At 61.3% G+C, this 56,690-nt stretch carries 55 protein-coding genes (1 of these 55 only partly in view); 26 read left to right on the forward strand and 29 right to left on the reverse strand.

The window, feature by feature from the left end; all coding sequences use genetic code 11:
* Window positions 1-156: 156 nt before the first annotated feature.
* The 9 genes from ASD64_RS14995 to ASD64_RS15035 all read left to right on the forward strand — a co-directional run bounded on the left by ASD64_RS14995 (window position 157) and on the right by ASD64_RS15035 (window position 10,398).
* Window positions 157-1,506: a putative bifunctional diguanylate cyclase/phosphodiesterase gene (locus ASD64_RS14995; RefSeq protein ID WP_056106401.1), complete on the forward strand. Its 1,350-nt coding sequence runs from the start codon at window positions 157-159 to the stop codon at window positions 1,504-1,506.
* A gap of 426 nt (window positions 1,507-1,932) precedes the next feature.
* Window positions 1,933-3,003 carry a D-alanine:D-lactate ligase-like protein gene (locus ASD64_RS15000; RefSeq protein WP_056106403.1) on the forward strand — a complete coding sequence of 357 codons (1,071 nt, stop codon included), beginning with the start codon at window positions 1,933-1,935 and terminating at the stop codon, window positions 3,001-3,003.
* A gap of 155 nt (window positions 3,004-3,158) precedes the next feature.
* Window positions 3,159-4,802 (forward strand): ABC transporter substrate-binding protein, encoded by a 1,644-nt coding sequence (locus ASD64_RS15005; protein WP_056106630.1) that lies wholly within the window; start codon window positions 3,159-3,161, stop codon window positions 4,800-4,802.
* A gap of 81 nt (window positions 4,803-4,883) precedes the next feature.
* Window positions 4,884-5,888: an ABC transporter permease gene (locus ASD64_RS15010; RefSeq protein ID WP_413813612.1), complete on the forward strand. Its 1,005-nt coding sequence runs from the start codon at window positions 4,884-4,886 to the stop codon at window positions 5,886-5,888.
* Window positions 5,885-6,817 carry a nickel transporter permease gene (nikC, locus tag ASD64_RS15015; RefSeq protein ID WP_056106407.1) on the forward strand — a complete coding sequence of 311 codons (933 nt, stop codon included), beginning with the start codon at window positions 5,885-5,887 and terminating at the stop codon, window positions 6,815-6,817. The genes ASD64_RS15010 and nikC overlap by 4 nt, the downstream gene beginning before the upstream one ends.
* The gene (locus ASD64_RS15020) at window positions 6,814-7,650 is read left to right on the forward strand and encodes an ABC transporter ATP-binding protein (protein WP_056106409.1); all 837 of its coding nucleotides are present in this window, start codon (window positions 6,814-6,816) and stop codon (window positions 7,648-7,650) included. Before nikC ends, ASD64_RS15020 begins: the two co-directional genes overlap by 4 nt.
* Window positions 7,647-8,393, forward strand: coding sequence for an ABC transporter ATP-binding protein (locus tag ASD64_RS15025; RefSeq protein WP_056106633.1), 747 nt, complete (start codon window positions 7,647-7,649; stop codon window positions 8,391-8,393). The genes ASD64_RS15020 and ASD64_RS15025 overlap by 4 nt, the downstream gene beginning before the upstream one ends.
* A gap of 245 nt (window positions 8,394-8,638) precedes the next feature.
* A complete protein-coding gene (locus tag ASD64_RS15030; protein ID WP_056106411.1) occupies window positions 8,639-9,286 on the forward strand; it encodes a N5-glutamine methyltransferase family protein in 648 nt (215 codons plus the stop codon).
* Entirely contained in the window at window positions 9,283-10,398 is a 1,116-nt protein-coding gene (locus ASD64_RS15035; protein ID WP_056106412.1) for a hypothetical protein, read from the forward strand. The genes ASD64_RS15030 and ASD64_RS15035 overlap by 4 nt, the downstream gene beginning before the upstream one ends.
* Window positions 10,399-10,424: 26 nt before the next feature.
* On the opposite strand, the gene nadE is transcribed toward ASD64_RS15035, so the two are convergent.
* The 5 genes from nadE to ASD64_RS15060 form a co-directional block, all read right to left on the reverse strand.
* Window positions 10,425-11,420, reverse strand: coding sequence for an NAD(+) synthase (nadE, locus tag ASD64_RS15040; RefSeq protein WP_056106415.1), 996 nt, complete (start codon window positions 11,418-11,420; stop codon window positions 10,425-10,427).
* Window positions 11,417-12,958, reverse strand: a complete 1,542-nt coding sequence (locus tag ASD64_RS15045) for a class I adenylate-forming enzyme family protein (protein WP_056106417.1) — start codon at window positions 12,956-12,958, stop codon at window positions 11,417-11,419. The genes nadE and ASD64_RS15045 overlap by 4 nt, the downstream gene beginning before the upstream one ends.
* A gap of 24 nt (window positions 12,959-12,982) precedes the next feature.
* Window positions 12,983-13,246, reverse strand: a complete 264-nt coding sequence (locus ASD64_RS15050) for an acyl carrier protein (RefSeq protein WP_056106419.1) — start codon at window positions 13,244-13,246, stop codon at window positions 12,983-12,985.
* A gap of 21 nt (window positions 13,247-13,267) precedes the next feature.
* Entirely contained in the window at window positions 13,268-15,205 is a 1,938-nt protein-coding gene (gene asnB, locus ASD64_RS15055) for an asparagine synthase (glutamine-hydrolyzing) (protein WP_056106421.1), read from the reverse strand.
* 283 nt (window positions 15,206-15,488) lie between these two features.
* On the reverse strand, window positions 15,489-16,763 hold the full coding sequence (locus ASD64_RS15060; protein ID WP_056106423.1) for a 4-aminobutyrate--2-oxoglutarate transaminase: 1,275 nt from the start codon (window positions 16,761-16,763) through the stop codon (window positions 15,489-15,491).
* Window positions 16,764-16,975: 212 nt separating this feature from the next.
* Here ASD64_RS15060 and ASD64_RS15065 point away from each other — a divergent pair, with 212 nt between their 5' ends.
* The 9 genes from ASD64_RS15065 (at window position 16,976) to ASD64_RS15105 (ending at window position 26,713) form a co-directional block, all read left to right on the forward strand.
* Window positions 16,976-17,650 (forward strand): Crp/Fnr family transcriptional regulator, encoded by a 675-nt coding sequence (locus tag ASD64_RS15065; RefSeq protein ID WP_056106425.1) that lies wholly within the window; start codon window positions 16,976-16,978, stop codon window positions 17,648-17,650.
* 183 nt (window positions 17,651-17,833) lie between these two features.
* Window positions 17,834-19,807 (forward strand): AMP-binding protein, encoded by a 1,974-nt coding sequence (locus ASD64_RS15070; RefSeq protein ID WP_056106427.1) that lies wholly within the window; start codon window positions 17,834-17,836, stop codon window positions 19,805-19,807.
* Complete coding sequence (locus ASD64_RS15075; protein ID WP_056106429.1) at window positions 19,804-20,583, forward strand: ABC transporter ATP-binding protein; 780 nt, start codon at window positions 19,804-19,806, stop codon at window positions 20,581-20,583. Before ASD64_RS15070 ends, ASD64_RS15075 begins: the two co-directional genes overlap by 4 nt.
* A 3-nt stretch (window positions 20,584-20,586) precedes the next feature.
* Window positions 20,587-21,561 carry a branched-chain amino acid ABC transporter permease gene (locus ASD64_RS15080; RefSeq protein ID WP_056106431.1) on the forward strand — a complete coding sequence of 325 codons (975 nt, stop codon included), beginning with the start codon at window positions 20,587-20,589 and terminating at the stop codon, window positions 21,559-21,561.
* A gap of 4 nt (window positions 21,562-21,565) precedes the next feature.
* A complete protein-coding gene (locus tag ASD64_RS15085) occupies window positions 21,566-22,642 on the forward strand; it encodes a branched-chain amino acid ABC transporter permease (protein ID WP_056106432.1) in 1,077 nt (358 codons plus the stop codon).
* 41 nt (window positions 22,643-22,683) lie between these two features.
* Complete coding sequence (locus ASD64_RS15090) at window positions 22,684-24,012, forward strand: ABC transporter substrate-binding protein (protein ID WP_056106434.1); 1,329 nt, start codon at window positions 22,684-22,686, stop codon at window positions 24,010-24,012.
* Window positions 24,013-24,084: 72 nt separating this feature from the next.
* A complete protein-coding gene (locus tag ASD64_RS15095; protein WP_056106436.1) occupies window positions 24,085-24,921 on the forward strand; it encodes an ABC transporter ATP-binding protein in 837 nt (278 codons plus the stop codon).
* A gap of 50 nt (window positions 24,922-24,971) precedes the next feature.
* Window positions 24,972-26,204: a phenylacetate--CoA ligase family protein gene (locus tag ASD64_RS15100; protein WP_056106438.1), complete on the forward strand. Its 1,233-nt coding sequence runs from the start codon at window positions 24,972-24,974 to the stop codon at window positions 26,202-26,204.
* Between the two features lie 302 nt (window positions 26,205-26,506).
* On the forward strand, window positions 26,507-26,713 hold the full coding sequence (locus ASD64_RS15105) for a hypothetical protein (protein WP_056106635.1): 207 nt from the start codon (window positions 26,507-26,509) through the stop codon (window positions 26,711-26,713).
* 261 nt (window positions 26,714-26,974) lie between these two features.
* On the opposite strand, the gene pcaF is transcribed toward ASD64_RS15105, so the two are convergent.
* The 14 genes from pcaF to pcaD form a co-directional block, all read right to left on the reverse strand.
* Window positions 26,975-28,180: a 3-oxoadipyl-CoA thiolase gene (gene pcaF, locus ASD64_RS15110; RefSeq protein WP_056106440.1), complete on the reverse strand. Its 1,206-nt coding sequence runs from the start codon at window positions 28,178-28,180 to the stop codon at window positions 26,975-26,977.
* Complete coding sequence (locus ASD64_RS15115) at window positions 28,173-28,976, reverse strand: CoA-transferase subunit beta (RefSeq protein ID WP_056106442.1); 804 nt, start codon at window positions 28,974-28,976, stop codon at window positions 28,173-28,175. The genes pcaF and ASD64_RS15115 overlap by 8 nt, the downstream gene beginning before the upstream one ends.
* On the reverse strand, window positions 28,973-29,830 hold the full coding sequence (locus ASD64_RS15120; RefSeq protein ID WP_056106444.1) for a CoA transferase subunit A: 858 nt from the start codon (window positions 29,828-29,830) through the stop codon (window positions 28,973-28,975). The genes ASD64_RS15115 and ASD64_RS15120 overlap by 4 nt, the downstream gene beginning before the upstream one ends.
* Window positions 29,831-29,862: 32 nt before the next feature.
* Window positions 29,863-30,579, reverse strand: a complete 717-nt coding sequence (locus tag ASD64_RS15125; protein WP_056106447.1) for an ABC transporter ATP-binding protein — start codon at window positions 30,577-30,579, stop codon at window positions 29,863-29,865.
* Window positions 30,560-31,324, reverse strand: a complete 765-nt coding sequence (locus ASD64_RS15130; RefSeq protein WP_056106449.1) for an ABC transporter ATP-binding protein — start codon at window positions 31,322-31,324, stop codon at window positions 30,560-30,562. The genes ASD64_RS15125 and ASD64_RS15130 overlap by 20 nt, the downstream gene beginning before the upstream one ends.
* Window positions 31,321-32,325, reverse strand: a complete 1,005-nt coding sequence (locus ASD64_RS15135; RefSeq protein ID WP_056106451.1) for a branched-chain amino acid ABC transporter permease — start codon at window positions 32,323-32,325, stop codon at window positions 31,321-31,323. The genes ASD64_RS15130 and ASD64_RS15135 overlap by 4 nt, the downstream gene beginning before the upstream one ends.
* Window positions 32,325-33,188, reverse strand: coding sequence for a branched-chain amino acid ABC transporter permease (locus tag ASD64_RS15140; protein ID WP_056106453.1), 864 nt, complete (start codon window positions 33,186-33,188; stop codon window positions 32,325-32,327). Before ASD64_RS15140 ends, ASD64_RS15135 begins: the two co-directional genes overlap by 1 nt.
* Window positions 33,189-33,250: 62 nt before the next feature.
* Window positions 33,251-34,423 carry an ABC transporter substrate-binding protein gene (locus tag ASD64_RS15145; protein WP_056106455.1) on the reverse strand — a complete coding sequence of 391 codons (1,173 nt, stop codon included), beginning with the start codon at window positions 34,421-34,423 and terminating at the stop codon, window positions 33,251-33,253.
* A 146-nt stretch (window positions 34,424-34,569) separates the two neighbouring features.
* Window positions 34,570-35,739, reverse strand: a complete 1,170-nt coding sequence (pobA, locus tag ASD64_RS15150) for a 4-hydroxybenzoate 3-monooxygenase (RefSeq protein ID WP_056106457.1) — start codon at window positions 35,737-35,739, stop codon at window positions 34,570-34,572.
* A gap of 99 nt (window positions 35,740-35,838) precedes the next feature.
* Window positions 35,839-36,891: a 3-carboxy-cis,cis-muconate cycloisomerase gene (locus ASD64_RS15155; RefSeq protein ID WP_056106459.1), complete on the reverse strand. Its 1,053-nt coding sequence runs from the start codon at window positions 36,889-36,891 to the stop codon at window positions 35,839-35,841.
* 20 nt (window positions 36,892-36,911) lie between these two features.
* Window positions 36,912-37,529, reverse strand: a complete 618-nt coding sequence (gene pcaG, locus ASD64_RS15160; RefSeq protein ID WP_056106461.1) for a protocatechuate 3,4-dioxygenase subunit alpha — start codon at window positions 37,527-37,529, stop codon at window positions 36,912-36,914.
* Window positions 37,529-38,284: a protocatechuate 3,4-dioxygenase subunit beta gene (gene pcaH, locus ASD64_RS15165; protein ID WP_056106464.1), complete on the reverse strand. Its 756-nt coding sequence runs from the start codon at window positions 38,282-38,284 to the stop codon at window positions 37,529-37,531. The genes pcaG and pcaH overlap by 1 nt, the downstream gene beginning before the upstream one ends.
* The gene (pcaC, locus tag ASD64_RS15170; RefSeq protein WP_056106466.1) at window positions 38,274-38,690 is read right to left on the reverse strand and encodes a 4-carboxymuconolactone decarboxylase; all 417 of its coding nucleotides are present in this window, start codon (window positions 38,688-38,690) and stop codon (window positions 38,274-38,276) included. Before pcaC ends, pcaH begins: the two co-directional genes overlap by 11 nt.
* Window positions 38,683-39,492 carry a 3-oxoadipate enol-lactonase gene (gene pcaD, locus ASD64_RS15175; RefSeq protein ID WP_056106468.1) on the reverse strand — a complete coding sequence of 270 codons (810 nt, stop codon included), beginning with the start codon at window positions 39,490-39,492 and terminating at the stop codon, window positions 38,683-38,685. Before pcaD ends, pcaC begins: the two co-directional genes overlap by 8 nt.
* Before the next feature lie 96 nt (window positions 39,493-39,588).
* On the opposite strand from pcaD, the gene pcaQ reads away from it, so the two are divergent.
* Window positions 39,589-40,509 (forward strand): pca operon transcription factor PcaQ, encoded by a 921-nt coding sequence (pcaQ, locus tag ASD64_RS15180; protein WP_056106471.1) that lies wholly within the window; start codon window positions 39,589-39,591, stop codon window positions 40,507-40,509.
* 68 nt (window positions 40,510-40,577) lie between these two features.
* Here the strand turns inward: pcaQ and ASD64_RS15185 are convergent, their stop codons facing one another.
* Window positions 40,578-41,462, reverse strand: coding sequence for a D-alanyl-D-alanine carboxypeptidase family protein (locus tag ASD64_RS15185; protein WP_056106472.1), 885 nt, complete (start codon window positions 41,460-41,462; stop codon window positions 40,578-40,580).
* A 163-nt stretch (window positions 41,463-41,625) separates the two neighbouring features.
* Here ASD64_RS15185 and ASD64_RS15190 point away from each other — a divergent pair, with 163 nt between their 5' ends.
* The 3 genes from ASD64_RS15190 (at window position 41,626) to ASD64_RS15200 (ending at window position 43,866) form a co-directional block, all read left to right on the forward strand.
* Window positions 41,626-42,705 carry a hypothetical protein gene (locus ASD64_RS15190; RefSeq protein WP_056106474.1) on the forward strand — a complete coding sequence of 360 codons (1,080 nt, stop codon included), beginning with the start codon at window positions 41,626-41,628 and terminating at the stop codon, window positions 42,703-42,705.
* A gap of 76 nt (window positions 42,706-42,781) precedes the next feature.
* Entirely contained in the window at window positions 42,782-43,402 is a 621-nt protein-coding gene (locus ASD64_RS15195; RefSeq protein ID WP_056106476.1) for a nucleoside triphosphate hydrolase, read from the forward strand.
* Window positions 43,403-43,485: 83 nt separating this feature from the next.
* Complete coding sequence (locus ASD64_RS15200) at window positions 43,486-43,866, forward strand: hypothetical protein (protein WP_056106478.1); 381 nt, start codon at window positions 43,486-43,488, stop codon at window positions 43,864-43,866.
* Window positions 43,867-43,886: 20 nt separating this feature from the next.
* Here ASD64_RS15200 and ASD64_RS15205 read toward each other — a convergent pair whose 3' ends face one another.
* The 5 genes from ASD64_RS15205 to ASD64_RS15225 all read right to left on the reverse strand — a co-directional run bounded on the left by ASD64_RS15205 (window position 43,887) and on the right by ASD64_RS15225 (window position 50,164).
* Window positions 43,887-44,591: a glutathione S-transferase N-terminal domain-containing protein gene (locus ASD64_RS15205; RefSeq protein ID WP_056106479.1), complete on the reverse strand. Its 705-nt coding sequence runs from the start codon at window positions 44,589-44,591 to the stop codon at window positions 43,887-43,889.
* Between the two features lie 57 nt (window positions 44,592-44,648).
* Window positions 44,649-45,857 carry a beta-ketoacyl-[acyl-carrier-protein] synthase family protein gene (locus ASD64_RS15210; protein WP_056106481.1) on the reverse strand — a complete coding sequence of 403 codons (1,209 nt, stop codon included), beginning with the start codon at window positions 45,855-45,857 and terminating at the stop codon, window positions 44,649-44,651.
* Between the two features lie 11 nt (window positions 45,858-45,868).
* Entirely contained in the window at window positions 45,869-46,123 is a 255-nt protein-coding gene (locus tag ASD64_RS15215) for an acyl carrier protein (RefSeq protein ID WP_056106483.1), read from the reverse strand.
* Window positions 46,124-46,339: 216 nt separating this feature from the next.
* Window positions 46,340-48,088: a hydantoinase B/oxoprolinase family protein gene (locus tag ASD64_RS15220; RefSeq protein ID WP_056106485.1), complete on the reverse strand. Its 1,749-nt coding sequence runs from the start codon at window positions 48,086-48,088 to the stop codon at window positions 46,340-46,342.
* A 3-nt stretch (window positions 48,089-48,091) separates the two neighbouring features.
* On the reverse strand, window positions 48,092-50,164 hold the full coding sequence (locus tag ASD64_RS15225) for a hydantoinase/oxoprolinase family protein (RefSeq protein WP_056106487.1): 2,073 nt from the start codon (window positions 50,162-50,164) through the stop codon (window positions 48,092-48,094).
* Between the two features lie 207 nt (window positions 50,165-50,371).
* Here ASD64_RS15225 and ASD64_RS15230 point away from each other — a divergent pair, with 207 nt between their 5' ends.
* From ASD64_RS15230 to ASD64_RS15245, 4 genes are all read left to right on the forward strand, one after another.
* Window positions 50,372-51,199: a ferredoxin--NADP reductase gene (locus tag ASD64_RS15230; RefSeq protein WP_056106637.1), complete on the forward strand. Its 828-nt coding sequence runs from the start codon at window positions 50,372-50,374 to the stop codon at window positions 51,197-51,199.
* Window positions 51,200-51,426: 227 nt separating this feature from the next.
* Complete coding sequence (locus tag ASD64_RS15235) at window positions 51,427-52,272, forward strand: fumarylacetoacetate hydrolase family protein (RefSeq protein ID WP_056106489.1); 846 nt, start codon at window positions 51,427-51,429, stop codon at window positions 52,270-52,272.
* Window positions 52,273-52,373: 101 nt separating this feature from the next.
* Window positions 52,374-52,622, forward strand: a complete 249-nt coding sequence (locus tag ASD64_RS15240; RefSeq protein WP_056106492.1) for a hypothetical protein — start codon at window positions 52,374-52,376, stop codon at window positions 52,620-52,622.
* A 156-nt stretch (window positions 52,623-52,778) separates the two neighbouring features.
* Entirely contained in the window at window positions 52,779-53,351 is a 573-nt protein-coding gene (locus ASD64_RS15245) for a hypothetical protein (protein WP_244480805.1), read from the forward strand.
* Between the two features lie 11 nt (window positions 53,352-53,362).
* Here the strand turns inward: ASD64_RS15245 and ASD64_RS15250 are convergent, their stop codons facing one another.
* The 4 genes in view from ASD64_RS15250 to ASD64_RS15265 are tightly spaced (at most 11 nt apart) and all read right to left on the reverse strand, a layout consistent with a single transcriptional unit that may run on beyond the window.
* The gene (locus tag ASD64_RS15250) at window positions 53,363-54,361 is read right to left on the reverse strand and encodes an ABC transporter ATP-binding protein (RefSeq protein ID WP_056106494.1); all 999 of its coding nucleotides are present in this window, start codon (window positions 54,359-54,361) and stop codon (window positions 53,363-53,365) included.
* A gap of 11 nt (window positions 54,362-54,372) precedes the next feature.
* A complete protein-coding gene (locus tag ASD64_RS15255; protein WP_056106496.1) occupies window positions 54,373-55,434 on the reverse strand; it encodes a Gfo/Idh/MocA family protein in 1,062 nt (353 codons plus the stop codon).
* Entirely contained in the window at window positions 55,431-56,270 is an 840-nt protein-coding gene (locus ASD64_RS15260; protein WP_056106498.1) for a carbohydrate ABC transporter permease, read from the reverse strand. The genes ASD64_RS15255 and ASD64_RS15260 overlap by 4 nt, the downstream gene beginning before the upstream one ends.
* A gap of 11 nt (window positions 56,271-56,281) precedes the next feature.
* Window positions 56,282-56,690, reverse strand: partial view of a carbohydrate ABC transporter permease gene (locus ASD64_RS15265; protein WP_056106641.1) — the end only. It continues 521 nt past the right edge of the window; the window shows 409 of its 930 coding nt (coding positions 522-930); its start codon lies beyond the right edge, outside the window; the stop codon is at window positions 56,282-56,284.

Genomic DNA, 56,690 nt, shown 5'->3' on the forward strand with positions numbered 1-56,690 from the left:
ATGCAATTGCCTAAGCCAAACGCGGCGGAACCGGATCAACGGAAACGCCCGTAGGCTCTCAAACGCTGCGCTCGCAAAAAGATCCTCCGACGATACGTTTCCTAAAGGGTTTGATGCCACTGTCGCACCATACTTTGCGTGAGAACAGGAAAACCGATGCAAACGCCGTTTAGCACCGGGCAAATAAGCAGGGACGGCAGCGACCTGGCTTTTACCGATGCGTTGACCGGGCTCGGCAACCATCGCCGCTTTTTCGACAAGGTGGACCGGTTGATCAGCGACCGGGCCGACGATCCGGCGCCGTTTGCCATCGGCATACTCGACCTCGACGGCTTCAAACCGATCAACGATCTGTTCGGCCACAGGGCCGGCGACGACATCCTTGCCCAGGTCGCCATGCGCCTGCGCGCCTCGATGGACAGCTATTCGACCGTGTGCCGCATCGGTGCCGACGAGTTCGCCTTTCTCTACCCGATGGTCTTCAGCGAAGAGGCCGCCGCCGAACGCGCGCGCATGTTGATTGAAATTCTGTCCGCCCCTTATGATGTCGGTGAACGCACCGCGCGGCTTTCGGCTTCGACCGGCTGTTCGCTGTTCTATTCCGGGGATGAAACCACGGAGATCCTCATCAACAAGGCGGAGACGGCACTTTACCACGCCAAGCGTTCGGGGCGCGGGCAGGTCGTCGTCTATACGCGCGAGATGGAAGAAGCGGCCAAGCGCGTAACCCGTATCGAGCAGGCCTTGCGGCGTGCGGTTTCAGCAGGCGAAGTGGAGCCGCATTTCCAACCCATCGTCGATCTCAATACGCGCCGCACGATCGGCTTTGAAACGCTGGCGCGCTGGACCGACCGCGATCTCGGGCCGGTTTCCCCGGTCGTCTTCATCCCCATCGCCGAGGAGCGCGGCATCATCGGGCCATTGTCGCAACTGGTGCTGCGCAAGGCTACCGAGGCGGCCAGAAACTGGCCGAAGGACCTGTTTTTGTCGTTCAACCTGTCACCGTCGCAACTGGTGGACCAGAATACCGGCCTGCACATCTTGTCTATCCTGGATCGGACCGGTTTCGACCCGCGCAGGCTGGAAATCGAGATTACCGAAACCGGCCTGATGAACGATCCGGCATCAGCCGAGAAGATCGTCGAGGACCTGCGTCGCGTCGGCATCCGCGTCGCGCTCGACGATTTCGGAACTGGCCAGTCGTCACTGGGGCGGCTGCGCGAATTTCACTTCGACAAGCTGAAGATCGATCGTGCCTTTGTCTCCTCGATCCTACAGGACCGCCCATCCGAACACATCATCCGAGCCATTCTGGCGATGTGCCAGGGGCTCGGCATGGATGTTGTGGCAGAAGGTATCGAGGAAGAAGCCCAGGCGGACCGTCTCGTGGAATTCGGATGCGGCGGCGGGCAAGGTTTCCTGTTCGGGAAGCCGGTCGACGCCGATGCGACGCTGGGCTATCTGCGAGACCAGTTCCGCGGTGCGCTGCGCGCTGCGGGAATCTAGGACCAATCGACATTCAGGTTTCGGGCGTGGCGCGAGCCGGATTTTGGTCCTGACAAGGAGAAAACGCAAGGCGGTGTTGACCACCGGCGAGCATTTTCGACGCATGCAGGGTTGAAACCCGCCGCGTCCCGCAGGGATATGGCCAAAATCGCCCAATTCTGCGTCGCGAAGCCTTGACGGAGGTCGACTCCGCCTTCGGCTTCGCTCCTTGAACTGGACGATTTTTGCTTATACCACGCCTCAAACCCTGAATGTCGATCGGTCCTAGGTCAGTCCTGTTCTCCGACAATCGGATTCCACTTTTCGGTTCGCTGCTCCAGCATTGTCGATCCGGCGTCGAGGCGATGTCGGTTTCCGCGCAAACATGCGTCATTGCGGATGCCAAACTGCGCGGCAAAATCGAAGCGCCTTACAGGATGCCTTGCCATGCCAGTCTCCACCCTCTTGCTGGTCCATGAACCGGAGGCTATTTGCCTGAAGCGCTTGCTGGCCGAGGGGTTTGACAGAGAGCACGCAGCGGAAATCTCGTCCTATCTGGCGCAATCGACCGATCTGGCCGCCGAGTTTGACGCTCTGTCGCAAGCCTGCGAAGCGCATGGACTTGCCTTTCACCAGGTCGAACTGGATCAAGCTCCAGCCGCCTTGGCCGGTCAGGAACGGCAACGGACTTTGGTCTGGACGCTGACAGACGGCATCGCTTATTTCCGCGGCGGCGCCGCGCCGGCTTTGGCGCGGCTCAACGGCTTGTCGGTCATGGGGGCCGACGATTCCCTGTTCGCGCTGTGCCAGGACAAGTTCCGGTCCGGCGCCGTGCTAGGCGCGCTGGGGCTGCCTGTGCCTGCGGCAGGGCTTGCCCGCAACGGCGAATGGCTCGTAGGTCCGCCGGCCTCGAGCCGGGGCTGGTTCGTCAAGCCGAACCGATTGGGCGCGAAGATCGGCATTTGGCCGGATTCGCATTGTCACGACCTCGGCGCTGCGCTCGAGCTTAGCCGGCGCATTTTCAGCGCCTATCGTGATGACGCGCTCGTTCAGCCTTACGTGCCCGGCCGTAACGTCAGGGCAAGTTTCCTTGGTGTGAACCGTCAGGACGGATCGGAGGCACTAGGCATCTCATTTGTCGACTCCGGATCGGATTTCCAGACGATGAGCGACAGTCTTGCCCTTTACGGCGAGACGGGTGAAGCCGCCAAGATGCGAGGCACCTATGCCGAACCCGAACTCGCCGCCGTTTTGGACACGTGGCCGGAAGCCGACCGGAAGATACGGGAACTGGCGGCCAGCATGATCCGCGGCCTCGGCCTGCGGGACGTGTTCTCGCTCGACCTGCGCGTAGTAGACGACAACACCGTGCATCTGATCGAGTTCGAGGTTTGTCCTGGCCTGCCTTGCTTCGATTTCCGCGCCTATTGCAAGTCGCAATGGGGTCTGGGCCTGCCCGAGGCGATGGCCAAGGCAGCGGCGAATCGCTTGACCGATGTCGGATCGAAAGCGATCTGAACCCAGTCGAATGCCATTCGCAAAAACCCCGTTGCCGGGTGGAAAACTGACGGATATGGTTGAGCTAAATGGGGGCGCACATCAGGGCGATGCGGCACCCCGACGCCATCTGCCGGAACCGGCACTTCAGGCCAACAACAACAGGGAACATGAACATGATGATGGAAAAGATCGCTCTTCGCTCTCGTCTGTGGATGGCGGGTGCTGCCATGTCGGCGGTTCTGGTCGCAGCATTGCCGGCCTACGCGGTCACGCCCGCCGATACGCTGGTCGAAGGGTTTGCCATCGACGACATCATCTCGATGGACCCGGCCGAGGCCTTCGAGATTTCGACGGCCGAGGTGACCGGCAATACCTATGACCTTCTGGTCCGGCTCGACCTGGCCGACACCTCCAAGGTGAAAGGCGATCTTGCCGAAAGCTGGACCGTCTCCGACGACGGCCTGACCTACACGTTCAAGCTGAAGCCGGGCCTGAAATTCGCCTCCGGCAATCCGCTGACCGCCGCCGACGTCGCCTGGTCGTTCGAGCGCGTCGTCAAGCTCGACAAGGGACCGGCATTCATCCTGACCCAGTTCGGTCTGACCGCCGACAATATCACGGAAAAAGCCAAGGCTGCCGATGACAGCACTTTCGTCTTCACCGTCGACAAGGCCTATGCGCCGAGCTTCGTTTTGAACTGCCTGTCGGCGACGGTCGGCTCTGTGGTCGACAAGAAGCTGGTATCGGAGCACCTCAAGGCGATGACGCCAAGCGATGATTACAAATTCGACAACGACTTCGGCAATGAATGGCTGAAGACCAATTCGGCCGGTTCCGGTATCTACGCGCTGCGCGAATGGCGCGCCAACGAGGCGGTCGTGCTCGACCGCAACGAAAATTACCACGGCGAAAAGGGCAAGCTGGCCCGTGTCATCTACCGCCACATGAAGGAAAGCTCCGGCCAGCGCCTGGCGCTGGAGGCAGGCGACATCGATGTCGCCCGCAACCTCGAGCCGAACGATCTGGAAGCCATCGCCAAAAACGCCGACATCGTCACCACGAGCGCACCGAAGGGGACGGTCTATTACATCAGCCTCAACCAGAAGAACGAAAAGCTCGCCAAGCCCGAGGTCCGGCAGGCGTTCAAATATCTGGTCGACTACGAGGCCATTGGCTCGACGCTGATCAAGGGCATCGGCGAGATCCACCAGACCTTCCTGCCCAAGGGCGTGCTTGGCGAACTGGACGAGAACCCGTTCAAGCTCGACGTCGCCAAGGCCAAGGAACTGCTGGAAAAGGCGGGGCTGAAGGACGGTTTTTCCGTCACCATGGACGTGCGCAGCAGCCAACCGGTGACCGGCATTGCCGAATCCTTCCAGCAAACGGCTGGTCAGGCCGGTATCAAGATCGAGATCATTCCCGGCGACGGCAAGCAGACGCTGACCAAATACCGCGCCCGCAACCACGACATCTATATCGGTCAGTGGGGACAGGATTATTTCGATCCGAACTCCAATGCCCAGACCTTCGCCTCGAATCCAGACAACGCCGACACCGGCAAGGTGGCGACACTGGCGTGGCGCAATGCCTGGGACATTCCGGAAATGACCAAGGAGACGGAAGCCGCCTTGCTTGAAAAGGACGCGGCAAAGCGCGCCGACATGTACAAGAAGCTGGAGAAGGAAGGGCTCGAAACCAGCCCGTTCGTCATCATCTTCCAGCAGATCGAGAACGCCGCGATCCGCAGCAACCTCAAGGGCTTCAAGCTCGGCCCGAGCTTCGACACCAACTTCGTCGGCACTATCTCGAAGGAATAGTTTTCAGGGACGCGGCGCGTGAGCGCGGTTGATTCCCATACTGCGGCGCCGGGCGGCAGCGCCCGCGCCGCTGGTATTGCGATGGCGATCGGCCGTTTCCTGCTGATCGCCATCACCACCTATCTCGGCCTCCTGGCGGTGACATTCTTCATCGGGCGCGTCATCCCCATCGACCCGGTGCTGGCGGTGCTGGGCGACCGCGCGCGCGCCGACGTCGTCGAGCGCACACGGCGTGAAATGGGGCTGGACCTGCCGCTGATCGAGCAATTCTACATCTACGTGAAGAATGCCCTGAGCGGCAATTTCGGCACCTCCGTGCTGACCACCAACCCGGTGATGGTCGACATAAGACGGGTCTTCCCGGCGACCATAGAACTGGCCACGGTTGGAACGCTTATAGGCACGCTGATCGGCGTGCCGCTCGGTGTGTTGGCCGCCGTCAAGCGCGGTAGCTTCATCGACCAGATCGTTCGCGTCATCGGCCTGGTCGGCTATTCCGTACCGATCTTCTGGCTCGGCCTTCTGGGGTTGGTGCTGTTTTACGCAAAGCTGCAATGGGTGGCCTTTCCCGGCCGCCTCGACATTGTCTATCAGTACACGTTCACGCCGATCACCGGCTTCTACCTTCTGGACGCCGCATGGCAGGGCCAGTGGGACGTATTTCGCGACGCCTTACGTCACATCATCCTGCCTGCGGCGCTGCTCGGCTATTTCTCGTTGGCCTATATCAGCCGCATGACGCGCTCCTTCATGCTGAACGAACTGGCGCAGGAATATATCGTGGCGGCGCGCGCCAAGGGCCTGTCGGAAACGCGCATCATCTGGGCGCATGCGCTGCGTAATGCTGCCGTGCCGCTGATCACCGTCATCGCGCTGTCCTATGCCGGCCTGCTCGAAGGCTCGGTGCTGACGGAAACGGTGTTCGCCTGGCCGGGCATCGGCCTCTACATCACCAATTCGCTGCAGAACGCCGACATGAACGCGGTGCTTGGCGGCACCATCATCATCGGATCTGTGTTCATCGCCATCAACCTGCTGTCCGACCTGCTCTATCAGGTTCTCGACCCGAGGACGAAAAGCGCATGAGTGTGGCGACCCGGATCATGCCCGAGCAGACCCGACGCGAATGGCTGTTGAGCGAACAGCCGGCATCGCGCTTGCAGGCGCGGCTCGGGCGTGCCTATGTCGCGTGGCTGCGCTTTTCAGCCAATCGGCTGGCGCTTGTCGGTCTTGCCATCATCATCGGGCTGATCGTAGTGGCGACACTTGCCGGCGTGCTGGCGCCCTATCCCGCGACCATCGGCGATCTCGCCGGCTCGCGGCTGCTGCCGCCGGGCGCAAAACACTGGTTCGGCACTGACGATCTCGGCCGCGATATCTATTCCCGCATCCTTTATGGCTCGCGCTGGACGCTCTATGTCGTGGTGCTGGTCGCGATCATCGCCGCGCCCATCGGCCTGCTGGTCGGCACGGTCGCCGGCTATGCCGGCGGTTGGCTCGATACAGTGCTGATGCGCATCACCGACATCTTCCTCGCCTTTCCTAAACTGATCCTGGCACTGGCTTTCGTCGCGGCGTTAGGACCCGGCATCGAAAACGCGGTCATCGCCATTGCCATCACCTCATGGCCTCCCTATGCGCGCATCGCGCGCGCCGAAACGCTCACGGTGCGCAATTCGGACTACATCAAGGCGGTGCAACTGATGGGAGCGTCGCCGTTCCGCATCGTGCTGCGCCACATCATGCCGCTGTGCATCTCCTCGCTGATCGTGCGGGTCACGCTCGACATGGCTGGCATCATCCTGACCGCCGCCGGCCTCGGCTTCCTTGGTCTCGGCGCGCAGCCGCCGCTGCCGGAATGGGGCGCGATGATCGCGTCGGGCCGCCGGTTCGTGCTCGACCAATGGTGGGTCGCCGGCGCGCCGGGCTTCGCCATCCTGATCGTCAGCCTCGGTTTCAATCTCCTCGGTGACGGTTTGCGCGACGCGCTCGATCCCCGCAGCGGTGACCAATGAGCGGCAACCTTCTCCAGGTCGAAGACCTGCGCGTCACCTTTCCGACCCGCACCGGCGCTATCGAGGCGGTACGTGGCGTTTCGTTCTCGCTCGGCCGTGAGAGGCTCGGCATCGTCGGCGAATCCGGTTCCGGCAAATCGCAAACCGGCCGCGCCATCATGCAATTGACGCCGCCGCAGGCCAAGGTCAGCGCCAAGAAACTGTCCTTCGACGGCATCGACCTGCTGACTGCCTCGGCTGCCGAGCGCCGAGCGCTGCGTGGAAAACGCATCGCCATGATCCTGCAAGACCCAAAGTATTCGCTCGATCCGGTGATGACCATCGGCCGCCAGATCGTCGAGACGCTGCGCACCCATGAGAAGGTCGGCAGGGCCGAGGCACGCGAACGGACGCTGGCCATGCTGGAGGCGGTGCAGATCCGCGATCCGAAGCGCGTCTTCGATCTGCATCCGCACGAAGTGTCGGGTGGCATGGGCCAGCGCGCCATGATCGCCATGATGCTCATTGCGGGCCCGGAACTGATGATCGCCGACGAGCCAACCTCGGCGCTCGACGTCACAGTGCAACTCGACGTGCTTGCCATCCTCGACAAACTGGTCAGCGAGCGCGGCATGGGCCTGATCTTCATCTCGCACGATCTGCGGCTGGTCTCGTCCTTCTGTGACCGCGTTATCGTCATGTATGCGGGCAAAGTGGTGGAGCAGTTAAAGGCGTCGGAACTCTCCAACGCCCAGCACCCCTACACGCGCGGCCTGCTCAACTGCATGCCCAGGATCGGCGACGACCGCCATCCGCTGCCGGTGCTGGAGCGCAAGCCGGAGTGGGCTGCATGACGCCTGCGCTGACGATTGACCGATTGAATGTGGTGTTCGACCGGTTCCGGGCGTTGAAAGATGTCAGCCTAGAGGTGCAGCGCGGCGAATCCTTCGGGTTGGTTGGAGAGTCCGGGTCCGGAAAATCGACGTTGCTGCGGTCCGTCGCCGGCCTTGTCCCTGTGGCTTCCGGCAGTATTTCCCTCGATGGCCAGATACTTGGCCGGCGCCGAGACAAGGCGTTCTACCGCCAGGTGCAAATGGTGTTCCAGGATCCGTACGGCTCGCTGCATCCGCGCCAGACGGTTGATCGCCTGCTGCAGGAGCCGCTGGCCATTCACAACTTCTCCGATGGCGAGCAGCGCATCCGTCGAGCGTTGGACGAAGTCGGCCTCGGTTCAGGTTTTCGCTTCCGCTACTCGCACCAGCTTTCCGGCGGCCAACGCCAGCGCGTGGCGATAGCGCGTGCGCTCATCCTCGAACCTTCGATCCTGCTGCTCGATGAGCCGACTTCGGCGCTCGACGCCTCGGTGCAGGCGGAAGTGCTCAACCTGTTGGAACAGGTGCGCCGCGACCGCAACCTCACCTTCCTGATGGTCAGCCACGACCTCGCCATCGTCACCCATATGTGCGACCGGCTGATGGTGATGCAGAACGGCGAAGGCCTCGAAAGCCTCGACGCGTCAGCTCTGGCCGCGCGCCGCGTGACCAGGGATTATACGCGCAACCTGCTCACCGCCAGCGAAGGCTTCGTTCGCACCTAACCCCCTCCATGGCGGCCCTTGCCGCCCTGCAGACGAATGGCGGGGCGGCTCGTTTTGGGCCGATGTCTCCGAAGCCGGCGCCTGATGTGATGCCCAGATAGACTCATGTGGCCACGTTAGGGTCCATTTACCTCAAGCTGGTAGAACGGAAAGGCATTCGACTTTGACCACGGGGCCCGACAGTGCCTGAGCGCAATGATCCCTCTCACGATACTGGTCGCACCCAACGGCGGTTGCGCCGCTTTATGGATGTCGAGATTGAGTTGGCGCCGGACGTGCTTGTTCCGCGCGCGGAAACCGAATTGCTTGGCAAGAACGCGATCTCGATCCTTGGCCGCATGGAAGGGGAGCCTGTCATTGTCGATATGTGCTGCGGTTCCGGCAATCTGGCGCTTGCCGTCGCGCATCATTGTCCCAAGGTCCAGATATGGGCTGCCGATCTGACCGACAGCACTGTTGCGCTGGCCCGCAGCAACGTCGCACGCCTTTCATTGGCGGACAGGGTCAGTGTCATGCAAGGCGATCTGTTTGCCGCCCTTCAAGATGAGGGGATCGAGGGGCGTGTCGACATGGTCGTCTGTAACCCGCCCTATATTTCGTCGTCCCGGCTCGAAAACGAAAGCGCCCATCTGCTGGGCGACGAGCCCCGCGAGGCGTTTGACGGCGGCCCCTATGGCATCTCCATTTTGCAACGGCTGGTGAGAGAAGCGATTGACTATCTCAAGCCGGATGGATGGCTGTTGTTCGAGTTCGGAGAGGGGCAGGAGCGGCAGGTCGCCGCTCTTCTGGCGCGAACCAAGGCTTATGGTGAGCCGTCCTTTGCCGACGCGGATGGAAAGCCTCGTGTGGCTATCGTCAGGAGCAATAGGCGGAACGCGGGAGCAAGCGCTTGAGCCGCATTCGTCCGATCGAAGCTGCCGACATTCCAGCCATCGCGGCGCTATTCCAACGCGTGCTGCGCAAAAAATCATCCCCCGCACCGGATACGCTCGCCGACTATATGCGCCGCTTCTATCTGGAAGCGCCGGGTTGCGACGAAGGCATCGCCTCGCTTGTGCATCTCGATGACGCCGGGCGGATTTCCGGCTTCGTCGGCGTCCATGCCATGCCGATGACGTTCAATGGCCGCAAATTGCGTGCGGCGATCTGCGGATCGCTGATGGTGGAGGATCGCGACAACGACCCGATGGCTGGCGCGCGGCTGCTGAAGTCGTTTCTGGACGGACCGCAGGACCTGTCCTTCAGCGAGACGGCCAACGACGTCGCGACACAGTTGTGGACGCGCCTGCGTGGCGTCGTGCTGCCTCAGTACAGTCTCGACTGGGTGCGTGTCATCCGGCCTCTCGGGTTCACTCTTGGTGTTGCAACAGGCCGCGTCGGCATCGCCCAGATGCTTTCTCCGCTGGCCAACGTCATCGACGGACTGTGGCGTCGGCGCGTGAGACCCGGTGCAGGGAGTTGGGCGGCTGTATCAGCAGGCCGCAGCGGGCAAAAGGCGCTTCGGGTCGTCGAAATCGGCAGCGCAGAATTTGCCGGTCTGTTTGAGCCGCTGACCGACCAGTTCGCCCTGCGTCCCGATTGGGAACAAAGCCGGTTGGACTGGATCCTTGCCGACGCGATGCTGAAGCCGGATCTCGGCGATCTGGTTTTTGCTTCGATCACTTCGCCTTCTGGAGCCTTGGTTGGTGCCTTCGCCTACTATGCGAAGCCGGGTAGGATCGGCCGCGTGCTTCAGGTACTGGCGCGCCCCGGCCAGGCCGGCCATGCCATCGATTGCCTTGTCGATCACGCGGCAGCGCGCGGCCTGTGCGGCCTGCGTGGCCGCACGCAGGCCGCACTTATGGAGGCGATGCTTAGGCGGCGCATTGTTTTCGTGCCGGTTGCCTCCACCGTCGTCCATTCACGCGATACCGAACTTCTGCGGGCGATGACGGCTTCGCAAGCCTTCCTGAACGGAGTGGCAGGCGAGCAGTGGAGCAGGCTGATCGGCGGCCGCTTCGACTGAGGACGGGCGGACGTTGAGCCGGTCGATCAGGCGCTGATTTCCTCGACCTTCGAAACCAGTTGCGGGCCAAGGTGCAGATAGCGTGTTGCCTTGCGTTTGGCGGCAATGTCGGCCCACACGCGCTCGACCTGCGCAGCGGTCAACCCCACGGCCTGCCCGACGATCTCCGGCGCAATCCCCTTATTGAGGCCGCAGAGGCACAGGTCCATGCGGTCATAGGACAGAGAGAAGTAGAACTCCTCCTGCGTCTGGGCGAGAGAGTACGTGTCGGTGGTGGGCGGGCGCCGCCTGATTTCCTCAGGAATGCCAAGATGTGCGGCCAGCGCATAGACCTGCGTCTTATAGAGGTGGGCGATCGGCTTGACGTCGGCTGCACCATCTCCGTTTTTGACGAAGAACCCCTGGTCGTATTCCAGCCTGTTGGGCGTGCCGACGACGGCGAAGTTGAGGCGGTCGGCGTGGAAATATTCGATCTGCTTGCGTGTACGCTGCTTCATATTGGTGGCGGCGACAATGCCAAGATAGACCGCAGGCGGCATTCGCAATCTGGTCTGTTGCCCATGAGGGTCCTGAACGACGAGGGATGAGATATTGTAGCCCTCGCCTTCGAGGGCGTTGGCTATGACGATCTTGGATGCCCAACCCACGCCGTAGTCCGGCACGAGTTCGCGGATGAACGCGTCGCGGCGTTCGTAGCAGCCCATGGCGCTGAGGGTCGGGCCGATATCCTCGACGGTCGCCTCGACGCCGAATGCTTCGGCGACAAGCCGGCCCAGCCGCAGGCTTTCCGGGTCGGAATCGTCTTCCGGCATGAAGATGCAAAACACGTTCCTGGCGCCGACCGCGCGCACGGCCAAGGCAAGCGACACACTTGAATCGATGCCGCCCGAGAGGCCGAGCACGAGGCCACGCTTGCGCATCCGACGCAACTGCCCGCGCAATTCAGTCGCAATCCGGTCGATTTCCGCTTCCGCGTCGATCTCCAGCAGCTTCGACAGGTCGTGCAGCGGAGAGATCGTCATTTTAAGGTCTCCACCGACTCGGCTGCCAGGCGGCGGCTGATCTTGCCCGTGTCCGTCTTCGGCAGTTCCGTGCGGAACTCTACGGACTTGGGCACCATGAAATCCTCAAGATGGCGAGCGCAATGACGGATGACGTCCTTTTCGCTCAGCGTTGGATCGCTGGCTACGACAAGGGCTCCGACCGCTTGCCCGAGCACAGGGTCAGGCAGTCCGACGACTACCGCTTCCGCAATGCCGGGATGGTTATGGAGCACGGCCTCCACTTCCTTCGGCGCGACCTTTTCCCCTCGCGTCTTGATGATGTCGTCCTTGCGCCCGACGAAATAGAGGAAGCCGTCCTCGTCGGCCTTGAACAGGTCGCCTGTATAGAGAACTTTTTCCCAAGGGTTGGGGCCGGGGCGCAGCATCTGCTGCGTTGCAGTAACGTTGCGCCAATAGCCTTGCATCACATGCGGCCCGCGAATGACCAGTTCCCCTGCGACACCGGGCGCAACACGGCTGCCGTCTTCATCGACGACGAAGGCTTCGGTGTTGGGAATGGCGACGCCGACCGATCCCGGCCGCCGCTCCAGTTGTTCCGGCGGCAGATAGGTGCAGCGCTTGCACTCGGTCAAGCCATACATGGAGTAGAGTTGGACGCCGGGGAAAAGCGTCCGCAAGCGCTCTATGTGGGCAACCGGCAAGGCAGCCGCGGTATTGGTGATGTAGCGCAGGCTGGGCAGGGACCCCGGCTTGAGGTCCCGCATCTGCAATATCATGGCCGCCATCGTCGGCACCAGCGGCAGGCCGCTCACACCTTCTTGCCGGATGCGATCGAAGATCGCTTGCGGAAATGCGAAGGACTTCTCCAAGACCAGTGTGGCGCCCAGCCTTATCGCCATCAGCAACTGGTAAAGGCCGTAATCGAAGGCGAGCGGCAGCACGTTGAGAATGACGTCGTCACGCGTGTTGTTCAGATAGGTGGTGATGGAGTCCGACGCCGCATCGCAGTTGCGGTGAGACATCATCACGCCCTTCGGCCTGCCGGTCGAACCCGACGTGTAGATCAGCATGGCGAGATCAACGTCGATGCCGCGATGGTCAACCTGGCGAGCCTCATTCAACAGGCAATCCGTGAAGGAAATTGCGCCGGGCGGACACTCTCCAGCAGTCCCTGCCGTGGACGCAAGGAAGATACCGGCACTTTCGCCAACTGCCTCGGTGACCACGGGCATCAGCTTCGCCTGTGTCAGGATGGCTGCGGCTTCGCAGTCCGCACGGATGTAAGCGAGTTTGTCGGCCTTGGTCGAGGCGTTGATCGGGCTGAAGGTAGCGCCTGCCTTCATAGCGGCGAAGATCGAGACCGCCGCTTCCCAGCAATTGTCCATGAAGATCAGCACGCGGTCGTTGCGCTTCACGCCATTGCTGGCAAGCGCAGTGGCAAGACGGCCGGAGAGGTCATCCAGTTCCGCGTAGGACAGCCGTCTGCGGTCGGTGACCAGCGCCGTCTTTTCCGGATGGCTCGAAGCGTTGGCTGTCAGAAATTGCTCGACACGCAACGGAAGTGCCTCGCCAACGCAGGCTTACGCCGCGACCGTTCCGGTTCGGGAGCCGATGAAGGCCGAGATGCGGGCAACCGAGTCCAGATTGGCCGGAACGATGTCGGAATCGCTCATGGTGATGTCGAAACTATCTTCGATGAAGGCCACCAACTCCAGCACGGCTGTCGAGTCGATGATGTCGTTCTCGATCAGTGAGGCGTTTTCCGCCAGGTCGTATGAGGTATCGCCGAACAAAAAATTCTCGATGATGAAGCTGCGAACCTTGTCCTTGGTCGTTTCGGCCATGCGTTTCCCTTCCCTCTTATCTCAGGCTGCCTGCTCTGTTCGGTTACCCTGTTGGATAAAGTTCTTGTGCCAAAGCTGTGTTGATAAAATGCCGACAAATGCCGCATTGTCGCGGAAGCCAGATGCTGGTTGCGTGCGGCACTTCTGTTGGAGTTTCGCCACAGCCTTGGCGTTGAACAGGCCGTCGGCGGCAATGCTTTCCGCGCTCAGGCATTGTTGCACGTAATCGAGGTCGCCCTTGCCGGTAAATGCCTGGCTGTCCGGGGCGCGATAGGGCTGCTTGGTACGCTCCCGGATGCTCCGAGGAAGCAGGTCTGTCGCCGCCTTGCGCAATATGTACTTCTCCACCAGCCCTTTCAGCTTCATTTCGGGCGGCAGCCGCGCCGCGAATTCGACCAACCGATGATCGAGAAAGGGGAAGCGGCCCTCGATGCCGTGCGCCATCGCCATGCGATCACCCTGGCTGGAAAGAATGTAGCCCGGCAGCAGGAAACGGCTCTCCAGATATTGGGCCTGGTTGAGAGGGTGCCATCGGCTGAATGCATCGGGCAGTCGGCTAACCAGATCATCGGCCGCATCGTAACCCTTCAGCGTCTCGCGCAACTCGCCCGAGAAAAAGATCTTGGTCGCGGCCGTCGTCTTGAAGCGTGGCCGGTGCGAAAACAAGGGGTCATTCGGCAGGGCATCGCCTGCCCCGAAAAAGGCGGCGAGATACTCGACCGATTGCTGCCGCAGGCCGGGCAGGTAGGGATAGAGCTTGCGGAACAGGTGCGGCCTGATGCGAGAGGTTGGCTGTCGCGCGCAGAAGCGGCGCACGCGCGCCTCCTTGAACACATCGTAGCCGGCAAACACTTCGTCGGCCCCTTCGCCGGTCAGCACCACCTTCAGGCCGGCGTCGCGGACAAGACCGGACAGTTGGTAGAGAGGTGCAGGGGCGGTGCGGATGATTGGCCTCTCGGTGGAACGGATCACCTGTGGAAAGACGCGCGCGATATCGCCTTCACGGCAGGCGATCGCCCGGTGTTGGGTGCCGAGCGCTGACGCCATCTCATGCTGATAGGCGCTTTCGTCATGCTCGGCGCTGTCGAACGTCACGGAGAACGTCTTGAGGCCCTGGGGTGCCATGCCAGCGGCGAGTGCCGAGACCAGGGACGAATCGAGCCCCCCCGAAAGATATGACCCGACTGGCACATCGGCACGCATGCGCAATCTGACGGCGTCGGTCAGAAGCGCGCGCAGTTCCTCCGCCACCTCGACTTCGTTCACTATCTTCGACGGCGTGTCCCGGTGCGGAAAAGCGAGTTGCCAATAGGGCTTCACCGTCACCCGGCCTTGCTCGACGATCATCACGCTGGCCGGTTCCAATTCGTGGATATCGCTGAAAGCCGTGCGCGGGGCGATGGGCGCCCACAACGTGAAAATCTGGTCGAGCGCCAAAGGATCGATTTTCGCCGAGATACCCGGAATCTTCAGCAGCGCTTTGATTTCCGAGGCGAAATAGAACGTCCCGTCCTTGCTGGTGTGAAAGAGGGGACGCACGCCCATCCTGTCGCGGGCGAGTACCATGCGCCGGCGTCGTTGGTCCCATAAGGCGAAGGCGAAGTCGCCGTTGAGCAGAGACAAACACTCTTCGCCCATCTGGTCGTAGAGATGCAGGATGACTTCGGTATCGCTCGACGTACGGAAGCGACGCCCCCTGCTGCGTAGCTCCTCGCGCAATTCGACGTAATTGAAGATTTCACCGTTGAAGGCGATCGTCAGTTGTCCGGTTTCGTCAGACATCGGCTGCTGGCCGTCGTCGAGGCCGACGATAGAAAGCCGGGCATGTCCAAGTCCGGCGCCGGATGCCACGAACTTGCCCTGTGCGTCCGGACCGCGATGTGCGATCGCGTCGGTCATCTGCTTCAGCAGCGTGTCCGCGTCATGCACCTGGCCGACATAACCAGCAAATCCGCACATAGTTCGATTTCACATTGAAAGATCGAGCCAAGCATAAGGGGCAAGGCACAACCATGCGTTACCCGTTCGGTTTCGCTGCACCTATGGTAAACGAACGGTTGGTCGAGGTGACCAATCTACCGAATGCCGGGGCTGAACAACCAAAGCGTTTCATGGCCAGGTAGAACGCACCAGGAACCCGAAGGACCGGACCGGTTTAGGCCAAATCCTTCGGCATTCGTCTCGCCCGTGTTCCAAAATATCGCCGGTAGAATGCTTCTATCCAACCATGAACCGCACCATGTCAGGCCCTTGCTTCCCTGATCGAGGCTTCCAGCTTGTCGAGTGCTTCCGTCATGACGTTGTCCTGGATGGTGATCGGGGCAAGGAAACGAACGACATTGCCGTAGACGCCGCAGGTCAGCAGGATCAACCCCTTGTCGAGCGCCTTCAGCCGCACCGCATTGGCGAAGTCGGCCGATGGCAGCTTCTTCTTTGCATCGCTGAACTCAATGGCGTTCATGAAGCCGGGGCCGCGGATGTCGGCAATCTCTGGAACATCGCCACGCAAGGATTCCAGCCGCTGCTTCAGCCGGTTGCCCAGCATATTGGCGCGGTCGCAAAGCTTCTCTTCCTCGATCACGTCGAGCACGGCATGGGCGGCGGCAATGCCCAACGGGTTGCCGCCATAGGTGCCGCCAAGCCCGCCCGGGCCTGGCGCGTCCATCACTTCAGCGCGCCCTGTCACCGCCGACAGCGGGAAGCCGCCGGCAAGGCTCTTGGCCATGGTGGTGAGATCGGGAGCCACTTCGTGATGGTCCATCGCAAACATCTTGCCGGTGCGGGCAAAGCCCGTCTGTACCTCGTCGGCGATGAGCAGGATTCCGTGCTGGTCGCAAACCTTGCGCAGCGCACTCATGAGTTCACGCGGCGCTTCGTAGAAGCCGCCCTCGCCCTGAACCGGCTCGATGATGATGGCGGCAACGCGGGCCGGATCGACATCGGCCTTGAACAGACGATCGAGCGCAGCCAGCGAATCCGCCACCGACACACCGTGCAGTTCGACCGGGAACGGCAAGTGGAACACATCGCCCGGCATCGCGCCGAAGCCAGCCTTGTAGGGCACGACCTTGCCGGTCAGGGCCATGCCCATGAAGGTGCGCCCGTGGAAGCCGCCGGCAAAGGCGATGACCGCCTGGCGGCCGGTGGCGTTGCGGGCGATCTTGACAGCGTTCTCCACGGCTTCGGCGCCGGTGGTGACAAAAATCGTCTTCTTGTCGAACTTTCCGGGCAGCAGGCCGTTCAGACGCTCGGCAAGATGAACGTAACTCTCGTAGGGAACCACCTGGTGGCAGGTATGGGTGAAGCGGTCGAGTTGCGCCTTGACGGCTTCCATCACCTTGGGGTGGCGATGACCGGTGTTCAGCACCGCGATCCCCGACGAGAAATCGATGTAGCGATTGCCCTCGACGTCCCAGATCTCCGAGTTCTCGGCGCGGTCGGCATAAATCTGCGTCGTCATGCCGACGCCGCGCGAAATGGATGCATTCTTGCGGGCAGAGATAGTCGAATTGGTCATGGATGCCTCCGGTGGAACGGCTATTGTGAGCAGACGATGTCGATCTATCTTCTGACCCTATCACATACTTTCCACAAGTCGGCACCGCTGGCCGGCCGTTGGGCCTGTCCAACGGTTGCGACGGGCGCTTCTGATCCTTGCTGCGGAAGCGGGAGCCTATTGCGTCGACAGCACGGTGCGCACATCATGTCCGTGAACCGGCAGGAGCGCGCGTGATAAGCCAGGAGCAATTTCTGACGTCGACTTTCTGGGCTCAGGAACTGCCTCACGACGAGCAGGAGCGTGCGCGCCGCGGCATTTCATTGCGCAACCTGGACGCCGGCGCTTCCCTCATTCATCGCGGCGACCGCGTCGACAACTGGATCGGCGTTGTCAGCGGGCTGCTCAAGCTGGGGTCGATCACCATTTCCGGCAAGGCCGTGACCTATGCGGGCCTGCCGCCAAGCTGCTGGTTCGGAGAAGGTTCACTGCTCAAGGACGAGCCGCGACAATATGATGTGATTGCGCTGCGCCGCACCCAGGTCGCCTTGCTGAACCGGTCGACCTTCTTGTGGCTCTACGACAACAGCGTGGCCTTCAACCGCCTGCTGGTGCGCCTGTTCAACGAAAGGCTCGGCCAGTTCATCGCGCTGGTGGAGTACGACCGCACACTCGATTCGACCGGAAAGGTGGCGCGCAACCTGGCCTCCTTGTTCAATCCTGTCATCAGTCCGTTCGTCGGCAAGCACCTCGACATCAGCCAGGAAGAAATCGGGCTGCTTGCAGGCGTTTCGAGGCCAGTCGCCAACCGCACACTGCAGGAACTGGAGAGGGCCGGCCTCTTGCGCAGCGAAGGCGGCGGCGTAACGATCCTCGATCTGGAAAAGCTCAGGCGCTACGGCGAATAGGGCACGCCCCGCCAGGGTCGGCAACGAAAGTTGGATTGTCGAGGGAAGGCGGACTCCGATAGCCTATATCGGACAAGGCTCCGGAGTCTGTCAAGGCAGAGGTTGAAAAACCAGGTCCAGCTTGCAAGTTTTGGCCAACAGCCGGGACGACACTGGCGGCAAGGAACACATGGGAGGCGCGCCTTGGCACAAGGGAGTGAGACGCCACGGCTCGATACGTTCGCCAAGCTTTTGTGCGGGCATGCTCGTGTCAGGCCTGCTCGGCCCGCGATGCGCCACAAGGATTTGGGCATCTGGCGAACCTGGACCTGGAGTGAGATGGCCGAGACCATCCGAGCCTTTGCGGCCGGACTGCGCCAGCTTGGCCTGGAGCGTGGCGCCACAATCGCCGTCATCGGCGAAAACCGGCCGGCGATGTACTGGACGATCCTTGCGGCGCAATGGCTCGGCGCCATCCCGGTTCCGGTCTATGCGGATGCTGTTGCCGACGAGATGGCCTACGTACTCGCCCATGCCGATGTAGGCTTTGCAGTGGTCCAGGACCAGGAACAGGTCGACAAGCTCATCACGATCCAGGATCAGATTCCCAATCTGAAGGTCGTCCTCTACGACGAGCCGCGTGGTTTGCGCGACTACGACCACAGCCGTCTGCATGAGGTCAGCGCCATCATAGAAAAAGGCCGCGCACAGCTTGCCTCGGACCCAGCCGCGGCAGCCGCCATCGACGCGGAGAAAGACCGTGGCGAGGCCGACGACATCTCGATCATCCTCTACACGTCCGGCACGACGGGGCGTTCCAAGGGGGTGCTGTTTTCTGCCGGCCGCTCCATCGACGCGGCGCGCGATACCGTCGAATTCGACAAGCTGACCGATCGTGACGAAGTGCTTGCCTACCTGCCGCTGGCATGGGTGGGTGACCATTATCTCAACTACGCCCACGCCATGGTCGCAGGCTTTTGCGTGGCCTGCCCGGAAAGTCGGGAAACCGCTGAGTCCGATTTGCAGGAAATCGGGCCGACCTTCTATTTCGCCCCGCCGCGCATCTTCGAAGCGCTGCTTACGCGCATCACCATCCGCATGGAGGATGCCGGCGCGCTCAAGCGGCGCATGTTCAACCATTTCATCGGCGTGGCGCGGCGCTGGGGCGAAAAGATACTCAATCGCGAAAAGGTGCCGCTTGCCGCGCGGCTCAACTACGCGCTCGGCAATCTCTTCGTCTATGCGCCGCTGAAGAACGTGCTCGGCTTCTCGCGCATCCGCGTCGCCTATACTGCCGGCGAAGCCATCGGGCCGGACCTGTTTTCGTTCTACCGGTCTCTCGGCCTGAACCTGAAGCAACTCTACGGTCAGACAGAGGCATTCCTGTATGTAACCTCGCAGCCGGACGGCCAGATTCGCGCCGGCACGGTCGGGCCCGCAACACCCAATGTCGACATCCGCATCGCGGACGATGGCGAGGTCCTCTACCGTTCACCGGGCCAGTTCGTCGGCTACTACAAGGATGACGAGCGCACGGTCGAGACCGTCACGCAGGACGGCTACGTGAAGACGGGCGATGCCGGCTTCTTCGACAGCGAAGGCCATCTCAACATCATTGATCGCGCCAAGGATGTCGGAAAGCTGCGCTCGGGCGCCCTGTTCGCGCCGAAATACATCGAGAACAAATTGAAGTTCTATCCCAACATCAAGGAGGCGGTGGCCTACGGGCAGGGGCAGGACTTCGTCGCCTGCATGCTCAACATCGACCTGACGGCGGTGGGCAACTGGGCCGAGCGCAACAACATTGCCTATGCCTCCTATCAGGAACTGGCGCAGCGGCCCGAAGTCTACGCCATGTTTGCCGATCACATCGCCGAAGTGAACCGGTCGCTCGCCACCGAACCGCGCATGGCTGCCGCACAAGTGCGACGCTTCCTGATCCTGCACAAGGAACTCGACGCCGACGACGGCGAGATGACCCGCACGCAAAAGGTGCGGCGCGGCTTCATAGCCGAACGCTACAAGCCATTGGTCGATGCACTCTATAACGGCTCCGATGCCGCCGACATCTCCACCGAAGTCACCTTCGAAGATGGCCGAAAGGGCATTCTCTCGGCTCGGGTGCGCATCGCCGACGCTCAGGTCCAGAACCTCACCACCCTGGAGGCAGCCGCGTGAACGCACCGGGCGAACCCTTGCTCGCCGTCGACGGCGTGTCGCTTGCATTCGGCGGCGTGAAGGCAATCACCGATGTGTCCTTCGATATCCGCAAGGGTGAAATCCGCGCCATCATCGGCCCCAACGGCGCCGGCAAGACCTCGATGCTCAACGTGGTCAACGGCTTCTACCATCCACAGCAAGGCCGCATCACCTACAAGGGCAACACGCGCTCGCGCATGCGCCCCTACCAGGCGGCAAGCCAGGGCATTGCCCGCACGTTCCAGAATGTGGCGCTGTTTCGGGGCATGACCACGCTGGACAACATCATGGTTGGCCGCACGCTGAAGATGCATAGCGGCCTGTTCTGGCAGATGCTGCGCTACGGACCGGCCATGCGCGAAGAGATCGAGCACCGGCGCGTGGTCGAAGACATCATCGACTTCCTACAGATCGAATCGATCCGCAAGACGCCGGTCGGCAAACTGCCGTACGGCCTGCAAAAGCGGGTGGAACTCGGCCGGGCTCTGGCGATGGAGCCGGAACTTCTGCTGCTCGACGAGCCGATGGCCGGCATGAATATCGAGGAAAAGGAGGACATGTGCCGCTACATCCTCGACCTCAACCGGCATTTCGGCACCACCATCGCCCTGATCGAACATGACATGGGCGTGGTGATGGACCTCTCCGACCGGGTGGTCGTCCTCGAATACGGACACAAGATCGCCGACGGCACGCCCGAAAAGATCAAGTCGGACCCCAAGGTCATCGAAGCCTATCTGGGCGTGGGACACTAGGCGATGCTTTACAACATCTTCATCGACCCCTTCGTCCAGATGGTGCAAATGCCCGACCTTCTGGTGCAGACCTTGTGGGAAGGTCTGGTTTCGGGAGTGCTTTACGCGCTGATCGCGCTTGGCTTCGTGCTGATATTCAAGGCTTCAGGCGTCTTCAATTTCGCCCAAGGCATTATGGTGGTGTTTTCCGCCCTGACGCTTGTCGGTTCTTATGAGAAGTTCGCATCGTGGGGTTTTTCCGGTCCGGTTGCAGCGTTTGTCGCGCTCATCCTGGCTGCCGCCGTCATGTTCGTGCTGGCCGTGCTGGTGGAGCGCGTGGTGCTGCGTCCGCTGGTCAACCAGCCGGACATCATCCTGTTCATGGCGACGTTCGGCATCACCTATGTGCTGATCGGCTTCGGCGAAATGGTGTTCGGCGGCGATCCCAAGCAGATGATCGCCAGCGAACTTTTCCTGCCCAGCGGCGCCTTCGACGTGGAGATGCTGGGAGGACGCGTCAGCTTCCAGAAACTCGATATCGCTGCAGCCGTCATCGCCTCGGTCATGATCGCGGGCCTGGCCGTCTTCTTCCAGAAGACCCGCATCGGCAGGGCGCTTCGCGCGGTCGCCGACAGCCACAAGGCCGCCCTTTCGGTCGGCATTTCGCTCAATCAGATATGGGTCATCGTCTGGTTCGCCGCCGGCCTCGTCGCGCTGGTGACGGGCATCATGTGGGGCGCGCGTTCGGACGTTTCCTTCGCGCTCGAGATCGTGGCGCTCAAGGCGCTGCCGGTTCTGGTGCTCGGCGGCTTCACCTCGGTGCCCGGCGCCATCGTCGGCGGCCTCATCATCGGGGTCGGCGAAAAGCTTGGCGAGTTCTACTGGGGGCCGTTGCTGGGCGGCGGCATCGAAAGCTGGCTCGCCTATGTCATCGCTCTCGTGTTTTTGCTGTACCGGCCGCAAGGCCTGTTCGGCGACAAGATAATCGAACGGATCTGACAAGATGTTCTATCGCGAGACGGGTCAGTTCAAGCAGGACTATGCCGCCGATTCAGCGGTGTTCCCTATCCTGCAGGACCGCTACGGGCTGGCGATCATCCTGGCCATCGCCTTTGTCGGCATTCCGCTGTTCGGCAACGAGTTCCTGCTTGCCTCGGTGATGATCCCGTTCCTGATCCTTTCGCTGGCTGCGATCGGCCTGAACATACTGGTCGGCTATACCGGCCTGCTGTCGCTTGGCACGGCAGGCTTCATGGGCGTCGGCGCCTATGCGGCCTACAAGCTTTCGACCATCTTTCCGCAGGTCCACATTCTGGTCTGGATCCTTTGCTCGGGTTTCTTCGCCGCCGGCATCGGCGCCCTGTTCGGCCTGCCGTCGCTACGCATCAAGGGCTTTTATCTTGCCGTCGCGACACTTGCTGCGCAGTTCTTCCTGCAATGGTGCTTTGTGCGCGTGAGTTGGCTCTACAACGACAACCCGTCCGGCGCCATCGAGGTGCCGGCAAGGTCGCTGTTCGGCATCGCCATCACCGGCCCCTCGGCGACGCCCGTCACCCGCTATCTGGTCGTCCTCATCATCGTTGTCGTGATGACGCTGATAGCGTCCAACATCGTCCATGGCCGGATCGGCCGCACATGGATGGCCGTTCGCGACATGGACATCGCGGCGCAGCTGATGGGCATCCGGCTTTTGCCCGCCAAGTTGCTCGCCTTCGCCGTATCGTCCTTCTACTGCGGCGTCGCGGGCGCCTTGATGGTGTTTCTGTGGCTCGGGGCAGCCGAGCCGTCAGCCTTCGATATCCGGCTGTCCTTCGTGCTTCTGTTCATGGTCATCATCGGGGGGCTCGGCTCGCTGATCGGCAGCTTCATGGGTGCCGCCCTGATCCACATCATGCCGATCTTCATCCGTGCGCTGCCCGAATCGCTCGGCCTGCCGATAGGCGCCGCCACCGTGGAGCACCTGACATTCCTGATCGTCGGGGGGCTGATCATATTTTTCCTTATCGTCGAGCCGCACGGGCTGGCCCGACTATGGCAGATCGCGAAACAGAAGCTTCGCGTGTGGCCCTTCCCCTATTAGGGCCGGGCGCTTGACGGGAACGAAAACAGGAGGAGAACGACATGTCTATTAGAAACTGGGTGCTCGCACTTTCTGCGGCATCGATGCTGGCCATGCCGGCGATCGATAGCGCGCAAGCCGACGACTCGATCTACGTGCCGCTGTTTACTTACCGCACCGGGCCTTTTGCCGGGTCGGGCACGCAGATCGCCAACGGAATGCACGACTATCTCACCATGCTCAACGAACGCGACGGCGGTATCGGTGGTGTCAAGCTTGTGGTCGAAGAGTGCGAGACCGGCTACGATACCAAGAAGGGTCTGGAGTGCTACGAGGCGGTGAAGCCCAAGAAGCCCGTCATGGTCAATCCGTGGTCGACCGGCATCACCTTGCCGCTGATTCCGAAGGCTGCCGTCGACAAGATTCCGGTTCTTTCCATGGCCTATGGCCTGTCGGCATCGGCCAAGGGAGATATTTTCCCCTGGATCTTCAATCCACCGGCAACCTACTGGGACGGTTTCACGCAAATCCTGAAATACATCGCCGAGCAGGAAGGCGGCGGCATTGAAAAGCTGCAGGGCAAGAAGATCGGCTACATCTACCTCGACGCCAGCTTCGGGCGCGAACCACTGCCTCTGATCGAACAATTGTCCAAGGAACTCGACTTTGAGGCCAAGCTCTACCCGGTGGCCGCCGCCGACATGCAGAACCAGTCATCGCAATGGCTGAGCGTGCGCCGCGACCGGCCGGACTACATGATCCTCTATGGCTGGGGCGCGCTGAACTCCACCGCCGTCAAGGAAGCCGTGAAAACCAATTACCCGATGGACAAGTTCATCTCGATCTGGTGGCCGAGCGAGGATGATGCCAAGGGCGGCGGCGACGGCGCCAAGGGCTTCAAGACGCTCAACTGGCACGCCGTGGGCGCCGACTTCCCGCTTATCGCCGACATCCAGAAATATGTCGTCGATGCCGGCAAGAGCCAGGTCTCGGACAAGAGCAAGGTGGGCCAGGTTCTCTACAACCGCGGCGTCTACAACTCGATGCTGATTGCCGAGGCCATCCGCACCGCCCAGCAGATCACTGGTAACAAGGTGGTCACCGGCGAGGACGTGCGGCGCGGTCTCGAAAGCCTCAATGTCGACGAGGCGCGGCTGAAGGAAATGGGCCTGGAAGGCTTCACCGGTCCGGTCAAGCTTACTTGCGCCGACCACAACGGCCACTTCTCGACCTTCGTTCAGAGCTGGAACGGCGAGGCATATGAAAAGGTGTCGGACTACATCACGCCGATGAACGACAAGGTCGGCCCGCTGCTCGACGCCGACGCCAAGGCCTATGCGGAAAAGAACGCGCCTTGGCCGACGCGCTCGGAAGCCTGCGACGCCTCTTGAGGCACGCGGCCTTTCTAGTAACCCTACCCTTCCCCGGTTTCGGGGAAGGGACTTTGCTCCGGAGTCCCGCCAATGTCTGACCTTGCTTCCCAAGCGGTAGAACCAGCTCGGCCGGTCCTTTCGATCAACAACATCGAAGTGATCTACGATCACGTGATCCTGGTGTTGAAGGGCGTCTCGCTGACCGTTCCGCAAGGCGGTATCGTCGCCATCCTCGGCGGCAACGGTGCCGGCAAGACGACGACGCTCAAGGCGATCTCCAATCTGCTGCAGTCCGAACGCGGCGAGGTCACCAAGGGGTCGATCGAATTCGACGGCGAACGCGTCGATCGCCTCAGCCCCAACGAATTGGTGCGGCGCGGCTGCATCCAGGTCATGGAAGGGCGGCATTGCTTCGGCCACCTGACCATCGAGGAGAACCTCCTCACCGGTGCCTTCACGCGCCGCGACGGCAACCGTGCGATCCGCGACGATCTGGAGATGATCTATAATTATTTCCCGCGATTGAAGGAAAGACGCTCGTCGATGGCCGGCTACACATCCGGCGGCGAGCAGCAGATGTGCGCGGTCGGCCGGGCTATGATGAGCCGCCCGAAAATGATCCTGCTCGATGAGCCTTCGATGGGCCTTGCCCCTCAGGTTGTCGATGAGATTTTCGAGATCGTGAAGGACCTGAACAGCAAGCAGGGCGTGTCGTTTCTGGTGGCTGAGCAGAACACCAACATGGCGCTCAAATATGCCACCTACGGCTACATTCTGGAAACAGGGCGCATCGTCATGGACGGCGCAGCCGACACGTTGCGCGACAACGAGGACGTCAAGGAATTCTACCTTGGCATCGGGGGAGAAGGGCGCAAGTCCTTCCGGGACGTCAAAAGCTACAAGCGCCGCAAACGCTGGCTGAGTTGAGCGGCGCACTGAGGCGGCTGTTCCAAAGGCAGTAGAGGTTACAAGGACCGATGTCCGGACATTATAGCGCTGAAGAAATCCAGGAACCGGCTGCCCGCGAGGCGGCATTGTTCGCCAGGTTGCGCACGCTTCTCAACGGTGCACAAAGCGGCGCGCCGGCGCTGCGGCAGCAACTGAAAGGGGTTGAGATCGAGTCGCTTGGCGATCGTGCCGCGCTGCAGAAAATCTCCGTGATCCGCAAGAGCGACCTGCTTTCGCTGCAAGCCGGAAATCCGCCCTTTGCCGGATTGACGGCGGTCGGTGCCGGTGCGCTGAAACGGCTGCTCGTTTCACCCGGCCCGATCTTCGATCCGGAAGGCCATGGCAAAGATTGGTGGGGCTCAGCGCGGGCCTTCTTTGCCGCAGGCATGCGCGCGGGCGATATCGTCCACAATGCATTCAGCTACCACCTGACGCCCGGCGGGCACATCATGGAATCCGGCGCCCATGCGCTCGGCTGTGCCGTCATCCCGGCCGGCGTCGGCAACACCGACCAGCAAGTCGAAGCGATCGCCGTACTCAAGCCCTCCGGCTATGTCGGGACGCCGGATTTTCTGAAGATCCTGCTCGACCGGATGGCTGCCGGGAACATTGCCAATCCGTTCAGGCGGGCCGTCGTGTCCGGTGCCGCCTTCCCCTCCTCCTTGCAGAACGAAATTGCCCACCAGGGCATCGACGCGTACCAAGCCTATGCAAGCGCTGAACTCGGCGTGGTCGCCTATGAGACCCCGGCCCGCTCGGGGCTGGTCGTGAATGAAGGGCTGGTCGTCGAGATCGTGCACCCGGGCACCAACGAGGCGCTCGCCGAAGGCGAAGTCGGCGAGGTGGTGGTCACGCGGCTCAACGCGGAATATCCCTTGTTGCGCTTCGGCACCGGCGACCTGTCCCGTGTCCTGCCGGGAACGAGCGCTTGCGGTCGAACCAATTTGCGCCTCGCGGGCTGGCTGGGACGTGCCGACCAGCGCACCAAGGTCAAGGGCATGTTCGTCGACCCTGCCCAGATAGCGGCGATTGCAAGGAAATTTCCTGAACTTGGCCGCCTTCGCCTCGTCGTGACCCGGACAGCCGAGCAAGACGCGATGGTTCTAAGGGCCGAGGCGGCCTCGGCCGGCGGCGAGCTTTCGGCAGCTCTGGAAGCGGCCCTGCTTGCCTCGACCAAGATGAAAGGCGCCATCGAAATCGTGCCGGCGGGCAGCCTACCGAACGACGGCAAGGTGATCTCGGACGAGCGGCCGATTTCCTGAAATTGCGCTGAACAGTTTCAGCAGCAACCCGGGTCGTGCGAAGGCGGTCAAAATTGACATTCGCCGTCATATGGCCGAGACATCTTTCATGCGAAAAGTTTCCTTTGCCATCTTCATCGTCCGCAAGGGCAGCCTTCAAACAGGCTGACTGCCTGGTGCTGCTACCTGCGAGGGCAAGAGCGGCGCCAGGATAGAGGAATCCACCACATCAGACGAGCCTGCCGCCTGCTGTTTCAGCTGCTGCGCTTTTGATTTGCGCGCGCTCGTACGCATGGCGGTCGCCCAATTTTGGATTGATCAAGATGACCTTCAAGTACAGCTTCACATTCCCCATCAACGGCCCGAACAAGTTGCCTCGCTTCAAGCGCTGGGCTGCGGAGCATGCTCCAGAGGTGGAAGTCAGCCTTCCGCCTCAGGTCCCGGTAAAGAGCACCGCTATGACCATCCGCCTCAAATCCGCCGAGGATCGCCACAAGCTTCTGAACAAGTTGGCCGACGCCAGCCTTTAGGAAACCTGTGCACGGGCAATGGTTGCGCAGTTGCAAATCTCGTACGGCCCCCGGCCGTCCTTCCCTCGGGCTTTGGACTGCCCGAGGGTCTGCCAATCGGGGCCAACAGATTCGCCATCTGACCACGCCCGGCACGGCAGCGCCAAGACGACAGAGGCAGTCGGTCGAGCGCGGAGCAATCATCTATAAGAGCGTCAGAATTCGGTAGTGTCTTAGACACTACCCAGAATTCAGTGCCGTTGACTTGGTTCTGGTTTCAACTCACGGACGTGCGAGCGCAATGGCAATGCCTTGGCCAACGCCGATGCACATCGTAGCAAGAGCGAGTTTGCCAGCCCGCTCCTTCATCTCCAGTGCGGCGGTGCCGGTAATACGCGCGCCGGACATGCCGAGCGGATGACCCAGTGCAATGGCACCCCCGTTAGGGTTCACGTGCTCCGCATCCTCGGCGATGCCGAGTTCACGCAACACGGCAATGCCTTGAGAGGCGAATGCTTCGTTGAGTTCGACGATATCGAAGTCGGATGGACCTATCCCGAGATGAGCACAGAGCTTCCGCGTCGCGGATACCGGACCGATCCCCATGATACGAGGGGGAACGCCGGCTGACGCGCCAGCCAGAATGCGGGCAATCGGTGTAAGCCCGTATTTCGCGGCAGCCGTTTCAGACGCGACGATCAGCGCCGCAGCACCATCGTTGACGCCCGACGCATTGCCTGCCGTTACCGTGCCACCCTGGCGGAACGGCGTTGGCAGTTTGGCCAGCGACTCGACCGTTGTACCGGCGCGCGGATGCTCGTCCCGAGTAACGACGATCGGGTCGCCTTTCCTCTGCGGGATCGCAACCGGGACAATCTCTCTGGCGAGGCGCCCACTCTCCTGTGCCGCGACCGCCTTGTTCTGGCTGCGCGCTGCGAAAGCATCCTGATCGGCCCTGATGACTGAAAACTCCTCAGCCACGTTCTCGGCTGTCTCCGGCATGGAATCGACGCCGTACTGCTTCTTCATCAACGCATTGACGAAACGCCAGCCAATGGTCGTGTCATGGATTTCAGCATGGCGCGAGAATGCGGTCTCGGATTTGGGGATGACGAAGGGCGCCCTGCTCATCGATTCCACACCGCCGGCGATCAGCAATTCGGCCTCGCCCGACTTGATCGCGCGCGATGCCGAAATGATGGCATCCATGCCCGAGCCACAAAGGCGGTTTATGGTGGAGCCAGACACCACTTGCGGCAAGCCGGCCAGAAGCAACGACATGCGAGCGACGTTTCGGTTGTCTTCCCCGGCCTGGTTTGCGCAGCCATAGATCACGTCATCGACCGCCGCCCAGTCTACACCCGGGTTGCGCTCGATCAGGGCCTTCATCGGGACGGCCGCAAGATCATCGGCACGAACGGCTGACAGCGATCCACCAAAGCGGCCTATCGGCGTGCGGACGTAGTCGCAGATGAAAGCCTCAGCCATCAATGGATCCTTTGCTGGTAGAAGCGCCCTTGTGCGCGGCGTCGGTGCGCGCCTTGAGATCGCGTAGTGTTTGAAGTTCCATCGCCGTTGGCACGGGTGTGTCTTCCAAGGCGACGGCAAACTTGACCTTCCAGCCGCAAGTCTCCTGAACCATCTCCCGCGTTACGCCGGCATGGAGCGAGACGACGGTAAACTCCTTGGTCACGGCATCGGGCTTCCATATGGCAAGGTCGGTTATCAGCAGGGTAGGCCCTTTGGTCTCGATCCCGAGGCGATGGCGATGATCTCCACCTTCGCCATGTCCAAAGGAAGTGAAGAAGTCAATCTTCTCGACCATGCCGCGCTTCGACTGAGCCATGGTGATAAAGATTTCCTGGGATGAGGTGGCGATCTCCGGTGCCCCGCCACCGCCCGGCAAGCGTGTCCTGGGGTGGACATAGTCGCCGATAACGGTGGTGTTGATATTACCGAACCTGTCGATCTGTGCGGCTCCGAGAAAGCCTATCGAGACACGGCCGCCCTGCAACCAGTAACGGAACATCTCCGGCACCGAGACGGTGGCGGTTGCCGTGTCACATAGTTCGCCATCGCCAATCGACAGTGGCAGCACGCTTGGTGCGGTTCCTATCGTGCCGCTCTCGTAGATGAGCGTGATGTCGGGCGCATGGGTCAGCCGGGCCACGTTGCAGGCGGCGGAAGGGGCGCCGATGCCGACGAAGCAGACGTCATCGTTGCCGAGCGCGCGCGACGCCGCGATGGTCATCATTTCATTGGGGGTGAAACCGGGTTCGCTCATGCCTCGCTCCTCAGATGCTCTACACGGGCCGCGAAGGCGTCAGATGTCCTTGCGATGACGTTTTCCTGCATCCAGTCGCGGAAGCGATCCCGATCGGCCGAAATCCTGTCCCATTCGAGATAGGAGGCGTTGTCGCGGACATAGTAGCCGTGGGCATAGGATGGGTGGGCCCCGCCGGGTGCGACCGAGATCGCCTTGACAGTCCAGTTCGGTAAAACCGTCAGGTTCGGATGCAAATCGTCGAAGTTCTCGACCACTTCTTCCACGGTGACGACGGCGCGTTTGGCTGCGAGCACCGCTTCCTTCTGGATGCCTATAATGCCCTCGATCAGGACATCGCCTTTGCGGTTTGCCTTCTGTGCATGGATGAAGGTCACATCGGGCCTTACCGCCGGCACGGCGGCGAGCCGCTCGCCGGTAAACGGACACTCGATGAACTTGATATTGGGATTGACCTCGGCAAGGCCGGCGCCGCGATAGCCACGAAAGATCGCGCAAGGCAGGCCGGCAGCACCCGCCTCATAGGCATTGGCCATTGCAGCATGGCTATGCTCCTCGATCTCGACCTTGTGCGGGAAGCCGTTTTCGACAGCATCGCGCAAACGTCGCAGAAGACCGACACCCGGATTGCCCGCATAGGAAAAGACAATTTTTTTCGCCATGCCCATGCCGATCATCTGGTCATAGACGATGTCGGGGGTCATCCGCACCAGGGTCAGATCCTTGAAGCCTTGGCGGATCGCCTCATGCGCAGCAGCGGTGGGAATGAGATGGGTGAACCCTTCGAAGGCCGCCACGTCGCCATCTCGCAGGTTTTCTGCAACAGCTTGCGACAGGGGAAGAAACCTGGCCATTTTTGCTTTCTCTCTTGGTAACGGAAACAGGCTCAATGCAGACTGCCGACGCCCAGCAGCTTTTCGACCGTTTCGGGATTGGCGGATAATTCGGCAGGCGTTCCGGACCACGCTATCCGGCCGCGCTCCATGATTATGACGCGATCAGCAAAATCGATCGCGCTCTGGATACGCTGCTCGATAAGGAGAATCGTCATGTCGCCGGCAGCCGCGAGTTTCGAAAAGGCCGCCATCAGTTCTTCGCATATGACTGGCGCAAGCCCCTCCAGAGGCTCGTCCAACAGGAGCACTGTCGGCTTGCCCAGAATGCTGCGCGCGGTCGACAGCATCTGCTGCTCGCCACCTGAAAGCTGAGAACCGAGATTGTTGCGGCGTTCCTTCAGGCGCGGGAACAAATCATAGGCCTCGCCAATGGCCGAACGCGCACGGTCCTTCAATCCGACCTGGAGGTTCTCCTCGACCGACAGCGATGGAAAAATGCAGCGCGCCTGCGGCACATATCCAAGGCCGGCCCGAGCACGCGAGGCGCTTTCGAGGTCACTCAGGTCCTTGCCATCCAAGCGGATGGTACCGCCGTATCGGCGGGTCTGGCCGGCGATCGTGGCAAACAGCGTGGTTTTTCCCATGCCGTTGCGTCCGAGCACGGCAAGACGTGCGCCGGCCGGAACCGCGAAGGTGACACTCTCCAGCACACGCGTCTGCCCATAGCCGGCGCTGAGATCGGCGACTTCAAACGGAGCTGCGGGCATTGGCGTAGTTTCCCAAATAGGCCTCGCGCACGCGCGCGTCCTTGGCAACATCCTGCGGCGTGCCGTCAAAAATTATCGTGCCGGCGGCCAGCACCACCACACGCCTTGCAAACCGGAAGACAAGGTCCATATCGTGATCGATCATCAGGACTGCGAGGTCGTCCGGCAGCCCGGCGAGGGCCTCTTCGATACGGGAGGTATCGCTCTGCGGCACTCCAGCGGCAGGCTCGTCGAGCAGCAAGACATTCGGCTTCAGTGCGAGTGCCAGCGCGATTTCCAGAAGGCGCTGCTGGCCATAGGCAATTTCACTCACCTTGTGATTGGCAATATGGTCGATGCCGAGTGCCTTCAAACCCTCGCTCACCTCAGCCATCACATCCGGCATGGCGCCGAAATTGCCGAAGACGCGGCCTGAGCGCCCTGTTCGCTGCAGGACTGCCAATGCCACATGCTCTGCCGGCGTCATGTCCGAGAAAAGGCGCGTGACCTGAAACGAACGCACCAGCCCTTTCCGCACCCGTGCGGTCGGTCCCAGCCGGGTGATATCTGCGCCGCGAAGGGCAACGCTCCCGGAATCCGGGGGCATATGACCCGTGACAAGATTGATGAAGGTCGTCTTTCCCGCTCCGTTGGGTCCTATCAAGGCCACCCTGTCACCTTGTTCCATCGACAGGGAAATGCCGTTGGCGACAGTCAATCCGCCAAAGGATTTGTTGAGGTTGTTCACCTGGAAAACGGCGTTCATCGCTTGTTCCAAACGCGATGGAGAAGCTGCGTGGCGGTCCCGTAAAGGCCGTTTGGCGCGAACAGCACGACGGCAATCAGCAGCGCCCCGATGATGGTCAGCCAATGGAACGGATTGATTGCCGAGACGAAGTCCTCGAACCACATGAAGGTGAGGGTTCCGACCAGCGCGCCAAAGAGCGAGCCGGTTCCTCCGACAACCAGCATGACCAACGCTTCGGCCGAAGTGGTAAAGCTCAAGCTGTCGAGACCGACAACCTGCGTCGAGATTGCATTGAGCGCGCCCCCAAGACCGGCCACCGCACCTGAAATTGCGTACATGCGCAGCAATGTTCCATTGACGGAAGCACCCATGGCGCTGACCCTGACAGGGTCCTCCCTGATACCGCGGCAGAGCATGCCGAAAGGCGAGCGCACAAGCAGGCGCAACAAGACGAAAACCACCGCCAGAATGGCGATGCCGAAGACGTAAGCCGTCCGCCCCCAGAGGTCGAAGCCGAAAATGCCGAAAACCGGGTCAGGCGAAATGCCCGCCAGACCGTCGCTGCCGCCGGTCCAGTTGGATGCCTTGTTTGCGGTTTCGTGGAACAGATAAACGATGGCGATCGAGAGAACCAACTGCGCAAGCCCGCGACCGCGCAGCATGATCGCACCTGCGAGGAGCCCGGCTGCAGCACCACCCACGGCGCCGACTGCCGCCATGGCGAACGGATCGGTGATATCGAAATGGACCGCTGCGATGCCCGCCGCGTAGGCGCCGGATCCGAACAGGGCGGCATGGCCCAATGTGGCGATGCCGCAATAACCGGTGACGAGATCGAGCGAAAGCACGAGAAGGGCAATTGCGGTGATGCGCGTCAGAAGTGCCAGATTGTTGGGGAACAGGAGATAGCCGATCCCGGCGACCGCGAGGACCGCGGCAAGTCCCATCAGGTCGCGCAGAAGCCAATTGGGGCCTGCGTCCACCTTGCCTTCAGCGGCTATGGCGCGTTGTATCGCCATCAGCTCCTCCTGCCGAGGATGCCGTTCGGGAAGACGCATACGATCGCGATCACCGCAAGATAGAAGAAGAACTCACCATACTCCGGCACAAGATAGCGTCCGGTCGTGTCGATGGCGCCAAGAACCAGACAGGCGACCAGCGCGCCGGGTATCGAGCCGGCTCCGCCCACGGAGACGACCACCAGGAACGTCACCATATAACGCAAGGCGTAATAAGGCTCGATCGGCAACAGTTCAGCACCGACAATGCCCCCGAAAGCCGCCAGGCCAACCGCGACCGCAGAGCTGACCGCATAGACGATCTTGGTCCTTACGCCGAGCGAGGCGGCCATGGCTGCGTTGTCGACCGAAGCACGCAGCTTGACGCCAAAGCTGGTCTTGTCGATGAGCACCCACAAGGCGCCAGCCACCACAATGCCGCAAGCGATGGCGAACAGCTTGTGTGCAGCTATCGAGCGGAAGCCGAGATCGACCGGCCCGCGCAGCGTTTCAGGCAGCGGAATGGTCTTGAGCGTCGGGCCGAAAACGTAATTGGCAATGCCGATCACGCAAAAGGTCAATCCAATCGTCATCAGCACCTGCGTCAATTCCGGAGCGCCATAGATGCGGCGGAAGAGAAAGCGTTCGATCGGAATGGCGATGAGGATAGTGCCGACAACCGCCAGCAGAATGGCCACGCCATAGCCGAGACCGAGTATCTGGGTGGCGTAGGAGGCAATATAGCCGCCGATCATGGCAAAGGCGCCGTGTGCGAGATTGACCACGCGCATCAAGCCCATGGTTACCGACAGGCCTATCGAGATGACGAACAGCACCATGCCATAGGCAAGAGCATCGGTCCCGACACTGAAAACGGTTTGCATAGTTCTATCCAGCGAGGCGCCCGCGAGCCGATGGCCGCGGGCGTCGAGGTTGGAAGGACGACTTACTTGGCTGCGGCCAGGCCGGGATCACCCTGCTTCTCGAAGGTCGCAATCTCCTTGTTGTAATAGGTGCCGTCATCAGCCTTGGCGACTTCGCGCAGATAGATGTTTTGCGTGATGTGACGGGTCTCACCATCAATCGACACAGGCCCACGCGGGCTTTCCCAAGCCATGCCTTTCACGGCATCGACAGCCTTCTGCGCATTCTGTTCGCCGCCCGTCGCCTCAATCATCTTGTAGATGACATGCATGCCGTCATAGGCGCCAACCGAAGGGAACGACAGTTCGGCCGGGTTGCCGATGGCCTTGCGCGCCGCTTCGACGAACGTCTTGTTCTCAGGCGAGTCGTGCGAGATCGCGTAGTGGAACGTCGTCAGCATGCCGAGAGCGGAATCGCCGAGCGCCGGCAGATCGGATTCCTGCGTCAGGTCACCGGGCGCGAGAAGCTGGATGCCCGCTCCCTTGAGGCCATTGTCGTTGTAGGATTTGACGAAGCCAAGCGTCGTCGGGCCGGAAGGCAGGAAGGCAAACACGGCATCGGCGCCCGAATCCTTCACCCGCTGCATGATCGGGCTGAAGTCGTTGGTCGACAGCGGCATGCGGATCGAATCCACGATCTCACCGCCCTCGGCCTTGAACGTCGTGGTGAAGGCAGCTTCAGAATCGACACCAGGCCCGTAGTCGCTGACCACCGTAATGACCTTCTTCACCCCACGTTCCTTGGCCACCTTGGCCATCGGCGCGGATGTCTGCCACAAGGTAAAGGAGGTGCGCACGACATACGGGCTTTTGGTGACGATTGCCGATGTCGCGGCGTTCATGATCACCAGCGGTACGTTGGCCTGTTCCAGCAACGGGGTCACGGCCATGGCATCCGGCGTAAAGTAAAAGCCTGCAAGGTATTGCACGCCTTCCTTGACCACCAATTCCTGCGCCAGCGCCTTTGACTGGGCCGGATCGGCCTGAGGCAAATCGCGGTAGATGATCTCGATGTCGTCATCGCCGACCTTGCTTCCGTTCAAAGCCATGTAGGCATCGATGCCGGCCTTGAAATTCTTGCCCTGGATGGCGAACGGCCCAGAGAACGGCCCCACGACACCGACCTTGACCGTATCGGCAAAGGCCGAACTGCAAAGTGCGACGGCTGCGACCGCGCTCAACAGAATCTTCTTCATGTTTCCTCCACCATGTTTGCCGGCTCTGGTTCGCAGCCGTGCACTCCCCTTCTCGTTGCAAATGTCATCTTCAAAACGGTAATGTAAAATGAAAAGAAATGAGGAACATATAATCTACAGGCTATATCTTTGATTGAAGCCTGCCTTCAATAAGGCAATCCGACATAGTTTTCGGCGAGAGAAGCGGCGGCAGCCTGCGAGTGAACGAGGTAGTCGAGCTCGGCTTCCTGAATTCGTTGCCCGAAGGCGTCAGTGTCGGGAAAACGATGCAGCACCGTGGTCATCCACCAGGAGAACCGTACGGCCTTCCACACGCGAGACAAAGCCTTTAGCGAATAGGCATCAATGCCCGCCGATGATTTTTCGAGATAGTGCCCGCGCAGGCCTTCAAACAGGTAGTGCACGTCACTGGCCGCCAAGTTCAGACCCTTGGCGCCGGTCGGCGGCACGATATGGGCGGCATCGCCCACCAGCGACAGGCGGCCGAACTGCATCGGCTCGGCAACGAACGAACGCAGCGGCGCAATCGATTTCTCGAAGGAAGGGCCGGTCGTCACCCCTTCCGCGGCTTCCTTCGGCAAGCGGCGGCGCAACTCGTCCCAGAAGCGTTCGTCGCTCCAGTCTTCGATCCTGTCGTCAAGCGAGCACTGGACATAATAGCGGCTGCGATGCTCCGAACGCATCGAGCACAGCGCAAAGCCGCGCGGATGGTTTGCATAGATCAGCTCATGATCGGCAGGCGGCACCTCGGCCATGATGCCCAGCCAGCCGAACGGGTAGCTGCGTTCATAGGTCCGCACAGTGTCCTGCGGAACCGCCTGGCGACTGACGCCATGGGAACCGTCACAGCCGGCAATGAAATCGCAATCGATGCGATGGCTGATGCCGTCCTTGTCATAGGTGACATAAGGAGCATCGGTATCGAAATCATGCGGCTGGACGTTCGCGGCCTTATAGATGGTGGTCAAGCCACTCTCGTCGCGCTTGTCCATCAGGTCGTGCGTGATCTCCGTCTGGCCGTAGACGGTCACGTGCTTGCCGGTGAGGCCGGTGAGATCGATGCGGTGCAGGCGATTGTCGAATGCAAGCGAAATGCCTTCATGCGGCAGGCCCTCGGCATGCATGCGCCGGCCAACGCCCGCCTCGTCGAGCATGTCGACCGTGCCTTGCTCCAACACGCCGGCGCGCACGCGGCCCAATATGTAGTCACGGCCGACACGGTCGAGGATGACGTTGTCGATGCCATTGCTGCCCAGAAGCTGGCCAAGCAGCAGGCCCGACGGGCCTGAACCGATGATGACGACCTGCGTGCGCATGGTTTTCCTTGCTGCCCCCTTTGACCGGACCGTCCGTAGGCCTTGTCGATCATCGCAACCCCGGTGGGACCTGACGTCAGGTTCCCACAGAAGACGCCGTTACGTGCCTATGGTGCCGATCTGCCCGAGAAGTGACGCCGCATGCCTGAGAGCGCCGGCGGTGGCGGCAACCATCTGCGGCAGCAGCAGCCATTCCAATGTCCAGGCAGCACCCGAACGCTCCTGTTCGTGCACGAGTGCCTGATGCATGCCGGAAAGCTGTGTGGCGTTGAACCGCGCCAGCGCGACCAGAACCTCCGCAGCAACCGGGTTATGCTTGTGCGGCATGGCGGAAGACCTGCCGCCGCCGGTAAGCTCGATTTCGCCGCCTGTCTGCGCCATCAGGGCAATGTCCTGCCCGATCTTGCCGAGACTGGCGGTAACAAGCGACAAAATCCCGGCGAACTCGGCAATTCGGTCGCGCTGGCTGTGCCATTGCGGCGCGTCCGCGAGCCCGAGCTTTTCCGCCAGCGACGCCCGCACGGCAGGTCCTTTTCCTCCAAGCTTGTCGAGCGTGCCGACAGCGCCGCCGAACTGTACGGCCAGAAGCGAATGTTTTTGCGTTTCCAACCTGACGTGATGGCGCGACAGCGGCTCCCGCCACGCTTGAAGGCGATCCGACACCTTGATCGGGAGGGCCGGCTGCATACGCGTCCTGGCCATCAGCTTTCGGCTGGAGCAGCGGGCCTCAAGCTCGGCAAGCCCTTCGATAATTTGCGATAGCGCGGCTTCAAGATGCGTGACGGTCGGCTTCAGCCGCAGCACAAGACCGGTATCGATCGCGTCCTGGCTGGTAGCCCCGAAATGCACCGCCTTGTCATGCGGCTTGCCGACCGCCTCGCGCAACTGCCTGACCAGTTCCGGCACCACCACGCCGTCTTGGCCGACCCGCTCGCGCAAGGCGGCCATATCCGGCTTGAACGTCTTGCATGCGGCCACGATTGCAGCCGCAGCTTCCGCTTCGACAATTCCATTGGCCGCTTCCGCCACGGCCAGCGCCCGTTCGAAGTCGAGGATCGCCGATATTTCGGCCTCGACCGAGAAGTACCGCGCGATCTTCTCGTCTCCGACAAGGCTGGACAGGAGCAAATGATCGAAAGGAGAAAAGGACATGGCGGCCCGAATGCTGCAAATCAGATATCGAAGAAGACGGTTTCCTTCTCCCCCTGGAGATGGATGTCGAACACATAGGTTCCATCGTCCGCCCGCTCGGCAATCAAGGTCGATACACGAGCCTTGTGTTCGATACGGGTCAGGATCGGGTCTTCGGCATTGGCTTTTTCCTCCTCAGGAAAATACATGCGCGTGTGCAGACCGATATTGATACCGCGCGCCACGATCCAGAACGTTATATGCGGCGCCATCCGCCGGCCGTCCTTGAACGGCACGCGCCCCGGCTTCACAGTGTCAAACACGCATTCGCCGCTTTCCATGTCGGTGGCCTTGCGGCCCCAACCGGTGAAGTTCGGATCGGATGTCCCACGCATTTCAGTGGGCGAATTGTAGAGCCCCTCGGCATCGGCTTGCCAGATTTCGACCAGCGCGTCCCTGAGCGGGGTGCCGGTGCCATCGAAGATACGGGCGTGCACGGTGATCCGTTCACCCCTGGTCCTGTCATTGACCATGCTCGCACCGAGATCTTCGGCGTAGACACCTTCAATGCCGCAAAAATTCGGTGTCAGTCCGATGTGGACATAAGGCCCGGCTGTCTGAGACGGCGATTCCTTAAGGCGATCGAGCGGCTGCGCCATCAATTGCCCTCCAGCCGGTTTTCGAACAAAGACGAGCGTCGCCCGCGCAGCACGATGTCGAACTTGTAGGCACATGCGTCCATGGGGATCGTTGCCTGCATGTCGAGCGTAGCGATCAGTGTTTCGACCGCAGCCTTGTCGGGAATGGTGTTGACGATGGGGCATCGCCAGATCAGCGGATCACCCTCGAAATACATCTGGGTGATGAGGCGCTGGGCGAAGCCGTGGCCGAACACGGAAAAATGGATATGGGCGGGACGCCAATCATTGACACCGTTCGGCCAGGGGTATGGGCCGGGCTTGATGGTGCGGAAGGCATAATTTCCCTCCTCGTCGGTGATTGTGCGCCCGCAACCGCCGAAGTTCGGGTCGAGAGCGGCCAGATAGCCTTCCTTCTTGTGGCGATAGCGCCCCCCGGCGTTGGCCTGCCAGAACTCCAGCAGCGCACCTGACACACCCTTGCCGCGCTCGTCGAGCACACGCCCATAGACGACGATGCGCGGACCGACGGCACTCTCCCCGGCCCTGGCAAAATTGTGGATCAGATCGTTGTCGAGTTCGCCCAGAACATGGTGGCCGAAGACGGGCCCGTTGATTTCCGACAGGCTATTGTCGAGTGACAGCAGCGCCTTTTGCGGCGAACGCAGGACCGAGGTCTTGTAGCCGGGCGTAAGGGCCGGCGCATGCCACGCTCGATCCCGCTGGAAGAAGGCGCCGGTCTCGAGCTTGTGGTTTGGCAACCGTTCAGCCCCCATCGTGGTTTCCGTCCGTAGCATCCATTTCCACAAATACCTGCTTGGCTATCTTTATCGCACGATTGGCCGCCGGCACGCCGGCATAGACGGCGACATGCAGGAAGGCCTCGCAGATGTCCTCGCGGGAAGCGCCCGTATTGGCAGTTGCCCGTACATGCATGGCGACTTCTTCATCATGGCCGAGAGCCGCCAGCAGCGCCAGGGTCACGATGGAGCGCTCCCGCTTCGTCCAGCCCGGCCGCGACCACACGCTGCCCCAAGCGGCTTCGGTAATCAGTTCCTGGAAGGGTCGGTCGAAATCGGTGGAGATGCGTTCGGCGTTGTCGACATGCCGGTCGCCCAGCACCGAGCGCCTGACGGCGAGCCCTTCCCGATACCTGTTCGAGTGCCGAGGTTGCTCACCCATTTCGGCTTTCTCCGGAAGAAATGTCAGACAGGAAAGTTCGGATCAACCCGGTCAGGGCCTCGGGTTGCTCGACGCAAGGAATGTGCCCGGCATTCGCAACGACCTCGAACCGTGAGCCGGGAATCAGATCGGCCATGCTCCGAACGAGGTCCGGCGGCGTCGAGCCGTCCTGATCTCCTGCCAGGCAAAGCGCTGGAACGGAGAGGCTTCTTGCGGTCTGGGTATAGTCGGCGTCGCGAAGCGCCGCGCATGTGCCTGCATAGCCAGCGACGGCCTGGCGCGCCAGCATGTTGCGGTAGCCGGCCAGTTCCGCCTTGCGTTGCGTGTGGAAGGCGGGCGTGAACCAGACCTTCAAGATACCGTCCGTAATCGCCTCCATGCCGCTTTTCTCGACAGTCGCGATGCGGGCGTTCCAGCCTTCGGCCGTGCCGATCTTGTGGGCCGTATCACAAAGGAGGATACCGTCGACCATTTCCGGCCGGCGTTTGTAGAAGCCCAATGCAACCAGTCCGCCCACGGACAGGCCGCACAGTACAACCTGCCGGATGCCAAGCCTGTCGATCAGACCGACGAGATCATCGACATGATCTTCGATCGAATAAGGGGAAACACCGATATCGGACAAACCGTGGCCGCGCTTGTCATAGGCCAATGTCGAGACATTTCCTGCTAGCCGCTCGACGACATCCGTCCAGATACGGAAGTCGGTTCCAAGAGAATTGATGAAAACGACGTGGCGGCTGGCTTTTGACGGTCGATGCGAAAAATGCAGCGTCGTGCCGCCTATGTCGATGAATTGCACTGTTGGTTCTCCTCGTGGGCGACAGTGAATTAGTTGGTTGGTTTGGTAAAATGATATTTTGTGGCCTTCCCTTAACTGTCAGGTTATACGTCAGCCATGATTGAAAACCGCGTACGGTTCCGCCATCTGCAAACATTCCTTGAGGTCGCGCGGCAAAAAAGCGTGGTCAAGGCGGCAGGCATTCTCAACGTCAGCCAGCCGGCAGTGACCAAGACCATCCGTGAACTGGAAGATGCGCTTGGCGTCGCGGTCATTGAACGAGACGGACGTGGCATTCGCATCACACGCTCGGGCGAGATATTCATGCAGCACGCAGGCGCTGCGATCACTGCTCTGCGGCATGGCATCGATTCAGTCACCAATCCCAGCATGGAAGCCGGGCCACCGATCCGCATCGGCGCGCTACCGACCGTATCTGTCCATATCATGCCGCTCGCCATGAACCTGTTCCTGAAGGAAGATACCGGAGCCACGATAAAGATCGTTACCGGCGAGAATGCCGTGCTGCTCGAACAGTTGCGGCTGGGCGATCTCGATCTCGTCGTCGGCAGGCTGGCCGCGCCCGAGAAGATGACCGGCTTCTTCTTCGAGCACCTTTATTCCGAACAGGTGGTTTTTGTAGTGCGGGCCGGCCACCCGCTGCTTCAGGGTGACCAGAACGTGTTCACGAAACTGGGTGATTATCCGGTTCTGGTTCCAACGCGAGAGTCCGTCATACGCCCCGTCGTCGATCGTTTTTTCATCGCCAATGGCGTGGCGAGCATCCCCACCAAGATCGAAACAGTGTCCGATTCCTTCGGGCGGGCCTTCCTGCTCCAGAGCGATGCGATATGGATCATCTCGCACGGCGTGGTCAGTGAGGACATCCGTGCGGGAACGCTCGTCAGGCTCCCGGCCGATACCGGCGACACAAGGGGAGCGGTGGGATTGACCATGCGCACCGACAAGCCGCCATCCGCGGCTTTCTCCATACTCCTGCGGACCATTCGCGAGGCGTCAACGCAAAAGGGCGGATGACCTAGGGTCGGCACTATCATGAATGCGCCACTAGGTCGTGGTCTTTCAGGTTCTCTGGCTGCTCCATGCTATCGGTCAGAAAAGGCAAACTGCGGCTTGGCCGGCGATGGCGACAGCGCCCGCTGCAACAGCATCTCGGCGTGGGCGTTGCGCTCGCGTGCGCTGTCGGCTCCCATCACGACCACCACGAGGCGCTTGCCCCCAGCGTCGTAGGAGGTGACGATATTGAAGCCGGAAGCGCGGATGTAGCCCGTCTTGATGCCATCGACGCCGGGCACGCGCCCGAGCATATCGTTGTGGCCGCGCACCAACTTGCCGCGAAACATGAAATCGGTCGCTGAGAAGTAATAGTAGTACTGCGGAAAGTGCGTGCGCAGCGCCAGGCCAAGCACGGCCATGTCGCGCGCCGTCGTATGCTGGGCCTCGTCCGGAAGTCCCGACGCATTGCGAAAGACGGTGCCGCGCATGCCGACCTGTCTGGCCTTGGCCGTCATGGCAGCGGCGAACGCCTCTTCGCTGCCGCCCAGATATTCGGCGACGGCCACCGCGACGTCATTGGCGGACTTGACCGCCAAGGCGCGGATTGCCGTATCCACATCGATCGTCTCGCCGGGGCGGAAGCGCAACTTGGTCGGTGGCTGCGATGCGGCATGCACGGAAACCGGCATCTGCGTCTCCTTCGTCAGCCGCCCCGACTCCAAGGCTTCGAACATCAGGTAAAGCGTCATCATCTTGGTAAGCGAGGCCGGAAAGCGCGGCGCTGTCGAGTTCATCTCGAAAAGCTGCTTGCCGGTCCGGGCATCCACCACGATCGCCGCATATTTCTGCGGCGAGGCAGGCACGCTCAACACCTGCTCTGGCGTGGATGATGTTGTGCAGCCGCTTACCAACGCCAGCAGGGCGAAGGATGCGACAATCTTCTGAAACAGGGTGAATAGGCGTGCGCTGGACAAGATTGCATCTGCGTTGATTCAAGAAGTGGCGCGAACCTAGCTTAACGAATTTGCCGCGTCTATTTGGTTCGCTTGCCACCGACATGTCGATGGTGAATTGCTGTGGGCAAAGCCCGGCTGCCTTGTCTTTGGATTGGTGGACGGAGTTATCAAGGGAGTTGGAATGGACATCGTCACGCTCGAAGCCAAGGGAATTCACGTTTCGATCGATCTTGCGGTGGGCCATCTGGCCGACCTCGTCATCGAGAGGGAAGGCCGCAAACTGAAGCCGCTACACCGGGCACCATGGGCCGATGGGCCACCGGATCTGCTGCCGGTTCATCTTCCGGAAGGCGTGCGGCGCCTTTCGGGGGATTTCTTGTGTGCGCCGTTCTCACGCAGCGACGTGGAAGACGCGCCGCTACACGGTTGGCCGGCCAACAGCGCCTGGAATCTTGTCGACAGCGCCGCAACCGACGATGGCTGGCGAGCCGTTTTTCGGCTGCGCCGCAAAGTCATGGGCGCAACCGTGGAAAAAACCCTCGTTTTGCGCGACCACCATCCGTTTCTCTATCAGGAGCACATCTTCGCAGGAGGTGCCGGCGCGATTTCCGTCGCCCACCATACGATGACGAGCATGAGCCAGGGCGGCCGCCTGGCATTTTCGCCAAAGCGGCTGGCTGTCACGCCTGAGGAAGCGCCAGAAGCAGATCCTGCGCGCGGCCGGTCCCTGCTTGTCTATCCGGCCCGCTCCGCAAATCTGCAGCACTTTCCGACGATCGACGGCACGGCCTTCGACCTGACCGAGTACGGGGCGAACGGTCGTCATGAAGATTTCGTCACGCTGGTCGAAGCTGACGGAAACAGCCTCGGTTGGGCGGCGGTTGCCCGCAAGGCAGAGGCCGATCTTGTGCTGACGCTGAAGAACTCCGCCGAACTTCCCGTGACGATGCTGTGGATCAGCAATGGCGGGCGTAACTATGCCCCGTGGAACGGACGGGGCGGCGTCATCGGCATCGAGGACGCGCGCGCCGCTATCGGCCATGCCGCATCGCTGAGCGACAACTGGTTGAAGCGCGAAGGCGTAGCCACGGCCTTCGATCTCGGCGGACAGGTCACGTTCCGACAGGTTATCGGTGCCTTGCCGCTAGAGACATTCGGCGTGCCGCAGCGCATCGATGCGGCAAAGGGCTGTCTGCGCATGTCGACCGAGCAAGGCGCGGTGCGGGAAGTTCCATTCGACGAACAATTCCTGCGAGCATAGACAATGCCGGCACCCGTTTGATTTGAAAATAGCCGCAATCTGTGGACACAGTATCGCGGCCCACGAGCAAGAGATCATGTCCGAAATTGCGACCATCGCCGCTGCCATCTTCAAACGCGCCGGAAAGGCCCATCGTTGCCTCGTTGCGATTGCCGGCCCGCCGGGCGCCGGCAAATCCACCCTCGCAACCGCATTGCGCGACCTACTTCCGGAAGGGACGGCGGAGGTCGTGCCGATGGACGGCTTCCACTATGACGATGTGATCCTCAACCAGCGCGGCCAGCGTTCCCGCAAGGGCGCGCCCGAGACCTTCGACTTTGCCGGCTTCGAAGCGCTGTTGAAACGCATCAAAAGTGGCGAGCCGGATATCGCCATTCCGGTGTTCGATCGCAGCATGGAGTTATCGCGAGCCGCGGCATCGGTCATTTCCGCCGACGTCAAGTTCGTGCTGGTTGAAGGCAATTACCTGCTGCTCGACGAAGAGCCCTGGGCGCGCCTGGGCGCTCTGTTCGATTTCTCTATCTTTGTCGATGCCAATCGCGCCGAACTGGAACGACGTTTGCTCTCGCGCTGGTCCGAGCATGGCAAATCCGATGAAGACGCCCGTACCTGGGTCGCTTCCAACGATTTGCCGAATGTCGAGAGGGTATACGCACACCGCCGCGCGCCCGACCTCATTGTCGGCGACCACATTTGAACTCCGTGACCATCGTCCGGAACCTGCGGTCCGTTTGTTCGTTGTCACCGACAAGTAAAATTCGACAACCGCGAGGGATTTCAATGGCGACCAAGGCAAAAAAGACCGCATCCAAGCCAGCCAAGGCGACCCAGGCTAAAGCCGGGGCTGGCCCGGCAATCGCGGCGCGCTCAAAAGATGCCAAGCCGGCCTTTGGCAAGGCGGCACCGAAAAGAGTAACGCCCGCAACGGACAAGGTACCCGCCAAAGCCGCCAAGGCCAAATCTCCGAGCGGGTCATCGTCCGCTCGTGACAATACGTCGGATGATACGTCGATCGCCGCAAAGGTCGCCCGGACCATGAAGACAACGGCGAATGTTGCGGTGGGTGCCGTTGTGGCGACCGCCAAGGGCGCCGCGACGCTCGCCTCCTCCGCCGTCGGCAAGACCGGCACAAAGGGCGGCACACGCGCCAAGGGCAAGTAGCCGAGCCTCCAGTTTCCGGTTCAGGGCCGTGTGGGTATGACGATGCCCCGCTGCACGGCCGGGCGCGCCAGCCCACGCTCGAGCCATGCGGCGACCGCTGGAAAGTCGTCGAAGCCAACCAGTTCGCGCGCATCGTAAAAGCCGATCAGGTTGCGAACCCAACCGAGCATCGAGATGTCGGCGATGGTGTAGTCGTCGCCCATGATCCAGGTGCGTTCTTTCAGCCTGCCGTCGAGGACACCGACGAGGCGGCGGGATTCGACGCGATAGCGTTCGAGCGGCCGCTTGTCGGCAATCTCGCGCCCGGCAAATTTATGGAAGAAACCAAGCTGGCCGAAGATCGGTCCAATCGCTGCCATCTGGAAGAAAACCCACTGGATCGTCTCGTAGCGAAGAGCCGGGTCCGCTGGAAGGAACTTGCCGGTTTTCTCGGCGAGGTAGAGCAGGATGGCCCCGGATTCGAACAGGGCCAGCGGCTTGCCCCCCTGGCCATCGGGGTCGATGACCGACGGGATCTTGCCATTGGGGTTGAGCGACAGGAATTCCGGCGTCCAGGTCTCGTCCTTGCCGATATCGACGTAATGCGCCTCATAGGGCAAGCCGAGTTCTTCCAGGACAATCGAAACCTTGACCCCGTTCGGGGTCGGCGCCGAATAAAGCTGAAGGCGGTCTGGATGTTCAGCCGGCCAGCGCTTGGCGACGGGAAAATCGGAAAGGTCGGTCATAGGGGCTCCTTGGGCGGAAAGGCAAACAGTCCAGCGGCAACTGCACGGCAGGCCGGGTCAGACTGCCTTGAATGCAAGCACCGCATTGGTTCCACCGAAGGCGAAAGCATTGCTGAGAGCCACACGAACCTTACGTTCCCGCGATACGTTCGGCGTTACGTCGAGATCGCAATCCGGATCGGGTTCGCGGAAATTCGCCGTCGGCGGCACCACACCTTCGCGAATTGCGTTGACACAGGCGATCAGTTCCAGGCCACCCGATGCGCCCAGGCAATGGGCATGCATCGACTTGGTCGAGGATACCGACAGGCTGTAAGCGTGATCGCCGAACACCCGCTTGATCGCCGCCGTCTCGATCTGGTCGTTGGCCTTGGTGCCGGTGCCGTGGGCGTTGAGGTAATCGATGTCTTCGGCATTGATACCGGCATCGGCCAGACAGGCCCGCATCGCGCTTTCCGGACCTTCTATCGTGGGCGCCACGATGTCGGAGGCATCGCCGGAGAGACCTACGCCGGCGATCTCGCCGAGAATGGTCGCGCCTCGCGCCCTTGCATGCTCATAGCTTTCCAGCACCACCATCCCGGCACCCTCGCCCAGGACCAGGCCCTGCCGGTCGGCTGAAAACGGACGACAGGTATCAGGGGACAAGACGCGCAAGGCTTCCCAACTTTTGAGTATGCCCCAGACCATTGGCGCATCGGTGCCGCCTGAAACCATGACGTCGGCGCGGCCAAGCCTGATCTGGTCCACCGCCGATGCGATGGCATGGTTCGCCGACGCACACGCGGACGTCACCCCATAGACCGGCCCGCGCAAGCCGAGATTCATGCTGACCTGGCCGGCCGCAGCTCCCGGCATCACCTTGGGTACGGTGAATATTCCCGCCCGGCTCTTGCCTTCCAGCAAGATCGACCGGTAGTTTTCCTCGACCGTTTCCCAGCCGCAAATGCCGACGCCGACAATGGTGCCGATGCGATTGGTGTCGATGTCGCTGGCGGACAGGCCGGACTGCAGCATCGCCTCGCGCGCGGCAATCACGGCAAGCAGGCTGAAACGATCCATCGTGACAAGCTGTTTGCGGTCTATGCCGTGGTCGGGCAACTGCCTGATCTCGCAGCCGGTTCGCACCTTGATGTCGTGCAGCGCCAGATTGCCGATCGGGCCTATTGCCGAACGGCCAGCGCGCATTTCTTCCCATATGGCGGCGGCGTTGGTGCCGAGACCGCATATTCCGCCGATGCCGGTGATGACGACGCGCGTTCGCATAAGGCTGAAAATCAGGCTTTCTTGTCGATCAGAGTACGAACGGCCTCGACCATATCGCCAACGTTCTTGAGATTGCTCCAGGCATCGACAGTGTTCATCTCGATCTCGATGTCGTATTTTTCCTCAAGGTCGAAGATAATCTCGGTGAGCTCGAGCGAGTGTATGCCGAGCGCCGTCAATTCGGTGCTGACCGTGATCTCGTCGTCACCCGGCTCCGCGTGTTCCTTGATCTTGTCGATGATTTCCGACGCGAGCTGATCAGCCATTCGGTTCCTTTCCAATTTCCCGACCTGACGCTGCAGCGCCTTCGTGTCCTCGACAGACCAATCCCGTTGTTCTGCTCACCACTTGCAAGATAAAGGTGAGGACCTTCCCTCTATAGAAACCGAAACGTGCAGAGGCAACAGCGATATCAACAAAGCCCTTGATGTGCTTAAAGTTCCGACCTTGCCGAGATGACCCAAGGGAAGGTCTGGCGCAGGTCAATGCGCCACCTGCCTGAACTTCGCGGTGGCCTTGTCATCAACCGCCGTCCCGTCATTTGAAATGGCCACCCCAAACTTCTCTGCGGCCTCTTTTTTCGTGTAGTAGCCAAGCGCAACGTCATTGAGCACGGCTTGCGGTGCCCGCAGCAAGGGGTCGCCATAGCCCCCACCTCCCGGTGTGCCGACGCGCACGCGGTCACCGGCCTTCAATGGAATGTCCTGCTCTTTGGACAGATGCGGCGGCACATGTGGCTGGCCGCCCTTGAACACGGTCACGGTATTGACCGCACCGTCGCTGCCGCCAAGCACGCCCTGCGGCCCGACGCGGCCATGATCCATGACGAACGAGGCGCGCGCCTGCCCGCGCAGAAGCTCAACCTCATAAGCTAAACCGAACCCGCCGCGCTGCTTGCCGGCACCGCCCGAACCCTCCCGCAACGCATAGTGGCGATAGAGCACCGGGAATGCCTGCTCCATGATCTCCACGGGCGGTGATTTGGAGATGCCGATGGTGGAACACCCGTTGGTGAGGCCGTCGTGCCCGGTATTGCCGCCATAGCCACCACCCGAAATCTGGTACATGACGTAGTCGCGCCCGCGCACCGGGTCGTTGCCGCCAAGCGCAAAATTGCCGCTGGAACCGGCTGGCGCCGCCGTTACCTTATCCGGCAGGGCCTGCACCATGGCGGCAAAGACGGCTTCGGCGATGCGTTGCGAAACTTCTGCTGCGCAGCCCGAAACAGGCCTCGGATATTTCGCGTCGAGGAAGGTTCCTTCCGGCCGTTTGACGATCAGCGGCTCGAAAGCGCCAGCGCTGATCGGCACGTCCGGGAATATGTGACGCATGGCGAGATAGACCGACGACAATGTCGTTGCCAGCACGCTGTTCATCGGCCCGGCACAAGGCTTCGATGAACCCATGAAATCGAAGGTGAGCGTATCGCCCTGTTTTTCAACGGCCAGCGCTATGGTGAGAGGCTCATCGACCACGCCATCGGAATCGACGAATGCCTGCGAGCGGTAGGTGCCGTCGGCAATGGTGCCGATGTTGGCGCGCATCTGGGCCGCCGCCCGCGCCCGCAACTCGGCAATGGCTTCGACGACAGTTTCGTCACCGTAACGATCCAGGATTTCAAACAGCCGGTCCTGACCGACCATCAACGCGGCTGCCTGCGCCTTGATATCGCCGATACGCTGGTCGGCGACACGGATGTTCGAACAGATGATGGCGTAGATTTCGGGGTCGAGCTTGCCCTTCTTGAACAGCTTGACCGGCGGCAGGCGCAGGCCCTCCTGCTCGACGGCCGTGGCCGAAGCCGAGAAGCCGCCAGGCACTGCGCCGCCAATGTCGGGCCAATGGCCGGTATTCGACAGCCAGCAGAAGATGCTGCCGCCTCGATAAACCGGCATGGCGAAGCGCACGTCCATGAGGTGCGTCCCGCCGAGATAAGGGTCGTTGACGATATAGATGTCGCCGGGCGCGGGCGGCAGGCAGCGCCCGTCGGCGATCATCTCGATCACGGTCCGGGTCGAATACTGCATGACCCCGACAAATACGGGCAATCCCTGACTGCCCTGCGCGATCAGCGATCCGTCGAGCGCCGAATAGATGCCGTCAGAACGATCGTTGGCTTCAGCGATGACCGGCGAGAAAGCCGCGCGCGAGAAGGTCAGGTCCATCTCGTCGCAGGTTTGTTGAAGTGCCGCCTGGATGACCGAAAGCGTGATCGCGTCGAGCTTTGCCATGGCTCAGCCTCCGCCTATGTCGATGACGAGGTTTCCGTCCGCGTCGGAGCGCGCGATGTTGCCGGGTTCCAGCACCGTTGTCGCGTCCATCTGTTCCAGAACGGCCGGACCTTCAACGGTAGCGCCCAACGGCAGTTTCTCGCGGGCGTAGACCGGCGCGTCGTGCCATACTCCATCGAACCAGACCGGCCTGGTCTCAAGCCGCGCGTCATCGAGGCTGTCTGCGCGCGCGGCAGGATCGATCAGCCGCGACAGATCGATGTCGGGGCGCACGCCGGTCACGGATGTGTTGAGGTTGACCAGATTGGCGCGGATTTCCGGCAGTTCGACCTTGAAGCGGGCGAAATAGGCTTTCTCGAACAGTTGCTGCAGCGTGGCGCGCGACACGGAGGCCGAGGGCAGCGGCACGTTGATGATATGGGTCTGCCCGACGAACTGCATGTCGGCCGAGTGCGCGACCCGCAGCGATTGCGGCCTTATCGCCTCCTTGGCGATCATTCTTGCGCCTTCTTCGCAACGGCGCTCCAGGATTTGGCGTATCAAAGCCTCGTCGACCAGCGAGACCGGCTGGTTTACGGTGTTGACGAAGTCGTGGCGCAAGTCCGCCACCACGCAGCCAAGGGCGTTGGTGATGCCCGGCCGCGCCGGCACCAGAACCTTGGGCAGGCCGAGTTCCCGGGCAAGAGCCGCCGCGTGTAGCGGTCCGGCGCCGCCGAAGGCGAACAGCGCGAAATCGCGCGGATCATGGCCGCGCGACACCGAAACCATGCGAATGGCCCCGGCCATTTTCAGATTGCCCAGCCGAAGCACCGCACCCGCCGCCTCGACGGCGTCGAGCCCGCAGGCACGGCCTATTTTTTCGGCGAAGATCTGCCGCACTGCTTCCACCGGCACCGGATGATCGACGGCGAGCAATTTTTGCGGCGCCAGCCGTCCCAGCACCAGATTGGCGTCGGTCAGCGTCGGCTCGGTTCCGCCTCGCCCGTAGCAGATCGGGCCCGGATTGGCCCCGGCGCTTTCCGGGCCGACCTGGATCAGGCCGGCGGCATCGACGCGGGCAATCGAACCACCGCCGGCTCCCACCGTATGCACGGCGACCATCGGGACGTGGATCGGCATGGCGTATTCGATCTCCGTTTCGTTGGAGACTGCCGGTTCGGCATTGCGGATCAGGGCGACATCGGTGGACGTACCGCCCATGTCATAGGTCACGAGGTTGCCGTAGCCGGCTCGCTTTCCGGTGTATGCGGCAGCGATGACGCCGGAAGCCGGCCCCGACATCACGGTCTTGGCCGCTTCGCGGGTGACGAAGCGGGCAGAGATCATGCCGCCATTGCCGTTCATCATCAGGAAGTCGCGATCGTAGCCCTGCGCCGCCAATTCACTGCGCAGCTTCCCGACATAGCGTTCGAGGATCGGCTGCACGGAGGCGTTGACGGCGGCAGTAACGCCGCGCTCGAACTCACGCGCTTCCGAAAGCAGGGAATGCCCCGTGGTGACGTAGCCGTTCTGCCAACTTTCCGCGGCGATCTCTGCAGCGCGCAACTCATGGGCGGGGTTGGCATAGGCGTGCAGGAAATGGATGACGAGGGATTCGCAGCCGGCGGCAAGCAAGGCTGCCACGGCGCGCCGCACATCGTCTTCGTTCAAAGGCACCCGAACCGCGCCGGTTGCCTCCACGCGTTCGTCGACTTCCAGCCGCAGATTGCGCGGGACGACCGGCGTAAAAGTTCCCGTCATGCCATAGGGCTGCGGACGCGTGCGCCGGCCAAGCTCGATGATGTCGCGGAAACCCAGCGTGGTGATCATGCCGGTTCTGGCCAGCCGGCGCTCCAGCACGGCGTTGGTGGTCGTGGTGGTTCCGTGAACGATCAGATCGACATCGCGAACCGGGAAACCTGTGGCCCCGAGGGCCGCCACCACACCGAATGCCTGGTTGTTATTGGTCGTCGGCGTCTTGGCGATATGGACCTTGCCGCCGCTGTTGCCGTCTATCAAAAGAAGGTCGGTAAAAGTGCCGCCCACATCGATGCCAGCGATGACGCCGCCCGATTGTGCCGGAACTTTCTCTTGCATTGGCAAAATCCGAAATGTCCGAACTGCTTCTATGTACCAGATTGGAAAGGCGTTTTACGAGCCCATCTTGACGCAAAACTCATTCGTATACTAATAGTTTCAGGGCACAAGGTCTTACCAGGCAGAACTGCACGACGGCGCGACGGACCCAAAAGTCTCACACGCGCGCATGGTTTTGTGCGCCGCATTTGGCAGAAGGTTGTCTTGATGAACACTGTTCCTTCATTGAATATTGCAGGCGCGCAGCCTCTGCAATTTCCTATCCCTGCCAACGTCTATGCGCAAACCGTGGTCTCGGTCAGGCACTATACCGACCGGCTGTTTTCCTTCCGCATCACCCGCCCGCAGTCGCTGCGCTTCCGTTCGGGTGAGTTCGTCATGATCGGGCTTCCCAACGCCGAGAAGCCCGTTTTCCGCGCCTATTCCGTCGCCAGCCCGTCATGGGACGACGAACTGGAATTTTTCTCGATCAAGGTCCCTGAAGGCCCTTTGACCTCGGAACTGCAGAAGATCGAAATCGGCGACACCATCCTCATGCGCCAGAAGCCCACCGGTACGCTGGTGGTCGATGCGCTGACACCGGCAAAGCGCCTGTTCATGATTTCGACCGGCACCGGCATTGCTCCGTTCGCCAGCCTGCTGCGCGATCCCGACACCTATGAGAAGTTCGACCAGATCGTTCTGGCCCACACCTGCCGGGACAATGCCGAACTTGTCTACGGGCAGGAACTGGTGGCTGCGCTGGAGAACGATCCGCTGATCGGCGAACTGACCGGCGGCCGGGTCACGCTATACAACTCCACCACGCGCGAGCAGTCGGCGCGCATGGGCCGTATCACGGCGCTCATCGCGTCCGGCAAGTTCTATTCCGACCTGAACATCGAACCGCTCAATCCGCAGACCGACCGCGTCATGATCTGCGGTTCCATGCACATGCTGCGCGACGTCAAGGAACTGACTGAGTCCCATGGCTTCAAGGAAGGTTCGTTGGCCAATCCGGCCGAATTCGTCGTCGAGCGCGCCTTTGTCGGCTGACAGGGGATTGCTCCTGCACTTGGCGGGATGCGCCGCCGGATCCGTATCGGCTGACGCCGCTTCCCTTGATGTGAAAATAAGTTTCCTGTAAATAAAACCCTGCAAGAACCCGAGGGTTGCGAGGCTGGAACTCGGCTGAACCTCTGGCCCATGGAGGCTGCCTCGGTTACGGGAGAAACTCGGGCAAGGCTGCTCGGCCAGTACTAGAATGCATTGAGGGAGGAACCATGAAACTGTTGCGTTACGGCGAGGCTGGCTTTGAAAAGCCGGGGCTTCTGGATGCGGACGGCACGATCCGCGATCTCTCCGGCCATGTCGCGGACATCGGTGCAAAAGTGCTCGAACCGACCTCGCTGGCAGCATTGGCCAAGCTCGATCCGAAAGCGCTTCCGGCAGTGGCAGGCACGCCGCGCATCGGCCCCTGCGTTGGCGGCGTCGGCAAGTTCATCTGCATCGGCCTCAACTACTCGGACCACGCGGCTGAAACCGGCTCGGCCGTTCCGCCCGAACCGATCGTGTTCATGAAGGCCAATTCAGCCATTGTCGGCCCGAACGACGACGTGCTGATCCCGCGCGGCTCGGAAAAGACCGACTGGGAAGTGGAACTGGCCGTCGTCATCGGCAAGACCGCCAAATATGTCTCGCAAGCGGACGCGCTGGACTATGTCGCCGGCTATTGCATCGCCCATGACGTGTCCGAACGCGCCTTCCAGGTCGAACGCAAGGGTCAGTGGACCAAGGGCAAGTCGTGCGACACGTTCGGTCCGATCGGCCCGTGGCTGGTGACGAAGGACGAAGTCGCCGACCCGCAGGATCTCGGTATCTGGCTGAAGGTCAATGGCGAGACCATGCAGGACGGCTCGACCAAGACAATGGTCTATGGCGTCGCCTATCTCGTTTCCTATCTCAGCCAGTTCATGTCGCTGCATCCCGGCGATATCATCGCCACCGGCACGCCCGCCGGCGTCGGCATGGGCAAGAAACCGCCCCGCTTCCTCAAGCCGGGCGATGTGGTCGAACTTGGTGTGGCCGGGCTTGGCACCCAGCGCCAGAAGTTCCGCCCCGACTCATAGAGCGTCGTCGCGGGACGAAACTGGCTGCGCTTTTTCTGGAACCAGCGCGGCTGCGGCGAGTTCACTCGATATGCACGAGCGGGGATGTTCAACGCCGACAGATGCGACGCTTCAAGGATACATTTGTCGGCCGTGACTACAGGTTCAGTCTCGGCGTCGAAGAGGGAGCCGGCGGCTACTATCTTTCCACACCGGTGTCGGGAATTGACCGCGCCGTCGAATGGGAAGCCTATTTCGCCATCAGCGAGGAACAATATGCCGAATTCCTTGCCGACCCTGCTGCGACCGGGGAATTCACCGAAGCGTGTCGAACCGGAGGCAACAACCACCTGTTGCTTTATCCGAGATAGATGAGGCCTCCCATGCCGTATTCCCTCCCCGCCAATACACCAGAGCAATCCCAAGTTAAGTGGGAACCGGTTTTCCGTCCGGAATTGCGTACAAACAAGGAGTTGGAGCGGTTCACCGATTCCATCAAAATCGGAACCGCTCTAGCGGCCCGGCTCGTGGCCGCCTGTTTTGTTGCCATAGTCATCGCCATGCCGGCCGCCGCACAGGTCAAGGACTTCCTCAGCGTGCCCGGCCCTCTCGAATTCGACGGCAAGTCCTATGGCCTCGCGTGGAGCGGTCAGCCGACTGCGAACTACGTGAAGCAGGAATATGTCCCAGCTGGCCAGAAGGTCGAAACCTACGCCCAGATGCTGCTGGTCGAAGTGGTAACGGGCGAAATCAAGGTCATGGATGCGGTGCGCAGCCAGGTCGATGCGCTGAACAAGCGCAAGGCCAGCGATCCGCTGGTCAATATAAGCCTCGTTGAGAACAAGGCGACCGGCGAAGCCCTGCTCGACTTCATCGCCAGCACCAAGGGGGCGGACGGTGAATATATCGTGGAGTGGAACGCCTATCGCTACGCGCCGTACCGCGGCGGGGCGAAGACGGCCGGTGTCCTGCTTTATGCCGTCAGCCACCGGGCTTATGGCAACCAGAATGCGAAGACGTTCCTTGGTGGTTTGAAGCAGTTCCGGCAGAGGCAGATAAATGCCCTTGCCAAAGCGGACTTGCCTGCCGCCAAGCGCTAGAAAGTCATTCCCTAGGTCAACGCACGACCGTCTTCACCGAAGCGATAAATCCTGGCCGGGTCGGGCGTGGCAAACAGCGTGGAGCCAGGCTCGGCATCGTAGACGCCGAAAACCCGCACGGTGAGCAGGCCCGCCTTCTCGCAATCGAGATAGATGTTGGTGTCGGCGCCAAGATGCTCGGTGTGGATGACCGTTCCTTTCCAGGCTCCCTTCCGCGGGTCGACGGTCAGGTGCTCCGGCCGCACGCCAATGGTCTTGGCGCTTTCGCCCAGCCGCGCACCTTCGATCAAATTCATCTTCGGCGAACCGATGAAGCTGGCAACGAACTCGTTCGCCGGTGAATTGTAGAGTTCCATCGGCGCGCCGACCTGCTCGATACGGCCGGCGTTCAGCACGACGATCTTGTCGGCCAAGGTCATCGCCTCGACCTGATCGTGAGTGACGTAAATCATGGTGGCCTTGAGCCGGCGATGTAATTGCGCGATCTCGAGGCGGGTATTGACGCGAAGCCCCGCATCGAGATTCGACAAGGGTTCGTCGAACAGGAACAGCTTCGGTTCGCGCACGACGGCCCGGCCGATGGCGACCCGCTGGCGCTGGCCGCCGGAAAGCTCCGCCGGACGACGGTTGAGATAAGGTTCGAGCGACAGCATTGCCGAAGCGATCCCGATACGCTTGTCGATTTCCGCCGCAGGCGTACCGGCCTGCTTGAGACCCAAGCCCATATTGTTCTTGACCGTCAGGTGCGGATAGAGCGCATAGGTCTGGAACACCATGGCGATGCCGCGCTTTGCCGGTGGCGTCGAACTCACATCCTCGCCATTGATGACGATACGGCCGGATGTCGAGTCTTCCAGGCCGGCGATGACGCGCAGCAAAGTCGACTTGCCGCAGCCCGAAGGTCCGACGAAGACGACGAACTCGCCGTCGGATACGTCGAGGTCTATGCCTTTCAGCACGTCGACCGGGCCGAAGGACTTCTTCACGCTTTCGATATTGAGAGAACCCACGGCAGCGTCCCTTATAGCTTGACGGCTTTGCCGGTCCGCACGCTTTCATCGGCGGCGAGACAGACAGCGAGCGACTTTACGGCATCGTCCATGTGGCGTGTCAGGTCGACGTCTTCGCGGATTGCCTTGAGCACGAAGGCCTGTTCCAGGTCGCACAATTCCTGATGACCCGGTTCTCCTTGCATCGACAGCATCTGATCGGGTTGCCTGAACTTGCCGTCCGCGTCTGTCGCCGCGCTGTGCAGGCGAATGGTGGAGGTCTTGGTGTGGGTGTCGATGTCGTCCGACTTCGCGCCCTCGGCCATGACGATCGATACGCAGCCATTGGGCGAGATGACGTCCTTTACGAAAAAGGCCGTCTCCGAAATCATCGGTCCCCAGCCGGCCTCATACCAGCCGACCGAACCGTCGTCGAACAGCACCTGGAGATGTCCGTAATTGTACATGGAGGGATCGATTTCGTCGCTCAGGCGAACACCCATGCCGCGCACCTCGACCGGTTTCGCATCGGTGATCTGCAGCATCACGTCGAGATAGTGGACGCCGCAATCGACGATCGGCGAGGTGGTGCGCATGAGTTGCTTGTGCGTCTCCCAGGTCGCGCCGGAAGACTGCTGGTTGAGGTTCATGCGAAATACATAAGGCCCGCCAAGCAGCCTGGCTTCGGCAATCAGCCGCACCCATGACGGATGGTGGCGCAATATGTAGCCGATCACCAGTTTCCTGCCATTGGCCTTGGCGGCGTCGACCACGCGGCGCGCATCCGCCACCGTCGTTGCCAGCGGCTTTTCCACGAAGACATGGCAGCCGGCTTCGAAAGCCTTCACCGCATAGTCGGCATGGCTGTCCGAATAGGTGGCGATGGCGGCCAGATCCGGTTTCTCGTCGCGCAAGGCATCCTCGAACGAACGGCGAATCTCGTGGCCTGCCAGCCCGCCCGGCAACGCTACATCGGAGCGATTGACGAGTGCGGCGATCTCGAAGCCGGGATTGTTGTGATAAGCCAGCGCGTGGCTGCGGCCCATATTGCCTAGCCCGGCAACTACGACCCTGATCGATTGTTCTGCGCTCACTTCACCGCTCCAGACGTGATGCCGCGGATCAGTTGCCGCGAGAAGACAAGATAGAGGATCAGCACCGGCAGGATTGCCAGCGACAATGCCGCCAGCACCGCGTTCCAGTTGGTGACGTATTGCCCGATGAACATCTGGGCGCCGAGCGTGACGGTCTTGGTCCCTTCCGAAGGAGCCAGGATCAGCGGAAACCACAAGTCGTTCCAGATCGGGATCATGGTGAAGACCGCCACCGTCGCCATTGCCGGCCTGACCAGCGGCAGGACCAGGCGAAAGAAGATCGTGTATTCCGACAATCCATCGATGCGCCCGGCATTCTTCAGGTCATCGGACACGCCGCTCATGAATTCGGTCAGGATGAAGACGGCGAGCGGCAGGCCCTGGGCGGTGTAGACAAGGATCAGCGCTGTCAGCGTGTTGACCAGACCGCTTGCCACCATCAATTGCAGGATGGCGACGGTGGCCAGACGGATCGGGATCATGATCCCGAGCGCCAGATAGAGCCCCATCAGTTTGTTGCCGCGAAAGCGGTACTCCGACAGCGCGAAAGCCGCCATCGCACCGAACAACAGGACAAAAAACAGCGAGGCGACCGTGACGATGAAGCTGTTTTGGAAATATTGCAGGAAATCGCCTTGGGCGAGCACGGTTCGGTAGCCGACGAGGTCGAACGTCTCAGTCGTCGGCGGCGCCATTGGCGTGCGGAAGATGGCATTGCGCGACTTGAACGAGTTGATGACGATGATGAACACCGGAAACAGCGCGATGACCGTGTAGGCCAGGAGAACCGCATGTGCGGCGGCCGATCTGGGAAGCGAGACGGTGGCTTTGCTCATCGTGCGCTCCCCTAGAACTGATATCGACGCAGGCGCGTCTGGATCAAAAACAGATAGATGCACACACCGACCAGGATGATGAGGAACATCATGGTGGCGATGGCCGCGCCCATATTGGGATCACCGACCTGCAACTGGAAACCGAAGAAGGCACGGTAGAGGAACGTGCCGAGGATATCGGTCGAGTAGTTCGGGCCGGCCAACGCGCCCTGGGCCGAGTAGATCAGGTCGAAGGCGTTGAAATTGCCGACGAAGGTCAGGATAGAGATGATGCCAATGGCCGGCAGGATCAGCGGCAGCTTGATCTTCCAGAACTGGGCCATGCCGGTAACGCCGTCGCATTCGGCGGCCTCGATGACCTCGTCCGGGATCGACAGCAGCGCGGCGTAGATCAGCATCATCGGGATGCCGATGAACTGC

Origin of the sequence: Mesorhizobium sp. Root157 (assembly GCF_001427385.1) — a bacterium.
Classification (GTDB): Bacteria; Pseudomonadota; Alphaproteobacteria; order Rhizobiales; family Rhizobiaceae; genus Mesorhizobium.

What these genes read in the sequence shown, in the direction of transcription:
- ASD64_RS15135 (WP_056106451.1), bottom strand. Translation starts at nt 32,325, where the DNA reads ATGGCGATACAACGCGCCATAGCCGCTGAAGGCAAGGTGGACGCAGGC.
- ASD64_RS15200 (WP_056106478.1), top strand. Translation starts at nt 43,486, where the DNA reads ATGGCGACCAAGGCAAAAAAGACCGCATCCAAGCCAGCCAAGGCGACC.
- nikC (WP_056106407.1), top strand. Translation starts at nt 5,885, where the DNA reads ATGAGTGTGGCGACCCGGATCATGCCCGAGCAGACCCGACGCGAATGG.
- asnB (WP_056106421.1), bottom strand. Translation starts at nt 15,205, where the DNA reads ATGTGCGGATTTGCTGGTTATGTCGGCCAGGTGCATGACGCGGACACG.
- ASD64_RS15085 (WP_056106432.1), top strand. Translation starts at nt 21,566, where the DNA reads ATGTTCTATCGCGAGACGGGTCAGTTCAAGCAGGACTATGCCGCCGAT.
- ASD64_RS15125 (WP_056106447.1), bottom strand. Translation starts at nt 30,579, where the DNA reads ATGCCCGCAGCTCCGTTTGAAGTCGCCGATCTCAGCGCCGGCTATGGG.
- ASD64_RS15105 (WP_056106635.1), top strand. Translation starts at nt 26,507, where the DNA reads ATGACCTTCAAGTACAGCTTCACATTCCCCATCAACGGCCCGAACAAG.
- ASD64_RS15095 (WP_056106436.1), top strand. Translation starts at nt 24,085, where the DNA reads ATGTCTGACCTTGCTTCCCAAGCGGTAGAACCAGCTCGGCCGGTCCTT.
- ASD64_RS15130 (WP_056106449.1), bottom strand. Translation starts at nt 31,324, where the DNA reads ATGAACGCCGTTTTCCAGGTGAACAACCTCAACAAATCCTTTGGCGGA.
- pobA (WP_056106457.1), bottom strand. Translation starts at nt 35,739, where the DNA reads ATGCGCACGCAGGTCGTCATCATCGGTTCAGGCCCGTCGGGCCTGCTG.
- ASD64_RS15100 (WP_056106438.1), top strand. Translation starts at nt 24,972, where the DNA reads ATGTCCGGACATTATAGCGCTGAAGAAATCCAGGAACCGGCTGCCCGC.
- ASD64_RS15080 (WP_056106431.1), top strand. Translation starts at nt 20,587, where the DNA reads ATGCTTTACAACATCTTCATCGACCCCTTCGTCCAGATGGTGCAAATG.
- ASD64_RS15090 (WP_056106434.1), top strand. Translation starts at nt 22,684, where the DNA reads ATGTCTATTAGAAACTGGGTGCTCGCACTTTCTGCGGCATCGATGCTG.
- ASD64_RS15230 (WP_056106637.1), top strand. Translation starts at nt 50,372, where the DNA reads ATGAACACTGTTCCTTCATTGAATATTGCAGGCGCGCAGCCTCTGCAA.
- ASD64_RS15030 (WP_056106411.1), top strand. Translation starts at nt 8,639, where the DNA reads ATGGATGTCGAGATTGAGTTGGCGCCGGACGTGCTTGTTCCGCGCGCG.
- ASD64_RS15115 (WP_056106442.1), bottom strand. Translation starts at nt 28,976, where the DNA reads ATGAGCGAACCCGGTTTCACCCCCAATGAAATGATGACCATCGCGGCG.
- pcaC (WP_056106466.1), bottom strand. Translation starts at nt 38,690, where the DNA reads ATGGGTGAGCAACCTCGGCACTCGAACAGGTATCGGGAAGGGCTCGCC.
- ASD64_RS15205 (WP_056106479.1), bottom strand. Translation starts at nt 44,591, where the DNA reads ATGACCGACCTTTCCGATTTTCCCGTCGCCAAGCGCTGGCCGGCTGAA.
- ASD64_RS15225 (WP_056106487.1), bottom strand. Translation starts at nt 50,164, where the DNA reads ATGCAAGAGAAAGTTCCGGCACAATCGGGCGGCGTCATCGCTGGCATC.
- ASD64_RS15155 (WP_056106459.1), bottom strand. Translation starts at nt 36,891, where the DNA reads ATGTCCTTTTCTCCTTTCGATCATTTGCTCCTGTCCAGCCTTGTCGGA.
- nadE (WP_056106415.1), bottom strand. Translation starts at nt 11,420, where the DNA reads ATGACGATCTCTCCGCTGCACGACCTGTCGAAGCTGCTGGAGATCGAC.
- ASD64_RS15140 (WP_056106453.1), bottom strand. Translation starts at nt 33,188, where the DNA reads ATGCAAACCGTTTTCAGTGTCGGGACCGATGCTCTTGCCTATGGCATG.
- ASD64_RS14995 (WP_056106401.1), top strand. Translation starts at nt 157, where the DNA reads ATGCAAACGCCGTTTAGCACCGGGCAAATAAGCAGGGACGGCAGCGAC.
- ASD64_RS15235 (WP_056106489.1), top strand. Translation starts at nt 51,427, where the DNA reads ATGAAACTGTTGCGTTACGGCGAGGCTGGCTTTGAAAAGCCGGGGCTT.
- ASD64_RS15260 (WP_056106498.1), bottom strand. Translation starts at nt 56,270, where the DNA reads ATGAGCAAAGCCACCGTCTCGCTTCCCAGATCGGCCGCCGCACATGCG.
- ASD64_RS15060 (WP_056106423.1), bottom strand. Translation starts at nt 16,763, where the DNA reads ATGACCAATTCGACTATCTCTGCCCGCAAGAATGCATCCATTTCGCGC.
- ASD64_RS15000 (WP_056106403.1), top strand. Translation starts at nt 1,933, where the DNA reads ATGCCAGTCTCCACCCTCTTGCTGGTCCATGAACCGGAGGCTATTTGC.
- pcaG (WP_056106461.1), bottom strand. Translation starts at nt 37,529, where the DNA reads ATGGCGCAGCCGCTCGATCGCCTTAAGGAATCGCCGTCTCAGACAGCC.
- ASD64_RS15215 (WP_056106483.1), bottom strand. Translation starts at nt 46,123, where the DNA reads ATGGCTGATCAGCTCGCGTCGGAAATCATCGACAAGATCAAGGAACAC.
- pcaQ (WP_056106471.1), top strand. Translation starts at nt 39,589, where the DNA reads ATGATTGAAAACCGCGTACGGTTCCGCCATCTGCAAACATTCCTTGAG.
- ASD64_RS15020 (WP_056106409.1), top strand. Translation starts at nt 6,814, where the DNA reads ATGAGCGGCAACCTTCTCCAGGTCGAAGACCTGCGCGTCACCTTTCCG.
- ASD64_RS15195 (WP_056106476.1), top strand. Translation starts at nt 42,782, where the DNA reads ATGTCCGAAATTGCGACCATCGCCGCTGCCATCTTCAAACGCGCCGGA.
- pcaH (WP_056106464.1), bottom strand. Translation starts at nt 38,284, where the DNA reads ATGGGGGCTGAACGGTTGCCAAACCACAAGCTCGAGACCGGCGCCTTC.
- pcaF (WP_056106440.1), bottom strand. Translation starts at nt 28,180, where the DNA reads ATGGCTGAGGCTTTCATCTGCGACTACGTCCGCACGCCGATAGGCCGC.
- ASD64_RS15145 (WP_056106455.1), bottom strand. Translation starts at nt 34,423, where the DNA reads ATGAAGAAGATTCTGTTGAGCGCGGTCGCAGCCGTCGCACTTTGCAGT.
- ASD64_RS15050 (WP_056106419.1), bottom strand. Translation starts at nt 13,246, where the DNA reads ATGGCCGAAACGACCAAGGACAAGGTTCGCAGCTTCATCATCGAGAAT.
- ASD64_RS15005 (WP_056106630.1), top strand. Translation starts at nt 3,159, where the DNA reads ATGATGATGGAAAAGATCGCTCTTCGCTCTCGTCTGTGGATGGCGGGT.
- ASD64_RS15210 (WP_056106481.1), bottom strand. Translation starts at nt 45,857, where the DNA reads ATGCGAACGCGCGTCGTCATCACCGGCATCGGCGGAATATGCGGTCTC.
- ASD64_RS15025 (WP_056106633.1), top strand. Translation starts at nt 7,647, where the DNA reads ATGACGCCTGCGCTGACGATTGACCGATTGAATGTGGTGTTCGACCGG.
- ASD64_RS15220 (WP_056106485.1), bottom strand. Translation starts at nt 48,088, where the DNA reads ATGGCAAAGCTCGACGCGATCACGCTTTCGGTCATCCAGGCGGCACTT.
- ASD64_RS15010 (WP_413813612.1), top strand. Translation starts at nt 4,884, where the DNA reads ATGGCGATCGGCCGTTTCCTGCTGATCGCCATCACCACCTATCTCGGC.
- ASD64_RS15240 (WP_056106492.1), top strand. Translation starts at nt 52,374, where the DNA reads ATGCGACGCTTCAAGGATACATTTGTCGGCCGTGACTACAGGTTCAGT.
- ASD64_RS15190 (WP_056106474.1), top strand. Translation starts at nt 41,626, where the DNA reads ATGGACATCGTCACGCTCGAAGCCAAGGGAATTCACGTTTCGATCGAT.
- ASD64_RS15120 (WP_056106444.1), bottom strand. Translation starts at nt 29,830, where the DNA reads ATGGCCAGGTTTCTTCCCCTGTCGCAAGCTGTTGCAGAAAACCTGCGA.